General features: G+C 61.5%; 53 protein-coding genes and 2 tRNA genes (1 of these 55 cut by a window edge). 39 read left to right on the top strand and 16 right to left on the bottom strand.

The window, feature by feature from the left end; genetic code table 11:
• A protein-coding gene (locus tag GGD57_RS22970; RefSeq protein WP_184472554.1) for a KTSC domain-containing protein crosses the window boundary here: on the bottom strand, positions 1-19 show its beginning. 317 nt of this gene lie to the left of the window's left edge; only the first 19 of its 336 coding nucleotides appear in the window; the start codon lies at positions 17-19; the stop codon falls past the left edge of the window.
• Positions 20-206: 187 nt separating this feature from the next.
• Here GGD57_RS22970 and GGD57_RS22965 point away from each other — a divergent pair, with 187 nt between their 5' ends.
• The gene (locus GGD57_RS22965; RefSeq protein ID WP_184472553.1) at positions 207-509 is read left to right on the top strand and encodes a hypothetical protein; all 303 of its coding nucleotides are present in this window, start codon (positions 207-209) and stop codon (positions 507-509) included.
• Between the two features lie 74 nt (positions 510-583).
• On the opposite strand, the gene GGD57_RS22960 is transcribed toward GGD57_RS22965, so the two are convergent.
• Positions 584-657: transfer RNA gene (locus GGD57_RS22960), tRNA-Cys, on the bottom strand.
• Positions 658-1,192: 535 nt separating this feature from the next.
• On the opposite strand from GGD57_RS22960, the gene GGD57_RS22955 reads away from it, so the two are divergent.
• The 6 genes from GGD57_RS22955 (at position 1,193) to exoR (ending at position 9,130) form a co-directional block, all read left to right on the top strand.
• On the top strand, positions 1,193-1,858 hold the full coding sequence (locus GGD57_RS22955) for a protein-L-isoaspartate O-methyltransferase family protein (RefSeq protein ID WP_184472552.1): 666 nt from the start codon (positions 1,193-1,195) through the stop codon (positions 1,856-1,858).
• 254 nt (positions 1,859-2,112) lie between these two features.
• The gene (locus GGD57_RS22950; protein ID WP_184472551.1) at positions 2,113-2,985 is read left to right on the top strand and encodes a DUF2497 domain-containing protein; all 873 of its coding nucleotides are present in this window, start codon (positions 2,113-2,115) and stop codon (positions 2,983-2,985) included.
• Positions 2,986-3,103: 118 nt separating this feature from the next.
• On the top strand, positions 3,104-5,947 hold the full coding sequence (locus GGD57_RS22945) for a valine--tRNA ligase (RefSeq protein WP_184472550.1): 2,844 nt from the start codon (positions 3,104-3,106) through the stop codon (positions 5,945-5,947).
• 398 nt (positions 5,948-6,345) lie between these two features.
• Positions 6,346-7,608, top strand: coding sequence for an OmpP1/FadL family transporter (locus GGD57_RS22940; protein ID WP_184472549.1), 1,263 nt, complete (start codon positions 6,346-6,348; stop codon positions 7,606-7,608).
• A 267-nt stretch (positions 7,609-7,875) separates the two neighbouring features.
• Positions 7,876-8,307 carry a hypothetical protein gene (locus GGD57_RS22935; RefSeq protein WP_246713721.1) on the top strand — a complete coding sequence of 144 codons (432 nt, stop codon included), beginning with the start codon at positions 7,876-7,878 and terminating at the stop codon, positions 8,305-8,307.
• Between the two features lie 19 nt (positions 8,308-8,326).
• Positions 8,327-9,130 carry an exopolysaccharide production regulator ExoR gene (gene exoR / locus GGD57_RS22930; RefSeq protein ID WP_184472547.1) on the top strand — a complete coding sequence of 268 codons (804 nt, stop codon included), beginning with the start codon at positions 8,327-8,329 and terminating at the stop codon, positions 9,128-9,130.
• Between the two features lie 15 nt (positions 9,131-9,145).
• On the opposite strand, the gene xth is transcribed toward exoR, so the two are convergent.
• Complete coding sequence (gene xth, locus GGD57_RS22925) at positions 9,146-9,937, bottom strand: exodeoxyribonuclease III (RefSeq protein WP_184472546.1); 792 nt, start codon at positions 9,935-9,937, stop codon at positions 9,146-9,148.
• A gap of 195 nt (positions 9,938-10,132) precedes the next feature.
• Positions 10,133-10,465, bottom strand: a complete 333-nt coding sequence (erpA, locus tag GGD57_RS22920) for an iron-sulfur cluster insertion protein ErpA (RefSeq protein WP_010068483.1) — start codon at positions 10,463-10,465, stop codon at positions 10,133-10,135.
• Positions 10,466-10,688: 223 nt separating this feature from the next.
• On the opposite strand from erpA, the gene GGD57_RS22915 reads away from it, so the two are divergent.
• The 14 genes from GGD57_RS22915 to GGD57_RS22850 all read left to right on the top strand — a co-directional run bounded on the left by GGD57_RS22915 (position 10,689) and on the right by GGD57_RS22850 (position 29,543).
• Positions 10,689-11,906 (top strand): deoxyguanosinetriphosphate triphosphohydrolase, encoded by a 1,218-nt coding sequence (locus tag GGD57_RS22915; protein ID WP_184472545.1) that lies wholly within the window; start codon positions 10,689-10,691, stop codon positions 11,904-11,906.
• Positions 11,907-11,969: 63 nt separating this feature from the next.
• The gene (gene argS / locus GGD57_RS22910; protein WP_184472544.1) at positions 11,970-13,727 is read left to right on the top strand and encodes an arginine--tRNA ligase; all 1,758 of its coding nucleotides are present in this window, start codon (positions 11,970-11,972) and stop codon (positions 13,725-13,727) included.
• A 61-nt stretch (positions 13,728-13,788) separates the two neighbouring features.
• On the top strand, positions 13,789-17,058 hold the full coding sequence (locus GGD57_RS22905) for an SPOR domain-containing protein (protein ID WP_184472543.1): 3,270 nt from the start codon (positions 13,789-13,791) through the stop codon (positions 17,056-17,058).
• A gap of 114 nt (positions 17,059-17,172) precedes the next feature.
• Complete coding sequence (gene nagZ / locus GGD57_RS22900) at positions 17,173-18,186, top strand: beta-N-acetylhexosaminidase (protein ID WP_184472542.1); 1,014 nt, start codon at positions 17,173-17,175, stop codon at positions 18,184-18,186.
• 18 nt (positions 18,187-18,204) lie between these two features.
• Positions 18,205-19,062, top strand: a complete 858-nt coding sequence (locus tag GGD57_RS22895) for a segregation/condensation protein A (protein WP_184472541.1) — start codon at positions 18,205-18,207, stop codon at positions 19,060-19,062.
• Complete coding sequence (scpB, locus tag GGD57_RS22890; RefSeq protein ID WP_184472540.1) at positions 19,059-19,772, top strand: SMC-Scp complex subunit ScpB; 714 nt, start codon at positions 19,059-19,061, stop codon at positions 19,770-19,772. Before GGD57_RS22895 ends, scpB begins: the two co-directional genes overlap by 4 nt.
• A gap of 183 nt (positions 19,773-19,955) precedes the next feature.
• Positions 19,956-20,147 carry a twin-arginine translocase TatA/TatE family subunit gene (locus GGD57_RS22885; RefSeq protein WP_064709192.1) on the top strand — a complete coding sequence of 64 codons (192 nt, stop codon included), beginning with the start codon at positions 19,956-19,958 and terminating at the stop codon, positions 20,145-20,147.
• 51 nt (positions 20,148-20,198) lie between these two features.
• Positions 20,199-20,807 (top strand): Sec-independent protein translocase protein TatB, encoded by a 609-nt coding sequence (gene tatB / locus GGD57_RS22880; protein ID WP_184472539.1) that lies wholly within the window; start codon positions 20,199-20,201, stop codon positions 20,805-20,807.
• Positions 20,804-21,631 carry a twin-arginine translocase subunit TatC gene (tatC, locus tag GGD57_RS22875; protein WP_097614082.1) on the top strand — a complete coding sequence of 276 codons (828 nt, stop codon included), beginning with the start codon at positions 20,804-20,806 and terminating at the stop codon, positions 21,629-21,631. Before tatB ends, tatC begins: the two co-directional genes overlap by 4 nt.
• Before the next feature lie 97 nt (positions 21,632-21,728).
• Complete coding sequence (gene serS, locus GGD57_RS22870) at positions 21,729-23,012, top strand: serine--tRNA ligase (protein ID WP_184472538.1); 1,284 nt, start codon at positions 21,729-21,731, stop codon at positions 23,010-23,012.
• A gap of 4 nt (positions 23,013-23,016) precedes the next feature.
• Positions 23,017-23,790: a 5'/3'-nucleotidase SurE gene (surE, locus tag GGD57_RS22865; RefSeq protein ID WP_017964058.1), complete on the top strand. Its 774-nt coding sequence runs from the start codon at positions 23,017-23,019 to the stop codon at positions 23,788-23,790.
• The gene (locus GGD57_RS22860) at positions 23,787-24,440 is read left to right on the top strand and encodes a protein-L-isoaspartate(D-aspartate) O-methyltransferase (protein ID WP_184472537.1); all 654 of its coding nucleotides are present in this window, start codon (positions 23,787-23,789) and stop codon (positions 24,438-24,440) included. Before surE ends, GGD57_RS22860 begins: the two co-directional genes overlap by 4 nt.
• Before the next feature lie 254 nt (positions 24,441-24,694).
• Positions 24,695-26,290: a peptidoglycan DD-metalloendopeptidase family protein gene (locus tag GGD57_RS22855; RefSeq protein WP_184472536.1), complete on the top strand. Its 1,596-nt coding sequence runs from the start codon at positions 24,695-24,697 to the stop codon at positions 26,288-26,290.
• A gap of 277 nt (positions 26,291-26,567) precedes the next feature.
• Complete coding sequence (locus tag GGD57_RS22850) at positions 26,568-29,543, top strand: NAD(P)-dependent oxidoreductase (RefSeq protein ID WP_184472535.1); 2,976 nt, start codon at positions 26,568-26,570, stop codon at positions 29,541-29,543.
• 124 nt (positions 29,544-29,667) lie between these two features.
• Here GGD57_RS22850 and GGD57_RS22845 read toward each other — a convergent pair whose 3' ends face one another.
• On the bottom strand, positions 29,668-30,540 hold the full coding sequence (locus GGD57_RS22845; RefSeq protein WP_184472534.1) for an ATP-binding protein: 873 nt from the start codon (positions 30,538-30,540) through the stop codon (positions 29,668-29,670).
• Positions 30,541-30,716: 176 nt separating this feature from the next.
• Between GGD57_RS22845 and yajC the strand changes: the two genes are divergently transcribed.
• The 5 genes from yajC (at position 30,717) to GGD57_RS22820 (ending at position 35,437) form a co-directional block, all read left to right on the top strand.
• Positions 30,717-31,064 carry a preprotein translocase subunit YajC gene (gene yajC / locus GGD57_RS22840; RefSeq protein WP_085737084.1) on the top strand — a complete coding sequence of 116 codons (348 nt, stop codon included), beginning with the start codon at positions 30,717-30,719 and terminating at the stop codon, positions 31,062-31,064.
• 48 nt (positions 31,065-31,112) lie between these two features.
• The gene (gene secDF / locus GGD57_RS22835; RefSeq protein WP_184472533.1) at positions 31,113-33,653 is read left to right on the top strand and encodes a protein translocase subunit SecDF; all 2,541 of its coding nucleotides are present in this window, start codon (positions 31,113-31,115) and stop codon (positions 33,651-33,653) included.
• A gap of 4 nt (positions 33,654-33,657) precedes the next feature.
• Complete coding sequence (locus GGD57_RS22830) at positions 33,658-34,044, top strand: Mth938-like domain-containing protein (protein ID WP_010068245.1); 387 nt, start codon at positions 33,658-33,660, stop codon at positions 34,042-34,044.
• Between the two features lie 2 nt (positions 34,045-34,046).
• A complete protein-coding gene (locus GGD57_RS22825; protein WP_184472532.1) occupies positions 34,047-34,904 on the top strand; it encodes a phytoene/squalene synthase family protein in 858 nt (285 codons plus the stop codon).
• Positions 34,905-34,978: 74 nt separating this feature from the next.
• A complete protein-coding gene (locus GGD57_RS22820) occupies positions 34,979-35,437 on the top strand; it encodes a hypothetical protein (protein ID WP_184472531.1) in 459 nt (152 codons plus the stop codon).
• A 56-nt stretch (positions 35,438-35,493) separates the two neighbouring features.
• Here GGD57_RS22820 and trmFO read toward each other — a convergent pair whose 3' ends face one another.
• The 3 genes from trmFO to GGD57_RS22805 form a co-directional block, all read right to left on the bottom strand.
• Entirely contained in the window at positions 35,494-36,933 is a 1,440-nt protein-coding gene (trmFO, locus tag GGD57_RS22815) for a methylenetetrahydrofolate--tRNA-(uracil(54)-C(5))-methyltransferase (FADH(2)-oxidizing) TrmFO (RefSeq protein WP_184472530.1), read from the bottom strand.
• A 121-nt stretch (positions 36,934-37,054) separates the two neighbouring features.
• Positions 37,055-37,198 (bottom strand): DUF1127 domain-containing protein, encoded by a 144-nt coding sequence (locus GGD57_RS22810; RefSeq protein ID WP_184472529.1) that lies wholly within the window; start codon positions 37,196-37,198, stop codon positions 37,055-37,057.
• Between the two features lie 298 nt (positions 37,199-37,496).
• Positions 37,497-37,643 carry a DUF1127 domain-containing protein gene (locus tag GGD57_RS22805; protein ID WP_010067591.1) on the bottom strand — a complete coding sequence of 49 codons (147 nt, stop codon included), beginning with the start codon at positions 37,641-37,643 and terminating at the stop codon, positions 37,497-37,499.
• A gap of 870 nt (positions 37,644-38,513) precedes the next feature.
• Here GGD57_RS22805 and GGD57_RS22800 point away from each other — a divergent pair.
• The 5 genes from GGD57_RS22800 to GGD57_RS22780 all read left to right on the top strand — a co-directional run bounded on the left by GGD57_RS22800 (position 38,514) and on the right by GGD57_RS22780 (position 42,751).
• Positions 38,514-39,617: a DUF2157 domain-containing protein gene (locus GGD57_RS22800; protein ID WP_184472528.1), complete on the top strand. Its 1,104-nt coding sequence runs from the start codon at positions 38,514-38,516 to the stop codon at positions 39,615-39,617.
• Entirely contained in the window at positions 39,614-40,204 is a 591-nt protein-coding gene (locus tag GGD57_RS22795; protein ID WP_184472527.1) for a GDYXXLXY domain-containing protein, read from the top strand. Before GGD57_RS22800 ends, GGD57_RS22795 begins: the two co-directional genes overlap by 4 nt.
• Before the next feature lie 152 nt (positions 40,205-40,356).
• Positions 40,357-40,441: transfer RNA gene (locus GGD57_RS22790), tRNA-Leu, on the top strand.
• A 176-nt stretch (positions 40,442-40,617) separates the two neighbouring features.
• A complete protein-coding gene (gene tig / locus GGD57_RS22785) occupies positions 40,618-42,102 on the top strand; it encodes a trigger factor (protein WP_184472526.1) in 1,485 nt (494 codons plus the stop codon).
• A 226-nt stretch (positions 42,103-42,328) separates the two neighbouring features.
• Positions 42,329-42,751 (top strand): nuclear transport factor 2 family protein, encoded by a 423-nt coding sequence (locus tag GGD57_RS22780; protein WP_184472525.1) that lies wholly within the window; start codon positions 42,329-42,331, stop codon positions 42,749-42,751.
• A 136-nt stretch (positions 42,752-42,887) separates the two neighbouring features.
• Here GGD57_RS22780 and GGD57_RS22775 read toward each other — a convergent pair whose 3' ends face one another.
• From GGD57_RS22775 to map, 7 genes are all read right to left on the bottom strand, one after another.
• The gene (locus GGD57_RS22775; protein ID WP_184472524.1) at positions 42,888-44,657 is read right to left on the bottom strand and encodes a B12-binding domain-containing radical SAM protein; all 1,770 of its coding nucleotides are present in this window, start codon (positions 44,655-44,657) and stop codon (positions 42,888-42,890) included.
• 161 nt (positions 44,658-44,818) lie between these two features.
• Positions 44,819-45,622 (bottom strand): endonuclease/exonuclease/phosphatase family protein, encoded by an 804-nt coding sequence (locus tag GGD57_RS22770; protein ID WP_184472523.1) that lies wholly within the window; start codon positions 45,620-45,622, stop codon positions 44,819-44,821.
• A 63-nt stretch (positions 45,623-45,685) separates the two neighbouring features.
• The gene (gene sthA, locus GGD57_RS22765; RefSeq protein ID WP_184472637.1) at positions 45,686-47,092 is read right to left on the bottom strand and encodes a Si-specific NAD(P)(+) transhydrogenase; all 1,407 of its coding nucleotides are present in this window, start codon (positions 47,090-47,092) and stop codon (positions 45,686-45,688) included.
• 85 nt (positions 47,093-47,177) lie between these two features.
• Positions 47,178-47,384 (bottom strand): JAB domain-containing protein, encoded by a 207-nt coding sequence (locus GGD57_RS22760; protein WP_184472522.1) that lies wholly within the window; start codon positions 47,382-47,384, stop codon positions 47,178-47,180.
• A 28-nt stretch (positions 47,385-47,412) separates the two neighbouring features.
• The gene (locus GGD57_RS22755; protein WP_184472521.1) at positions 47,413-48,600 is read right to left on the bottom strand and encodes an alpha-hydroxy acid oxidase; all 1,188 of its coding nucleotides are present in this window, start codon (positions 48,598-48,600) and stop codon (positions 47,413-47,415) included.
• Positions 48,601-48,804: 204 nt separating this feature from the next.
• Entirely contained in the window at positions 48,805-49,623 is an 819-nt protein-coding gene (gene radC / locus GGD57_RS22750; protein WP_184472520.1) for a RadC family protein, read from the bottom strand.
• Positions 49,624-49,630: 7 nt separating this feature from the next.
• Positions 49,631-50,467 (bottom strand): type I methionyl aminopeptidase, encoded by an 837-nt coding sequence (gene map / locus GGD57_RS22745; RefSeq protein ID WP_184472519.1) that lies wholly within the window; start codon positions 50,465-50,467, stop codon positions 49,631-49,633.
• 248 nt (positions 50,468-50,715) lie between these two features.
• Between map and GGD57_RS22740 the strand changes: the two genes are divergently transcribed.
• The 3 genes from GGD57_RS22740 (at position 50,716) to GGD57_RS22730 (ending at position 52,106) form a co-directional block, all read left to right on the top strand.
• Complete coding sequence (locus GGD57_RS22740; RefSeq protein ID WP_184472518.1) at positions 50,716-51,375, top strand: TetR/AcrR family transcriptional regulator; 660 nt, start codon at positions 50,716-50,718, stop codon at positions 51,373-51,375.
• Positions 51,376-51,606: 231 nt separating this feature from the next.
• Entirely contained in the window at positions 51,607-51,780 is a 174-nt protein-coding gene (locus GGD57_RS22735) for a hypothetical protein (protein WP_184472517.1), read from the top strand.
• Entirely contained in the window at positions 51,777-52,106 is a 330-nt protein-coding gene (locus GGD57_RS22730) for a DUF6105 family protein (protein ID WP_184472516.1), read from the top strand. Before GGD57_RS22735 ends, GGD57_RS22730 begins: the two co-directional genes overlap by 4 nt.
• On the opposite strand, the gene ruvX is transcribed toward GGD57_RS22730, so the two are convergent.
• Positions 52,046-52,537: a Holliday junction resolvase RuvX gene (gene ruvX, locus GGD57_RS22725; protein WP_184472515.1), complete on the bottom strand. Its 492-nt coding sequence runs from the start codon at positions 52,535-52,537 to the stop codon at positions 52,046-52,048. The two genes, GGD57_RS22730 and ruvX, sit on opposite strands and share 61 nt — an antisense overlap.
• Before the next feature lie 227 nt (positions 52,538-52,764).
• Between ruvX and GGD57_RS22720 the strand changes: the two genes are divergently transcribed.
• The 5 genes from GGD57_RS22720 (at position 52,765) to GGD57_RS22700 (ending at position 56,400) form a co-directional block, all read left to right on the top strand.
• Complete coding sequence (locus tag GGD57_RS22720; protein WP_184472514.1) at positions 52,765-53,469, top strand: metal-dependent hydrolase; 705 nt, start codon at positions 52,765-52,767, stop codon at positions 53,467-53,469.
• Between the two features lie 69 nt (positions 53,470-53,538).
• Entirely contained in the window at positions 53,539-53,826 is a 288-nt protein-coding gene (gene gatC / locus GGD57_RS22715) for an Asp-tRNA(Asn)/Glu-tRNA(Gln) amidotransferase subunit GatC (RefSeq protein WP_010067897.1), read from the top strand.
• Between the two features lie 58 nt (positions 53,827-53,884).
• On the top strand, positions 53,885-55,366 hold the full coding sequence (gene gatA / locus GGD57_RS22710; protein ID WP_184472513.1) for an Asp-tRNA(Asn)/Glu-tRNA(Gln) amidotransferase subunit GatA: 1,482 nt from the start codon (positions 53,885-53,887) through the stop codon (positions 55,364-55,366).
• On the top strand, positions 55,357-55,857 hold the full coding sequence (locus GGD57_RS22705; protein WP_184472512.1) for a GNAT family N-acetyltransferase: 501 nt from the start codon (positions 55,357-55,359) through the stop codon (positions 55,855-55,857). Before gatA ends, GGD57_RS22705 begins: the two co-directional genes overlap by 10 nt.
• A gap of 156 nt (positions 55,858-56,013) precedes the next feature.
• The gene (locus GGD57_RS22700) at positions 56,014-56,400 is read left to right on the top strand and encodes a response regulator (protein ID WP_246713720.1); all 387 of its coding nucleotides are present in this window, start codon (positions 56,014-56,016) and stop codon (positions 56,398-56,400) included.
• Positions 56,401-56,491 lie beyond the last annotated feature (91 nt).

Below are 56,491 nucleotides of genomic sequence, written 5' to 3'. Positions count from 1 at the left end.
TGAGGGCAGCCCAATCCATTGCAGCTCCTATCACCCTCCCGGGGGAATCTGAGGCCGGGTGGACGATCGTCAAGCTGACGATTTGTTTCAAACTGCAATCATTGCCGCCTCGCAATTCGCCGGGCAGTGGCTACGCTTTCCCTCGACAACCTTGCGCGCATTAACGTTACGTCAACCATTTTGTTGCGGCGGCATCACCTTCCGCTATGGGTGCGCGCATGCAAACCTTTTTGATCCAATCGCGCGACATAGAAGCGCTTCACTACAACGCCGATGCCCGCCTGCTGCTCGTCAAATACAGCAGCGGCGACATTCGCAGTTTTACCCGAATTTCGCCGGAGGCAATGCGACGGCTACTCGGGGTCGGCCCCGAAATCGAAGAGGCATCTGGGTTCAGCGACCTCGATTATCAGGCGGAGATCCGGAAAGGCGGGCTGAAGGCGCTCTACCGCCTCACGGGAATCAATCCGTCACAGTTCGATTTTTCGCCCGGCCGGCAGGTCTGGTAGCACCGCGCGGTCGCCGATGCCGCACCCGCCGAGGGGAGCCGCACTCACATCGCTTACGTCATGTGGGAGAATTTTGGAGGCCTCGCCCGGAATTGAACCGGGGTACAAGGATTTGCAGTCCTCTGCGTCACCACTCCGCCACGAGGCCTCACGGGCTCGTTATCAGAGCCGTGGCGAGCGTTTAGAATGATCGTAAGGAAATCGCAAGAGGGCATTTCGGAAAAACGCCATTCTGCGGTGGTTGAAAAAGTCATTCTCTATCGCAGACCGGAACGACTGCACGCTGGAGCTTCCAGGCCGGATCGCCAGCGACGAAATCGCGGCAAGACGCCGCCAGCTCTATCCCTGAGCGCTTCGGGGCCCTGTCATTTCAGGGTCGTTTCGCCGTCCAGCAGCCCGCAGCAGAATATGCCGATGAGCGCTGCGACGATGAAAAAATCGAACAACGTGAAATACGCCAAAATCGCAGACATGGCCTGCTCCTCCTCCTGTTTCCTCCGCTGTGAATCATAACATGAAGGGGCAGGGGATTCCACGCCGGAGTAGCAACGCTTCGGTCCTGCTGTGGCACGGAAGAGGCGCCCGCCGGATTCTTTTCGCCGATGGCTGCCAAGCCTTGAAAGCATTCGTGGCGCGGATTAAGAGACGGGGGACAAGAACCGCTTTTCAAAGAGCGAGAGGACATGATGGATTTCGAAGCAGCGCGCGCAAAGATGGTCGACACCCAGGTTCGCACGACGGACGTTACCTCGCATTCCGTGCTGACGGCGCTTCTCACGGTGCCGCGTGAGGCATTCGTGCCGGAGAAGGCGAAGCTGCTGGCTTACATCGACAACGATGTCGAGATATCGGCCGCGGCACCGGCAAAGCCCGCCCGGTTCCTGATGGAGGCGTCGCCGCTTGCCAAGCTGCTGCAACTGGCGGCAGTCACCAAGGATGATTTCGTGCTCGAAGTCGGATGCGGCACGGGTTACACATCGGCGCTGCTGTCGATCATTGCCGGCTCGGTCATCGCGCTCGAATGCGACGAGGCGCTCGCCGCCGAAGCGAAGGCAAAGCTTGCCGACTACGCCAAGGTCGAGGTCGTGACCGGCCCGCTCGAAAAGGGTTATGCTGCCGGCGCGCCTTATGATCTGATCTTCGTCAACGGCGCAGTCGAGGAGGTTCCGGCTGCTCTTCTCGGTCAATTGCGCGATGGCGGCCGCCTGGTCACGGTCGAAGGTTACGGCAATGCCGCCCGCGCCAAGGTCTTTGTCGCCGAGCGTGGGGCCGTTTCGGAAAACGTCTTTTTCAACGCTTCGGTCAAGCCGCTGCCGGGTTTCGCCAAGGCGCGCGAATTCGTTTTCTGAGGCCGATTTCATTGATGAATTCAGCGACGGGCGCCATCGGCGCCCGTTTTTCTATGAGGGCCGCGTGAGAGCCTTCACAAACATGATTTATCCTGAACGCCGCCACGTCGGAAACTCCGGTAACAAAACTGTGCATGGCCGCATTCATTTGATTCGCGATGATTTTTTTCCCAGTTGGGGTATTCTAAGGTCGTGGTGATTCGGGTGAACGCTCCACATCATCCGATCGTTGTTTTTGGATAACGGGGATAGAAATGGCTCAGCCAAGTGTAGCGCGTGAACCGTCCATGGAAGAGATTCTGGCCTCCATCCGCCAGATCATCGAAAGCAATGAGCCCGGCGCCGGCAAGGCGATTTCCGCATCCCTGCCGCCGGTCTACGGCGCCGACGAGGATGAGAACGGCTCCGAGATCCATCTGACGGTGGATGACACCTATGCCGGCGTGGAGTTCCCCGAACCGGCCATGCGCTCCTCCGATCCGCGTTTCGTCGCCGCCAATTCGGCCGGCACCGCGCCTGAACCCGAAGTGCCGGCCCGCGCCCTGTCGCTTGCCGATGTCGCCGCCCGCGTGCGCGCCGCCTCCGAGCGCAGCGCCGTGCAGGCCGGTCAGGCGCTGCGTGAAATTCCGAGCGGCTTCCGCCAGCCCGAACCGCCGCCGGCCGTAATGCCGGAGCCCCGTGCCGCAGCCCCGCAGCCGCAAACACATCAGGCGCAGCCTGCCTTCACGGCTGCCCCGGCACCCCAGCATGTTGCAATCCAGCAGCCGGCCCCCGAGCCGGTGTTGATGGAAGCGCCTGAGGTGGTCGTCGCAGAGCAGGCCGCCGCCATCGAAACGGCGCCGCCGGCTTTGGAGCCTGCTCAGTCGTCTGCCGAGCGTTTCCTGCCGAGCGTTATGGAGGAGGTCCAGCCGACGCTGCTTTCGGAGGATGCCGGCCTGCAGATCAGCCGCTCTTTCGAGGAGCTCGCCGCTGCCATCGACGGGGCGGAGCGCCGCTCGCTGGACGAGATCGCAGAGGATATGCTGCGCCCGATGCTGCGCGAGTGGCTTGATGATAATCTGCCGACACTGGTCGAGCGGCTGGTGCGCGAGGAAATCGAGCGCGTGGCGCGCGGCCCGCGCCGCTGATCGGATTGCTTTTTCCTGGATAAAGCCGCTCCGGTCTCCGGGGCGGCTTTTTTATTGACTTGGCCGTGGCCATCCTATTTACAAACGCCACCCTCGAACCTCGAAAATTGGTCAGAAAATGCTCGACAAGACCTATGATTCCGCTGCCGTCGAACCGAAAATCGCCGCTAAATGGGATGAAGCGGACGCTTTCCGCGCCGGCGCCAACGCCAAGCCCGGGGCCGAGACCTTCACCATCGTGATCCCGCCGCCGAATGTTACCGGCTCGCTGCACATGGGCCACGCGCTGAACAACACGCTGCAGGACATCATGGTGCGCTTCGAGCGCATGCGCGGCAAGGACGTGCTCTGGCAGCCGGGCATGGACCATGCCGGCATCGCCACGCAGATGGTCGTCGAGCGCAAGCTGATGGAACAGCAGCTGCCCGGCCGCCGCGACATGGGCCGCGACGCCTTCATCGACAAGGTCTGGGAATGGAAGGCTGAATCGGGTGGCCTGATCTTCAATCAGCTGAAGCGCCTGGGTGCGTCCTGCGACTGGTCGCGCGAACGCTTCACCATGGACGAAGGTCTGTCGAAGGCCGTTCTCGAAGTTTTCGTCACGCTCTACAAGCAGGGCCTGATCTATCGCGACAAGCGCCTGGTCAATTGGGATCCAAAGCTGCTGACGGCGATTTCCGATATCGAAGTCGAGCCGGTCGAGGTCAAGAGCAGTCTGTGGCACCTGCGTTATCCGCTGGAAAAGGGCGTCACCTACCAGCATCCGGTCGCTTTCGACGAACAAGGCAAGCCGACCGAATTCGAAACGCGAGATTATCTCGTCGTCGCAACGACCCGGCCGGAGACCATGCTCGGCGATACCGGCGTTGCCGTCAATCCGAAGGACGAGCGCTACAAGAGCATCATCGGCAAGCATGTCATTCTGCCGATCGTCGGTCGCCGCATTCCGGTCGTTGCCGACGATTATGCCGACCCGACGGCCGGCACCGGTGCGGTCAAGATCACCCCGGCCCATGATTTCAACGACTTCGATGTCGGCAAGCGTGCGGGTCTTCGCATCATCAACGTGATGAATGACGACGGCACGATTACGATAAAGGACAATGAGGACTTTCTCGAAGGTCTCGACAATCCGGCAGCACTCCATGGCGCCTGGGATCGCCTGGAAGGGCAGGACCGTTTTTATGCGCGCAAGGTCATCGTCGAAATTTTCGAAGAGGCAGGTCTTCTCGACAAGATCGAGCCGCACAAGCACATGGTTCCGCATGGCGACCGCGGCGGCGTGCCGATCGAGCCGCGGCTGACCGAACAATGGTATGTCGACGCCAAGACGCTTGCCGAACCGGCGATTGCCTCGGTGCGCGAAGGCCGCACCAGAATGGTGCCGAAGAGCTGGGACAAGACCTATTACGAATGGATGGAGAACATCCAGCCCTGGTGCGTTTCCCGCCAGCTCTGGTGGGGTCACCAGATTCCCGCCTGGTACGGCCCGGACGGTCAGGTCTTCGTCGAAAAGACCGAGGAAGAGGCGCTGCAGGCGGCGATCCAGCATTACCTCTCGCATGAGGGGCCGATGAAGGCCTATGTCGAGGACCTGCTGGAAAACTTCAAGCCGGGCGAAATCCTGACGCGCGACGAGGACGTGCTCGACACATGGTTCTCCTCGGCACTCTGGCCGTTCTCGACGCTCGGCTGGCCGGACCAGACACCGGAGCTTGCACGTTATTATCCGACCAACGTTCTCGTCACCGGCTTCGACATCATCTTCTTCTGGGTCGCCCGCATGATGATGATGGGCCTGCACTTTATGAAGGACGACGATGGCCAGCCCGTCGAACCCTTCAATACCGTCTATGTCCACGCGCTGGTGCGCGACAAGAATGGGCAGAAGATGTCGAAGTCGAAGGGCAACGTCATCGATCCCCTGGAACTGATCGACGAATACGGCGCCGATGCGCTGCGTTTCACCCTGGCGATCATGGCCGCGCAGGGCCGCGACGTGAAACTCGATCCGGCCCGCATCGCCGGCTACCGCAATTTCGGCACCAAGCTCTGGAACGCCACGCGTTTTGCCGAGATGAACGGCGCCAAGAGCGACCCGCATTTCGTGCCTGAAGCCGCCGAGCTCACCATCAACCGCTGGATCCTGACGGAACTTGCCCGTACGGAACGTGACGTAACGGAAGCGCTCGAAGCCTTCCGCTTCAACGACGCCGCCGGCGCGCTCTACCGCTTCGTCTGGAACGAGGTCTGCGACTGGTATCTCGAGCTGCTGAAGCCGGTCTTCAACGGTGAGGATGAGGGCGCCAAGGCCGAGGCCCAGGCCTGCAGCGCCTATATTCTCGAAGAGATCTACAAGCTGCTGCATCCCTTCATGCCGTTCATGACCGAGGAGCTCTGGGCGCATACGGCGGGCGAGGGCAAGGCGCGCGACACGCTGGTCTGCCATGCCGAATGGCCGGCGCCCTCCTATGCCGATGACGCGGCCGCCGACGAGATCAACTGGTTGATCGACCTCGTCTCCGGCATCCGCTCGGTACGCGCCGAAATGAACGTGCCGCCGTCGGCGACAGCCCCGCTCGTTGTCGTCAAGGCCAACAACCTGACGCGCGAAAGGCTGTTCCGCCATGACGCCGCCATCAAGCGGCTTGCGCGCGTCGAGGCGATATCGCTGGCCGACGATGCGCCGAAGGGTGCTGCTCAGATCGTCGTCGCCGAGGCCACCATCTGCCTGCCGCTCGGCAATCTGATCGATCTGTCCGCCGAAAAGGCCCGGCTCGAAAAGGCAATCGCCAAGATGGAGGCGGAAATCGCCCGCATCAACGGCAAGCTCTCCAACGAGAAGTTCGTCGCCAACGCCAATCCCGAAGTGGTCGAGGCCGAGCGCGAGCGCCTCGATGAACTGCAGGGGCAGATCACCAGCCTGAAGACTGCCCTTTCCAGGGTGAGCGAAGCCGGATAAGTTTCGCCCTCCATTTTGGTAAGTTATTTCAAAGACGCGCTCGTTTCGGGCGCGTCTTTTGTCATTCTGGGCACGCGTGATTCGGTCCTGAAAGCGGCGGGTTTCAGGCGCTGAGCCTGTGGATTGTGGCTTTACGGGTCACAGGTCGGCGAAAACTGCCACTGTTGTCGGATTGATACAGCTTCCGCAATGTTTGGAATGAAAACCCAAAAGCCCATCTGAAAATCAAAAACTCTGGAATAAAATTTTATTAACCAGATTTTTTGACGTGTCCGTCAATTTCTTTACGTAAGTTAGTCGGTGCAATGCCCGGGAATGCCGCCGTGAGCCGCGTTGCCAGGTCGAGGGAACACTTACTAGAGTGGCGTGACATCAATTGCTGGAGTGGGGGAGACACAATGGCATCGCGTAGGTTTTCCAAGGGCGTAACGTCGCTCGTTCTTTTTTCGTCGCTTGCCTCGCCGTCCTTCGCCGGCGGTCTGGAGCGCGGCGGGTACAATATCGATCAACTCTTCGATACGTCGCCTTTCTCGTTTCAGTCGGGTGTGACCTACGTCACGCCGCAGCGCAAGCTGAAGGACGTCCAAGACACACAGACGTCGCTATCTTCAGGCGGCAATCTGAACAGCCGTCCAAACTCCGCCGACGAGACCTCGAATTACACGATCCCTTATATCGGCTTTAAGGCTGGTTTTGGCGATGCAGTCGACTGCCTTGTCGACTATTCGGAGCCCTTCGGTGCGCATACCGACCCCGGTTCGAACTGGGCCGGCGCCAACAATAACATTGAGACAGAGATCAAGACCCGCAACTATGGCGGCACCTGCTCCTATCGTTTTGATGTCGGCCCTGGACAGCTTCGCTTCATTGGCGGCGCTTTCTATCAGGAAGTCGAAGGCTTCAAGGAACGTCTGGTTTCAACGGTTCCGCTTCTGTTCGGCACCGGCACCGGCATTGGCCGCCTCGATCTCGACGATAGCGGCTGGGGCTGGCGCGCTGGTGTCGCTTACGAGATTCCGGAATATGCGATGCGTGCGAGCCTCGTCTACAACAGCCGCGTCAAGTACGATAATCTGACCGGCACTGTCGATCTCCGTCAGGTTCCGGTTGTTCCGACATTTGGAGGCCAGGTCACACCGGTTTTCGGTTCCGCCGAAGCGCCGGATTCGCTGGAGCTGAAGCTGCAAAGCGGTATCGCTCCGGATTGGCTCGCCTTCGGATCGGTCAAGTGGACGAACTGGAGTGTCCTCCAGTCCGTGGCTTTCTGCCCGAAATCGACAAAGGGCCTAGTCGCCTGCACAGCCGGTGGCGCGACGGAACTCACCTCGCTCGACCTTCTCTATCGTGACGGCTGGACCATCGCCGGCGGCGTCGGCCACAAGTTCAACGATCAGTGGGCCGGCGCAGTCAGCCTCACGTGGGATCGCGGCACCAGCCAGGGTTATGGTGCGCAGACCGACAGCTGGACGCTCGGTCTCGGCGCCGCCTATACGCCGACCGAAAATATCGAATGGCGTTTTGCCGGTGCCGTGGGCGTGTTGACGAGCGGTTCGTCCGGCCCCGTCGAGTATAATGGCCAGACCTATGGCGACGACGTCTCTTATTCCTTTGGTAACGATCTGGTCGCTGCACTGTCGACAAGCCTAAAGGTCAAGTTCTAATTCCCCGATTTGAAGAATTAGGAGCCCGGCACTGCCGGGCTCTTCTTTATTCGTGCCCGTTAACCATGCCATTCCCGGTCTCGTTTTGTGACGATTCAGCAACACTTTTTTACGACGGTTTGCATATGATGGTCGTGGGGCGAATTTGTCCATTTCCCGCCACAAATAGGGAGCACCGCTATTTGCAGGCGACGAGATGGCAGACTTACGGTGCGTGTAATCAGTAGCATGGGTCGATTTTTTTCCGGTAACAGCAGATCGTGCGATATGATTGGCAACAATCGTTTGTCGGCGGTCGTTTCGCTTTCCGCACAAGGCTGTTCCAGCCACCGATCCGGCCTCGCGGCGATGCCCTCGAGCCGTTCATCGTTGCGGTTTTCGCTCCGCTCGAATGAGCGGATGGGCCTTGCCGAAGATGTCGATACCGGTTTCGTCACATTTGCTGTTTACGAATGCGATAAAGGCGGGAAGGCGGATGCCGCACCTGCTGAAAGAGTGCCACGGAGATTGCAGTCGGGCCATGCCGGGAGCTGGGTGGTTCTGAAAGATGCGCTGAAAATGCGGCCTTTGAGAAAAGGCCAGTGGGCTGGATGCGACGCGGGCAAAGGAGCCATCGAGCTCGCCGCGGGATCGCTCGCCTCGACGAAATACATCCGCGGAATGCATGGCGCGAGCGCCGCTGCTTCCTGCCTGCGATGAACGAAAGAAATCGGTTGAAATGGTGACGTCCGAGTTCAAACTGTTCAAATTCATGCTGATGGGCATGTCTATGGCCGTGACGCTGGCACTGTCCGGTCCGGCCCGCGCCTTCGATATCAAGGCGCCCGTCAGCAAGGAATCCGGCCCCTTCGATCTCTTCAAGTTCGGCTTCAAAGCCTATAAGAACGGCCAGAAGGAAGAGGCGGTCGAAGCCTACAAATACGCCGCCGAAAAGGGGCATACCGGCTCGCGCTGGGCGCTCGCCAATATGTATGCCGATGGCGACGGCGTCACGCAGGATGATTTCGAAGCCTTCAAGATTTACAGCGAGATCGCCCAGCAGGGCGTCGAGCCCGGTTCGGAAGATACCGGCTTCTTCGTCAATGCGCTGCTGTCGCTTGCCAATTATTACAAACACGGCATTTCGGGCAGTCCGGTCCGGATCGACCTCGGCCAGGCGCGCCAGCTTTATTTTCAGGTGGCCTCCACCTTTGGCGTCCCCGAGGCGCAGTTCCAGCTGGCGCAGATGATGCTGGCCGGCGAGGGCGGCAATGCCAGCCCGCAGCAGGCGAAGAAATGGCTGAACCAGGCCCGCAAGAGCGGTCATCCCGGCGCCATGGCGGTCTTCGGCAATATTCTTTTCGACGAAGGCCAGACGGCTCGCGGCCTGGCGATGATGACGGCGGCGCTCGACCGCTGCAAGCCCAAGGATTGCAGCTGGATGGAAGCGCTGCAGGAACAGGCCTTCTCGGTTGCCAACGAGGCCGACCGCCGCACGGCGGTATCCCTCTCGCACAGCATCGCCAGCGGCTCTGACGATTAAGGCTGAGCGGAAGCCTCAGGCCGCGAAATCGAAATAGGCGACGACCGGCACGTGGTCGGACGGCTTTTCCCACGCCCGCACATGTTTTTCGATTGCAGCCGACGTCATGCGGTCGGCGGCCTCAGGCGACAGCAGCAGATGGTCGATGCGGATGCCGTTGTTCTTCGGCCAGGCGCCGGCCTGATAATCCCAGAAGGAATAGAATTGCGTCGCATCGGTCGTCGCGCGCACCGCATCCGTCAGCCCGAGATTTTCGAGCCGGCGGAACGCCTCCCGCGTCTGTGGCAGAAACAGCGCGTCGTTTTCCCAGACCTTGGGATCGAAGCAGTCGTGCGGCTCCGGGATGACATTGTAATCGCCGGCAAGCACCAGCATTTCTTCATAGGCCAGCCGCTCGGCGGCAAACGTCCGCAGGCGCTCCATCCAGGCGAGCTTGTAGGGATATTTCTCCGTGTCGACGGGATTGCCGTTCGGCAGGTAGAGGCAGCAGACGCGCAGGATGCGCGTGTCGGGCAGCGTGAACACCGCTTCGATGAAGCGCGACTGTTCGTCGAGCGGATCGCCGGGCAGGCCGCGGTTCACTTCGGAAGGGGAACTCTTGGACAGGATCGCCACGCCGTTGAAACCCTTCTGGCCGTGCGTCTCGACGTGATAGCCGAGCGCCTCGATCTCCAGCCTGGGAAAGCCTTCGTCGACTGTCTTGATCTCCTGGAGGCAGACGATATCCGGATCGGAATCCTTCAGCCATTGCGTGAGATTGTCGATGCGCGCCTTGACGCCGTTGATGTTCCAGGTCGCGATCTTCATGGCTCTGTCCCGTTCGTGACGACATTACAAAGTGCGTGAAAACAAAGAGATAGAGCATTTTCGTGATTCGAAGAAAAACGAAAATATTCTAGTGGCCTCTTGTATCGCGGTATTTCGCCGGGGGACAAGACGATAAACCGGCCGGAAGCAGTTCTTCGGCCGGTTCGATGGGGACAATGTCAAAGGTTCAGATCTTCAGATCGAGAAACTGGTGCCGCAACCGCAGCTTGCCACCGCATTCGGGTTCTTGATCTGGAAGGATTGGCCGAGCAGATTGTCGACGAAGTCGATCTCGGAGCCCGCCATGTAGACGAGCGAAAGGCTGTCGATCAGCACTTTGGCATTGTTCTTTTCGACGACGACGTCGTCGTCACCGGCGCCCTCGGCAAGATCGAACTTGTAGGAAAAGCCCGAACAGCCGCCGCCTTCGACGGAAACGCGCAGTGCGCTCTTGCCGGCCTCGGCGCCGACGATCGCAGCGATACGCTTTGCTGCGGCATCTGAAAGGGTTACACTCGTATCCGTCATGTTTCCTCCTGCCGGGGTCAAGATCCGGAGAGAATGGGTTTTGGCACTTAAATGTTCAAATGCCTGATATCAAACAAACTTATCATGATCTTCGCTAAAAGGCCACGATGCGCCGAGGCGATTGGAAAAGCACCTCTTTGCCGTTTGATCGGGCTATAGGTATGAAGAGCGCAAAGCGGCGTCAATGGGCAGATGCGGCAACATTGCAGGATGACGGTGAAGAATGACGATCGATAGGCGTGCTCTAGGTTTCGGCAGCGGTGAAAGGGCGGTCTATGCGGCCGACCCCTGGACGTCGCGCGGACGGCTCTATCAGGAGGACGGCAGCCCGACGCGCTCCGATTTCCAGCGCGACCGCGACCGCATCGTCCATACCACCGCCTTCCGCCGGCTGAAGCACAAGACTCAGGTCTTCATCGCCCAGGACGGTGATCACTACCGCACCCGGCTGACGCATACGATCGAGGTGGCGCAGATTGCCCGCGCGCTTGCCCGCGCCCTGAGGCTTGACGAGGACCTGGCCGAAGGCGTGGCGCTTGTGCATGATTTCGGCCACACGCCGTTCGGTCATACCGGTGAGGACGCGCTGCACGAGGTGCTGCTGCCCTATGGCGGTTTCGACCACAATGCCCAATCGCTGCGCATCGTGACCAAGCTGGAGCGGCGTTATGCCGAATTCGACGGCATCAACCTGACATGGGAAAGCCTCGAAGGCCTCGTCAAACACAATGGTCCGCTGCTGACGCCGGAGGGTGTGGGCACGCGCGGCCCTGTTCCGCAGCCGATCCTCGATTATTGCGAACTGCACGATCTCGAACTTGCAACCTATGCCAGTCTGGAGGCCCAGGTCGCGGCCATCGCCGACGACATCGCCTACAACACCCATGACATCGACGACGGCCTGCGCTCCGGCTACCTGACTTTCGACATGCTGGAGGAAATTCCGTTTCTGGCCGGGTTGATGGCCGAGGTGAGGGCGCGATACCCGCATCTGGAGCCGAGCCGCTTCACCCATGAAATCATGCGCCGGCAGATCACCCGCATGGTCGAAGACGTCATCGCAGTGGCGCAGGAGCGCCTTTCCCTGCTGCGCCCTGAAAGCGCAGCCGACATCCGCGGCGCCGACCAGGTCATCGCCACCTTTTCCGAAAAGATGGCCGAAACCGACAGGCAGATCAAGGCGATGCTGTTCAAACGCATCTATCGCAATCCCGATATCATGCGCATCCGCGCCGGTGCGGCCCGGATCGTCACCGATCTCTTTGCCGCCTACATGGCCAATCCCAAAGAGATGCAGAGCCATTACTGGGTCGATCATATCGCCGGTCTCGCCGATGCGCCGAAAGCCCGCCATGTCGGCGATTATCTTGCCGGCATGACCGATACCTACGCGATCAGTGCCCACAGGCGCTTGTTTGACCACACTCCGGATTTGCGATAGGCAGCGGTCGCCCGCCGAGGCCTGATTTGAGCCTTTGGCACAGCCTATGCATGGAAGAGTGCGATGAACGTTTTTACCGACTTCGAAACCAGGATCAAAACCGCCCTTGAACAGATCGATCTGGTCAGGGAAAAGCGATCCGAACTCGATTTCGGCCGCATCGCCGTCGAGCCGCCGCGTGACGCGAGCCATGGCGACGTTGCGACCAACGCCGCAATGGTCTTGGCAAAACCGCTCGGAACCAACCCGCGCGCGCTGGCCGACATCATCATTGCCAAGCTCCGGGAGGATGCCGACGTCGCCGATGTTTCGGTCGCGGGCCCCGGTTTCATCAACATTCGTCTGTCTGTCGGCTACTGGCAGCGGCTGCTCGCTTCGATGATCGGCGCAGGCACCGACTACGGCCGCTCGACGCTCGGCGAGGGCCGGAAGGTCAACGTCGAATATGTCTCGGCCAATCCGACCGGCCCGATGCATGTCGGCCATTGCCGCGGTGCCGTCGTCGGCGATGCGCTCGCCAACCTGCTCGCCTTTGCCGGCTACGGCGTCGAGAAGGAATATTACATCAACGACGCCGGCTCGCAGATCGACGTGCTCGCCCGTTCCGTCTTCCTGCGCTATCGCGAAGCGCTCGGCGAAAAGATCGGCGAAATCCCCTCGGGTCTTTACCCGGGTGACTATCTCGTGCCCGTCGGGCAGTCGCTGGCCGCCGATTACGGCGTGCGGCTGCACAACATGCCGGAAGACCAATGGATGCCGATCGTCAAGGACCGCACCATCGACGCGATGATGGTGATGATCCGCGAAGACCTGGCGGCGCTGAACGTCCATCACGACATCTTCTTCTCCGAACGCACCCTGCATGCCAATGGCGCAGCCGCCATCCGCACGGCGATCAACGACCTGACCTTCAAGGGCTATGTCTACAAGGGCACGCTGCCGCCGCCGAAGGGCCAGTTGCCTGAGGATTGGGAGGATCGTGAACAGACGCTGTTCCGCTCGACCGAGGTGGGCGACGATATGGACCGGCCGCTGATCAAGTCGGACGGCTCCTACACCTATTTCGCGGCCGACGTCGCCTACTTCAAGAACAAGTTCGATCGCGGTTTCGACGAGATGATTTATGTGCTCGGCGCCGACCATGGCGGCTACGTCAAGCGCCTGGAAGCGGTTGCGCGCGGCGTTTCCGAAGGTAAGGCAAAGCTGACGGTGCTGCTCTGCCAGCTCGTCAAGCTCTATCGTAATGGCGAGCCGGTGAAGATGTCGAAACGGTCGGGCGATTTCGTCACGCTTCGGGACGTCGTCGAGGAAGTCGGCCGTGATTCGGTCCGGTTCATGATGCTTTACCGCAAGAATTCCGAGCCGCTCGACTTCGATTTCGCCAAAGTGACGGAACAGTCGAAAGATAATCCGGTTTTTTACGTGCAATATGCGCATGCCCGCTGCATGTCGGTCTTCCGGCAGGCGAGGGAGGCTTTTCCCGACCTCGAAGTTTCGCCCGCCGAACTCGCGAAAACCGTTGCTGGCATTGGCGATCCGGCCGAATTGCAGCTCGTCGCCAAGCTTGCTGAATTCCCGCGTGTGGTCGAGGCGGCAGCCCAGTCGCAGGAGCCGCATCGCCTCGCTTTTTACCTCTACGACCTCGCCAGTTCCTTCCACGCGCACTGGAACAAAGGTAAAGATCAGCCGGAATTACGATTTGTTAATGATAAAAACCGAGAATCAAGTATTGCCAGACTTGGGCTGGTGTACGCCGTCGCGTCGGTTTTGAAGTCGGGACTTGCCATTACAGGCACTGCCGCACCGGACGAAATGCGATAACGTCACCATTTCCCCACAATGCGCTGGCATCTCAGAGTTGGCGTTTGCGAGTGGGATAGGCATGGCTGATAAACAACTTGCGTATGATACGCGCGGAAAAGACGATCTGTTTGCCGACGATGATCCGTTGGCCGAACTTGCCCGTATCGTCGGCTTCGAGCCGCGTGTTGCAGCAAATACGGTGACCGAAGCACGGCGCGAGCCTGCCCTCGATCTCGAAGACGAGCTTGGGCGCGAGTTTGACCGTTACGATTCACCACGTCCGCTCGCAGAGCTCGATCGCCCCGCCGAGCCGATCTCTGACGACGTCGTTCCTGAAGATTACATCGAGCCCGCGCTCGATGTCTCTCCCGCTGCCGAGGTAGAGATTCCCGAGCCGGTTTCGTCAGTCTCTGCCGAGGCTGAGGAAGTCGTTCTGCCCGACGCAGGCAACTGGGATGCGCCCGCCGTCGACCATGTGGCTTGGCCGCAGCAGCTTGCCGTCGAGCCCGCCGAGGCGCCAGTGCAGTCGGCCTTCGGCGGTGCACGCGACCTGATCGAGGAACTTGAGCTGTCGATCGGCACTGCTCCGGTCTCGTCGCTGCCGCAGCCCGCCAAGGCGCCGCAATGGTCGGCCGCCAGCATCAGGCTGCCGCTTGCCAATTTCCACGCCGCAAAACGCGAGGAAGCGGTTGTTCCGCCGGTGTCGGTGGCTGAAGCTGTCGCAGCAGCGCCGGTGGCGGAAGCGCCGCCCGTCGAGCTTGCCGCTGCAAAGCCGCAGCCGGTGATCGAGCCGTCCGCCCCCGTCGTCGAGCAATTGGCCTCCGTCGTCAGTGTCGAGCCGTCTGAGGAATTCGAATCCGCATCTCCGTCGCTTGGCTTTCCTGCCGAGCTCGATCGCCACGACGAGGTGATCGCGTCGGAAGAACCGGCCGAGGCCGAGGACTTCGTCGAAATCGAAGACGTGCTGGAAGATTTCGGATCCGATGCCGGTTTCGATCTCATTGCCGCCGCCGTCGAAGGCGAGATCCAGGCCGATGCCGCGCTGACCGAGGTCGTACCGGAGATTCCTCACACTGCCGGCACTTTCGATCTTGACGATCTGCTCGCCGACGTCTCGCGTTATCCGGTGCCGCAACGCGCCAATCCGGCTCCCGTTTCGCCGCAGGCCGAATTGGTGGACGCAGCGCCGGTTGCTGCCGCCGCATTCGTCGAGCCGCAAGTGATTGCGCCCGCACCGGTCGCCGCTGCTTCCGTTCGGCCTGTGCCGGTCGAGCCGGCTCCGGTCTATGCTGCCGAAGCTGCAAGGCCGGTCGCACCGCAGCTTGCCGAGGTCATTGCACCTCAGCCTGCCGCACCGGCATATTCGCGGGCGCCGCAACCCGTAGCGGAAGCCGCCGACGACCCCTTCGCCGGTCATGATTTCGAGCTGGATCTTGCCGGCATCGAGCTGGAGCTTGCCGATCTCGATTTCTCCGAACCGCCCGAGCTGACAGCGTCTGAGCCCGCGCCGCAGCCGGAGCCGCCGGTGCGTGCTTCCCAGCAGGCCGCGGCCGCCGCGACTCGCTCTGCCCCGGTTTTTGTGCCTGAGCCGCAAGTTCCGGCTTTCCAACCGGCGGCTTCCGCCCCTGTGCGGCCTGCTCCGGCCCTTGCTGCCGCGCCGCAGGTGCCGACTCCCGCTCCGGCTCCGGCCTTCAACTGGGCGGCACCGGTCTCGGACTCCACCGAGGACCTGCCGTTTGATCCGGCGATGATCTCCGATCCGGAGGAACGTCCTGAAACGGTCGAGGACATGCATGTGCCGGCGCTGCCGCCGGTCGAGCAGCCCGCACCGGTCGCAAAAGCTCAGGATCTGGATTTCGATCTCGACGCGGAGATCGCGAGTTTCTTCGAACCGGCCAAGCCGCGGGAAAACCCGGCCCCGGCCAGGGATACGGCCGCCGCCGCGGCAAAGCCGGTCAAGCCCACCATCGCCGATGGCCTCGATGATTTCGAGCGGGCGCTGGAGGAGGATTTCCGCCGCAGCGTGCGCGAGCCCGTCGAGCGCCGCGAGACCTCCGAGGTCCGGATTGAATCGGCAAGCCAGGCGGCTGATTTCAGCCGCGCCCGGTCGATGCGCCGGCTGCTGGCCGGAACCGTCGTACTCGTGGTCTTTGCCGGCGTCGGTTATGGCGTCTATTCCTCCGTCTGGAACGGCGAGGGGCTCGGCATCGTCGCATCCGGCGAGCCGCGCGTGATCGTTGCCGACAAGGACCCGGTCAAGGTCGTTCCGGAAAATCCCGGCGGCAAGACCGTGCCGAACCAGGATAAGGCCGTCTACGATCGTGTTGCGGGTTCTGCCGAGGAGCCGAAGCAGAAGGCGCTGGTTTCTTCCGACGAGGCCCCGGTTGATGTCGTCCAGCGCACGCTGACACCGGAATCGCTGCCTGAGGACGACGAGAACGCCAACCCAGGCGATCAGGTCTCACCGACCGCGGTCGGTGAAACGGAGGATCCGCGTCTGCTGCCGAACCAGGGCAATGCCGACACCGCTCCCGCAAGCGATGCCGACAAGACGCCGTCCGTTTCGCCACGCAAGGTTCGCACGATGATCGTCAAGCCTGACGGCACCCTGGTCGCCCGTGAGGAACCGGAGCCCGCCGACCAGCCGACGCCTGCCTTGGCGACACCCTCTGCCCAGGCGACGCAGTCTGCCCAGGCGACAACGTCTGCCCAGGCGACGCCATCTGCCCAAGCGACGCCGCCGTTGACGGCCCGCTCGACCCCGTCCGTGCCTCCGGTCGCTGGAACGGCCGCAAGCTTCCCGTCAAACGCCGAGGTTGCTTCCGCCGATGCGCGTTCTGCAGCGCCTGCCCAGCCGCTTGCAGCTGACGCCGACACGCAGGCTGCAAATCCCGCCCCGGTCGATCCGGCGGTGCGCCCGGTCAAGACCACGGCGATCACCGATACCGCTCCGATCCCGACCGCCCGGCCGACCGACCAGCCCGTCAACGTCGTCGGCACCGTGACCGAGAAGGGCAATGTCCGCCCAACCGCGCAACAGCCGAAGACGACGGAGGTCGCAGCCGCAACGCCAGCCGCCGCCAAGCCGCAGCAGGCCGCGTCTGCCGGCGGCTACGGCATCCAGATCGCCTCGCTGCCATCGGAAGACGAAGCGAACAAATCCTACGCCAGCCTGTCGAAGAAATTTGCCGGCGTGCTGAGCGGCCGCGCTCATGAGATCCGCAGGGCCGATGTCGCCGGCAAGGGGATCTTCTACCGTGTCCGTATCCCGGCCGGCTCCAAGGACGAAGCCGCAGCGCTTTGCGAACAGTATCGCGCGGCAGGTGGAAGCTGCTTGATCTCCAAGTAGCATCGGGTCTTTGATTGATTTAACGAGCGGCGGGCCGGATCGGTCCGCCGCTCTTTTTTGTGCATCGCGCCTAGCCTCGCTCGCATTTGGCGGGCCGCTGTCTATGATTCTCATATGACCGAATCAAAAGCGATGATCCTTGGCTGCAGCGGCCTAGCCCTCACATCCGAAGAGAAAGCCTTCTATCGGGGCGAGCGACCCTGGGGCTTCATTCTCTTTGGGCGCAACATCTCCGAAGCAGGGCAGATCACCGATCTTGTCGCCGAACTGCGCGACAGTGTCGGCTGGCATGCGCCGGTGCTGATCGACCAGGAGGGCGGCCGCGTCCAGCGCATCCGTCCGCCGGTTTTTGCCCGTTATCCCTCGGGCCAGGCGCTCGGCGATCTTTATCGCCGCGACCCGGCGCTCGGCCTGCGCGCCGCCTGGGTGATGTCGCGGCTGCACGCCTTCGATCTTTCGCGCCTCGGCATCGATGTCGATTGCCTGCCGGTGCTCGATGTGCCGGTCGAGGGCAGCAGCAACGTCATCGGCGACCGTGCCTATGGCGGCGATCCCGAGACCGTCATCGCCATGGGCCGGGCGGCTGCCGAAGGGCTGAAGGCCGGCGGTCTGCTGCCTGTCATGAAACATATGCCCGGCCACGGCCGCGGCTTTGCCGATTCACATCTGGAACTGCCTGTCGTCACCGTTTCCCGCGATGAGCTGGAGGCCCATGATTTCCCGCCCTTCGTCGCGATGAAGGACGAGCTGATGGCAATGACCTGCCACGTCGTCTTCACATCGATCGACCCCGACAATCCGGCGACGACCTCGCGCAAGGTGATTGACGGCGTCATCCGCGAGCATATCGGTTTTACCGGTCTGCTGCTCTCCGACGACAGCTCGATGAATGCTCTTTCCGGCACGATCGGCGAACGCGCGGCGAATATCATTGCAGGCGGATGCGATATCGTGCTGCATTGCAATGGCCATATGGACGAGATGCTGGATGTCGTGGCAAATGTTCCCCCGCTGGCCGGCGCTTCGCTTGCCCGCGCGAAAGCGGTGGAAGCTGGCTTCTCAGCGCCGGATGCCGCCGATGAAGCGGAATTGAGGGCGGAATTCGAAGCGATGTTTGCGACGGTCTGATCGCAGAGGAGCAGGGTGGTGAACACGGTCAAGGGCACGGAACGTCCGCAGGCGGCAACGCCGATGGACAAGCTGTGGCAGGATAATAGTGCCGAGCGCGCCAGCCACGAGCCGGCGCTGGTGATCGATGTCGCCGGTTTCGAAGGTCCGCTCGACCTGTTGCTCTATCTTGCCCGCAATCAGAAGGTCGACCTGTCGCGCATTTCCGTGCTGGCGCTCGCCGAACAATATCTGCAATTCGTCGAAAGCGCCCGGCGTATCCGCATCGAGCTGGCCGCCGATTATCTCGTCATGGCGGCTTGGCTCGCCTATCTCAAGTCGCGGCTGCTCATTCCCCAGCAGATCAAGGATGACGGTCCGTCGGGCGAGGAGATGGCGGCGACGCTCGCCTTCCGGCTGAAACGCCTCGAAGCCATGCGCCAGGCGGCAGAAGGCCTGGTCAACCGCAACCGCCTCGGCCGCGACATTTTCGTGCGCGGTGCGCCCGAGCATATTCCCGACCGGCAGCAATCCGCTTATGCGGCAAGCCTCTACGATCTTCTGACCGCCTATGCGGCGCTGCGCCAGCGCAATGCCGTCACCCAGGTGACGATCGAGAGGCGCAATGTCTGGTCGCTGACGGATGCCCGCGAACTGCTGACACAGATGATCGGCGAGGTCGGCGACTGGACGGCGATGGAGCATTATCTGCTGCGTTATCTCGCAGCGCCCGAAGAACGCGTCACGGCGATCGCCAGCGCTTTTGCCGCCTCGCTGGAGCTGGTGCGCGAGGGCAAGCTTGAAATCCGCCAGGACGGCGCCTTTCAGCCGATATACATGCGCCGCGGTCCCAAACACGCCACGCTGCAGGTGGTGGAGCAGGAGCAGCCGGCTTGATCGATCCAAAGAGCGAAGAGGATTTCGAGGACGATTTCGAAAAGAGGAGCCGCGATCTGCAGGTTGAGATCGAGGCGGAGCGCATCGCCGAGGCACTGGTCTTCGCCTCCTCGCAACCGGTCTCGGAAGGTTTCCTCGCCGAGCGCCTGCCTGTAAAGACAGATGTGCACGCAATCATGCTGCGCCTGAAGGAGCAATATGCGCCGCGCGGCGTCAACCTCGTGCAGGTCGAGGGCGCCTGGGCCTTCCGCACCGCCGCCGATCTCTCCTTCGTCATCCGCCGCGACGACAACGAGGTGAAGAAGCTGTCGCGCGCCGCACTGGAAGTGCTGGCGATCATCGCCTATCACCAGCCGGTGACGCGGGCCGAGATCGAGGATATCCGCGGCGTTCAGACCTCGCGCGGCACGCTCGACGTGCTGATGGAAGCCGGCTGGGTACGGTTTCGTGGCCGCCGGCGCACGCCGGGCCGGCCGGTGACATTGGGCACGACACGCGATTTTCTCGATCATTTCGGGCTCGAAGAGCTGCGCGATCTGCCCGGTCTCGAAGAGTTGAAGGGAGCGGGCTTGCTGTCGGGCCGGATTCCGGCAAACTTCAATATTCCCTCACCGATGAACGACGAATTGACCGAGGACGAGGACCCGATCACCCAGATGGATCTGGAAGAGCTGGGGTTGCTGGCGCCGCGCGGCGCATCCGAAGATTGAGGGGCTTGCGTCTTGCTTTTGCCACGCATGGCGAAAACAATGGGGGCCACCACTTTTCGGCAGGTCAATGGCTTGTCACAAAGGGCGATACCGTGACATTAAGCGCAGTTCAAAAGGCTTGATGTTGGAAACGGTGTTAGAAATCCTTACATCGTGGGAACAACGAAACAGGGAGTTAGGGTAATGGGTTCTTTTAGCATGTGGCACTGGTTGATCGTTCTGGTCATCGTGCTGTTGTTGTTCGGTCGCGGCAAGATTCCGGAACTGATGGGCGACGTTGCCAAGGGCATCAAAAGCTTCAAGAAGGGCATGACGGACGAAGACGCGCCGGAGACGGCAAAGACCGTCGATCACAAGGCCGACGAAACGAAGTAAACAAGTCCGGGAAAAAGCGCAGCCCCCGCGCTTCCCGTCCAGGAGCCTTGCATGTTCGATATAGGCTGGACCGAGCTTTTGGTCATCGCGGTCGTGCTGATCGTCGTTGTCGGTCCCAAGGATTTGCCGCCGATGCTGCGCGCTTTCGGCAAGATGACGCAGCGCGCCCGCAAGGTCGCGGGTGAATTTCGTGCGCAGTTCGACGAAGCGTTGCGCGAAGCCGAGCTTGACGACGTCCGCCAGACCATCAGCGACGCCCAGAAGCTCAACCCGGTCAACAGCCTGCGCGAGGCGATGAACCCGCTTCGCCAGATGGGCAACGAGATCAAGGCCGATCTGCAGAAGGCGTCCGCCGCTCCGGAAAATAAGACCGAAGTGCCACCGGCTGCCGTTTCGGCCCCGACGCCGTCGATGAGCCTGCCGGAAACGCCGCCTTTGGTGCCGACGCCTGTGCAGCTTGAGCCAGCCGCAGCGATTGTTCGGGCCGATACAGTTGCCGCCAAGCCGAAGGCTGTTCGCAAGCCGCGCGTCAAAGCCGCTGACAAGGTCGATGCCGCGGCCGCTGTCGCCGTGCCGGTGGAAAAGCCCAAGCGCACGACGGCGGTGAGGAAGCCTGCAACGCCGAAGAAGCCGGCGCAGACAGAGAAGGACGAGGCATGAGCGGTGATATCGAAGACAAGCCGCAGCCGCTGATCGAGCACCTGATGGAGCTGCGCACGCGACTGATCTGGTCGATCGGCGCGTTTTTCGTCGCCTTCATCGCATGCTTCTTTTTTGCCAAGCATCTCTTCAACTATCTGGTCATTCCCTACAAAACCGCCGTGGAATGGGCCCATCTCGACGTCGAAAAAGCCCAGCTCATCTACACCGCGCCGCAGGAATTCTTCTTCACCCAGGTCAAGGTGGCGATGTTCGGCGGTCTTGTGGTCGCATTCCCGATCATTGCCGCCCAGGTCTACAAATTCGTGGCGCCGGGTCTCTACAAGAACGAGCGTCAGGCCTTCCTGCCGTTCCTGATCGCTTCGCCGGTCCTGTTCCTGATGGGCGCCGCGCTCGTCTATTTCTTCTTCACGCCGATGGTCATGTGGTTCTTCCTGTCGATGCAGCAGGCGCCCGGTCATGACGAAGTGGCGATCTCGCTGATGCCGAAGGTCTCGGAATATCTGAGCCTGATCATGACGCTGGTCTTCTCCTTCGGCCTCGTCTTCCAGCTGCCCGTCATCACCACGCTGCTTGCCCGCGTCGGCCTGCTGACATCGCAATGGCTCGCCGAAAAGCGCAAATTCGCCATCGTGCTTGCCTTCGTCGTCGCCGCCGTGCTGACGCCGCCGGACCCGATGTCCCAGATCGGCCTTGCGATACCGACGATCCTTCTCTACGAGATTTCCATTCATGCGGCGCGACTCGTGGAGCGCCAGCGTGCTCGGCAGGCGCTCGAAAAGGAAACCGAATCCGCGGACGTTGCCAAGACGGACAGCGTCTGAGGCGATCCTGGAAATCCCTTTGTGACGCCGTCTCATCCGGTCGAAGCCCGGTCAGGCTTTGGCCGGGTCATTTCTGTTGCAACGACCTGGAACGACGATGCTCGATATCAAATGGATCCGTGAGAATCCCGAAGCGCTCGATGCCGCCCTTGCCAAGCGCGGTGCGGAGCCTCTGGCCCAAAGTCTCGTCGCCCTCGATGAAAAGCGCCGGTCTGCCGTGCAGAAGGCGCAGGATTTGCTCTCTCGCCGCAACGCCGCCTCCAAGGAGATCGGCGCGGCCATGGCGCAGAAGAACGCCGAACTGGCCGAAAAGCTGAAGGCAGAGGTCGCCGATATCAAGGAGACGCTGCCCGCAGCCGAGGAGGAGGAGCGCGCGCTTTCCGCCGAGCTCACCGACGCGCTGTCGCGCATTCCGAACGTGCCGCTCGACGAGGTCCCTGTCGGCAAGGACGAGCATGACAATGTCGTCACCCGCACCATCGGTGAAAAGCCGCGCTGGAACCATACGCCGAAGGAACACTTCGAGATCGGCGAAGCGCTCGGCTACATGGATTTCGAGCGCGCCGCCAAGCTTTCCGGTTCGCGCTTCACGGTTCTGACCGGGCCGCTTGCCAGGCTCGAGCGCGCGCTCGGCCAGTTCATGATCGATCTCCACACCCGCGAGCACGGCTATACCGAAGTCAGTTCGCCGCTGATGGTGCGCGCCGAGGCGCTGTTCGGCACCGGCAATCTGCCGAAGTTCGAAGAGGATCTCTTCAAGACGACGGATGGACGTTATCTCATTCCGACAGCCGAGGTGACGCTGACCAATCTGGTGCGTGAGGAAATCCTCGATCAGGAGAAACTGCCGCTCCGCTTCACCGCATTGACCCCGTCCTTCCGTTCGGAAGCGGGCTCGGCCGGCCGCGACACGCGCGGCATGCTGCGCCAGCACCAGTTCTGGAAATGCGAGCTCGTCTCGATCACCGATGCCGAGAGCTCGATTGCCGAGCATGAGCGCATGACCGCCTGCGCCGAAGAAGTGCTGAAGCGCCTCGGCCTGCATTTCCGCACGATGACCCTTTGCACCGGCGACATGGGCTTCGGCTCGCGCAAGACCTACGATCTTGAAGTCTGGCTGCCGGGGCAGAATGCCTTCCGCGAGATTTCCTCCTGCTCGGTCTGCGGCGATTTCCAGGCCCGGCGCATGAATGCGCGTTACCGCGGCAAGGACGACAAGAGCAACAGGTTCGTCCACACGCTGAACGGTTCCGGCACCGCCGTCGGCCGCTGCCTGATCGCTGTCCTCGAAAATTATCTGAACGAGGATGGTTCCGTCACGATTCCGGACGTTTTGCTGCCTTATATGGGCGGATTGACCAGAATCGAACGGGCGGCCTGAGGCGATGCGCATCCTGCTTACGAATGACGACGGCATTCACGCCGAAGGCCTCGCCGCGCTGGAGCGGATTGCGCGCACGCTCTCCGACGATGTCTGGATCGTGGCGCCCGAGACCGATCAGAGCGGCCTTGCCCATTCGCTGAGCCTTTCCGAGCCCCTGCGGTTGCGCAAGATTTCCGACAAGCATTTCGCGCTGCGCGGCACGCCGACCGATTGCGTCATCATGGGCATCAGGCAGGTGATGGACATCAAGCCTGATCTCGTCCTCTCCGGCGTCAATTCGGGCTCGAACGTTGCCGACGACGTGACCTATTCCGGCACGATCGCCGGCGCCATCGAAGGCACGATGCAGGGCGTGCGCTCCTTCGCGCTGAGCCAGGCCTATCTCTATGAGGACGGTGCGCGCATCGTACCCTGGGAAGTCTGCGAGACCCATGCACCGGCTCTTCTGGAAAAACTGATGGTCCTGGATCTGCCGGAGGGCACGTTCCTCAATCTCAACTTTCCGAACTGCCGTCCCGATGAGGTCGATGGCGCCGAGGTAACCATGCAGGGCAAGCTCGCCTTCAACCTGCAGGTCGACGCTCGTTCCGATGGGCGGGGCTTCCCTTACTACTGGCTGAAGTTCGGTGAACGCGCCGGCGCCTTCATCGAAGGCACCGACATTCACGCGCTGAAGCATAACAAGATTTCGGTAACGCCTTTGAAACTGGATCTGACCGATTATTCCGTAACGGACCGCGTGGCGCGGGCCTTGGGATACGGAGCACAGGTTTGACGGCAAGACTGGCGGAGAAGGAGGGCTTTGCGGCGCTCGTCCTCAGATTGCGTGCCGCAGGCATCTCCGACCTCGATCTGCTGACGGCGGTCGAGCAGACGCAGCGCTCGCTCTTCGTACCGCCGCAATTTGCAGATGACGCCTATTCGAGCCGGACGATACCGATCGAATGCGGCTCCTTCCTGGAAGGCGTCGATTTTGTCGTCCGCATCCTGCATCACCTTAAAGTCAAACCGGGGCAACGCGTCCTGGAGATCGGCACCGGCAGCGGTTTTACCGCCGCCGTCATCGGCCGCATGGCCGAGCGTGTTCTGTCCATCGACCGCTACAAGACACTGACATCGGCTGCGCAGCGGCGCATGGAATCGCTTGGTCTGCGCAACGTCATCATCCGCCATGCCGATGGCAGTGCCGGCATGCAGGGAGAGGGCACCTTCGACCGCATCCTGGTGACCGCGGCCTTCAACGCCATGCCGCGCTTCTATACCGACCAGCTGGTTTCCGGCGGCTCGATGATCGCGCCGCTGATGATCTCCGAGAACGAATGTCGCATGGTGCGGCTGACCAAAACCGGCAGCCGTTTCGAACGCGAGGAATTGTTCGAAGCACCCTATCTGCCGATCGTTCCGCGGCTTGCCTCGCTGCTGTAGACGCCGATGGCTTCAGGCCGGACCAGGCCGAAATCTCAAACTCGCATCTCCATCGAAAAAAGGAGAGCAGCATGTCATCCGAAAACCGCTCGGACTTTTCCGTATCGTGTTCGAAGGACTGCGATTTTTCATCCATAAGCTATGGTTATCAACTTCTCAAAAATATCGTACTGATTCCAGCATCTTAACCGCGTGGTAATACTAACGCGTTTTAATAGACTCACAAATGGTTGCGTTCTCAGTGGGTCGAGTCAATGCGTTTCAGTCTTTCGCCGAAGTTCGGAAAGTCCGCCGGTAATCTTCTGGTTGTGGGCCTGCTTGCAAGTGCGGCAACGGGCTGCAGTTCCGATGTGACACGGTTCGGCGGCTTGTTTTCCTCCTCCTCAGGGCAGGATCAGATCACCACTAGTTCCATTCCGCGCAGGAGCGCCCCTCAGGGTGATCCGGTGCCGCGCGCCGATCTCGGCGGCTCTGCCGTTGCCAGCCAGTCGGGTTACGGCGGCGGCAATGGTGGGCTGAACCAGCCCTATCCGGCCAGCCCGAGCTACGATCCGGTTCGTACGTCGAGTGCACGCATGGCGTCCGCGCCGGTTTCGGTGCAGCGTTCCGAGCTGGCTGCGCCGACGGCGGCAGCACCTTCCCGGCAGCGGGAGAAGGAAGTCGCGCTCGCTCAGCCTTTCCCGGCCTCGCCTCAGGCTGAAAAGCACCGTTTGGTCGCTCCCACGCAGCCGAAGACAACACCCGATCCTCTGACGACGGGCACGACGCCGAAGGTCTCCGGCTGGTCTGCGACCAATGCGCCTTCCGTGACGCTGCGTCCGGGTGAAAGCATCGCCACGCTTTCCCGACGCTTCGGTGTTCCGGAAAATGAAATCCTGCGCGTCAACAGCCTGAAGACGGCATCGGCGGCCAAGCCCGGCCAGGCGATCCTGATCCCGACCTTCAATGGCGGCAATGCTGCCAAGGCGGCGTCGCAGACGGCCGATCTCTCCAAGCCCGGCAAGATGCCGGAACCGGTGAAGGCGCCCGAGCAGAATGTCGCCGTCGTTCCCGGCGCCAATTCCGCCCGCGACAAGACCATGGCGAGCGCCGATTCGACAGGCAAGCTTCCAGCTGGCGCCGGCAAGGATCCGAAAGCGCCTGCCGGCACCTATGTCGTCAAGCAGGGCGATTCGCTGGCGAGGATCGCCAAGGCGACCGGTTCCAATATCGACGATCTCAAGGCCGCCAATAATCTTTCGGCCAACTCGCTGCGCGTCGGCCAGGCCCTGAAGATCCCGAGCGGCACCGCCGACAATATCAAGACGGCATCGATCCCGGCCGAAAAGGCCGATCCGAAGCCGGCTCCGGCGGCGCCCGCCCAGCAGGTAGCATCCGCTCAGCCAGCGCCCTACAAGGCGCCGGCCGCCACCCAGACGGTCGATGATGTCGAGAAGAAGTCTGACGTCAGCTCCGCCGCACCGGAATCGACCGGCATCGGCAAGTATCGCTGGCCGGTCCGCGGCCAGGTCATCGCTTCGTACGGCGCCAACGTCAACGGCAACCGCAATGACGGCATCGATATCTCGGTGCCGCAGGGCACGCCGATCAAGGCCGCCGAAAACGGCGTCGTCATCTATGCCGGCAACGGCCTGAAGGAACTCGGCAACACGGTTCTCGTCCGCCACGATGACGGCACCGTCACCGTCTACGGCAATGCCGATACGCTGAGCGTCACGCGCGGCCAGAAGATCCAGCGCGGCCAGACCGTCGCCGTCTCCGGCATGAGCGGCGACGTCAAGCAGCCGCAGGTCCATTTCGAGGTGCGCAAGGACGCATCCCCGGTCAACCCGATGACTTTCCTGGAGTAGGTAGAGCGTACCAGGAAGCGCAAAAGCCCGGCCACCCGCCGGGCTTTTGTCATTTGGAGCATATGCAGTTTCGGTCGCATGGACTTCCTGCCGGAAGAGTGAATTGGCAGCACCTGCATCGGCGCAAAATCGCCGTTAGAGACTATTTTTGCGCACATTGCAGGCATTGGCAGAGGCCGATGACGCATTATGCCTGATGTTCGGCGCATATGATGTCTACATTCCCGAAAGTTCAATTCACTATGCCTGGACCCTTTTGAAGACGGATAGGCAGCCCATGACGAATATCGCCCAGATGCAGGAACAGCGTCTCGAAGCACTCCGACTGACGAATTCGGGTGCGCCTGAATTGCCGTCCAACCCGTTTTTCGGCGTCGGCCCGATCACGGATGCGACCACTGACGAAGTGGATAGCCGGCTGCGGCGCCTCGCCTTCGATGCCTGGATCGAAAAGACCTATCGCAAGTTCGACGACAAGGGCAACGATATCGGCGGCTTCACCACGGCCGAGATTTCCCGCAGCATGCACCGCGGCTATCCGGCGGATAAGATCCTGACCGACATGATGCGGGCGATCCACACCTACTTCCATTTCCCGAAGACGAACCGCATGGCGGTGGGGCTCGGCGGCGGCCACAGCGGCTACACTGTCTGCGTCCAGCATCTGATGAATGCCAACGACGCCAACCAGCGCGTCTATGTCGATACGCCGCGCCCGGAAAGCGATCCGTCCCGGTCGGCCGGCTTCTTCCGTCAGTCCTGGGCCACGCAGTTGATCGAGATGCAGCGCTTCGCCGAAAAAGGCTGCGAGAGCCGTATCCATTTCGCAGCCTCCGAAGGCGTGATCCCGACGGCCGCTGAACTCTCCGACCTCGGCGTATCGATCTTCGTCGGCGTCGGCCACGAGACCACTGGCGCTAATGCTTATACGAGCCGCGAGATCCACGAGCTCTTGAACTGGATCGACCGCGATCCGGCAAACCACCACGCGGTATTCGACGCCACGTCGATGCTCGGCGCCATGCCCTGGGAGCCCGAGCTGGTCGATGCGGTGATGGCAAAATGCTGCCTGTTCATGCCGTTCCAGAAGGCGATCGGCGGGATTTCCGGATATTTCGTCGCCTCCTTCACGCCGCATGCCCTGGCTCTGGTCGAGAAGAACCAGCAGGACCCTGCCTGGGCGATCCCGCGCCAGCTGAAGATCGCGCCGCCGATCGATGCGCGCCAGCCGCTTTCAGCCAAGCGCTCCGTGGATGCCGGCCCGTTCTACGATGCCGGGGAAGACCGCATGCTCGGCGGCGTCATCAACACCTACAGCGCGCTCGCCTTTGCCGAGACCACGTTTGGTCTCCTGCAGTCCGAGGCACGGGTCGGCTCGGTTGTCGAGCTCAACCGGCGCTCTGCCGCCAACCGGGCGGTGATCGACGAGTGGGTAAAATCGCATCCGCTGCTGTCTTTGACCGTTACCGATGCCGAGCGGCGCGGTGCTGCCGTGACGCTTCTGAAGATCGAGGATGCCGGCATCACCGATCCCGCAATCCACGCCCGCATCATTGCCCGCTCGAAGCAGTTGCTCGGCTACGAGGGCATCACCCATCCGAACGGCGAATTTGAACCCGGCCTCGATGCGGCACGCTACGTCAATGCGTTCCCGGGAACGCCCGGCGACTACCGTGCCTGGGTCGGCGGCATCCGCGAGCCGGCAGATGTCGTGGCCCTCTTGGAAAACCTGCAATATGCCTATCTCAGAGCCAAGATCGTCGTTCTCGAAGAGGAACTGGCGAAAGAGGGCGTCACCTTTGACGCGTCCGCGAAGGCCGGAGCAGCCGCCCGCAAGGACGATCCGCAACGCGCCTACAAGGTGCTGATCGCCGATCTGGTCGGCCTGCGCCTCGGCGCGGACGGCAAGCCCGACCACAGCGAAATCCGGGCCTACATCGAGGAAAAGGGTGGTGTCTTCCATGTCGGCCCGATCGGCGACGGTTCGGCGCTGGAGAAGGGCCGCATCCATTTCTTCTATCAGCCCGATCTCAGCACCGAGGCGGAAATCCTGCCGCAGACGGACAAGGGTCAGTATGACGCCTTGATCGCGGCGGCGACCTTCATCCCGAAGGCTTCCGTCTTCTCGCTCGGCGGCGTGCGTATCGGCGCGGGAACCGGCAACATGGGTTCGGCCTCTTGGGGCGGAGGCAACGGCGAAGGCGGTGAGGCGCCGCTGATGAACACCCCCGGCATCAACAGCCGGGCAACCGCCCAGATGGCTGTGAAGGCGATCCTCAAGGTCGTTCCCGATCTGCCGGTCGACAGGCTGCACCGGATGGTTGCCGCCGGCGATTTCGATACCGGGCGCCAGCTCAAGGATTTCCCGACGGCAAAGCTCGAAGGCCGGAAACTTGCCGTTCTCGGCTACGGCAATATCGGCCGTGAAGTCGCCAAGCTCGCCAAGGCCTTCGGCATGAAGGTGGCGATCTACGCCCGCGAGCACCACAGGCGCTGGATCGAGGCCGAGGGCTTCGACTATGCCGCAAGCCCGGTCGAAGCGGCAAGCGGCGCCGACGTCCTCTCCGTGCATATCGGCCTTGGCCGCCTGGACGCATCGACCGGCATCTATTCCAATGCCGGCACCGTCGATGCGAAGGTTCTCGGCGCCATGAAGGACGGCGCGGTGCTGGTTAATTACGACCGCGGCGAAGTCGTGGATGCCGGTGCGCTCGACGCCGCGCTTTCCTCCGGCAAGATCGCCCATGCGGCGATCGATGCCGACCTCTTCAAGGATGCCGCGACGGGCAAACTCAGCGGACCGATGCTGCCCTACCTGCCGCTTGAAGAGCGCCACAAGGGCAAGCTGGAACTGCTGCCGCACGCCGCCGCCGATACCGATCATCCCTCGCGGGTGACCGGCGCCAAGCAGGCGGTCGACCAGATCTTCGAGGTCATCCGCTTCAAGTCGGTCACCAATCTCAAGGGCGATCTGCCCGAGGGTTACGTCTCGGCGGGCGGCCGCACCCCGGCCGGAATCGGCAAGGTGACGAAGCGGGTGGTGGGCGAGATCGGCGACAAGTCTGAGTTGCTCGAAGAATTGCGGCAGACCTCGGAAAAGGTCGCGGCCATTATCGGTGCGCTGTCCGCCGTCTCAGACCCGAACCACCGCGACCGGATCGTCGACCGTTACACCGGCCTGCTGGTCGAAAGCGCCGGGCGGCAGCGTGTCCTTCTCGAGCGGCTCGCTCTCTACGGACCGGCGGGAGAGTAACCCATGGCGGCGTTGGATAAACGCTGATCATTCCGGCCTTCGGGTGTTGCTTGCAATGCCCGAGGCCTTGAACCTGACTGAGGCGCGTCGCACCGAACCTGGTTCATGCGGCGCGCTTTGGCTTTCAGGCCCTGTCGATGTGAACGCGCATGCGTCCGGCAAGATCCTGAATATATTGCCAGGCGACGCGACCGGAGCGCGCGCCGCGCGTCGTCGCCCATTCCAGCGCCTCGGCATGCATCTTGTCGCGCTCGAGCCCGAGCTTGAAGTGGTCGGCATAGCCGTCGATCATGCCGAGATAGTCTTCCTGGCTGCATTTATGGAAGCCGAGCCAAAGGCCGAAGCGATCGGATAGCGAAACCTTCTCTTCGACCGCCTCAGACGGATTGATCGCCGTCGACTGCTCATTTTCCATCATATGGCGCGGCAGGAGATGGCGCCGGTTTGAAGTGGCGTAGAAGAGGACATTGTCCGGCCGCCCCTCGACGCCGCCGTCGAGTGCCGCCTTCAGCGACTTGTAGGCGGTGTCGTCATGATCGAAGGAGAGGTCGTCGCAGAAAACGATGACGCGGTAGGGTGTGTCCTTCAGAAGATCGAGCAGGGTGGGGAGGCTCGCAATATCCTCGCGATGGACTTCGACCAGCTTCAGCGCGACGCCGCTTTCACCCCGGACATCCTCGTGCACCGCCTTGACAAGGGAGGATTTGCCCATGCCGCGTGCGCCCCAGAGCAGCACATTGTTGGCGGCATAACCCTCGGCGAAACGCACCGTATTTTCATGCAGGATATCGCGCACATGATCGACGCCGCGGATGAGCTTCAGCGCCACCCGGTTCGGTTTTTTCACCGGCTGCAGGTGCTGGCGCATCGGCGCCCAGACGAAACAGTCCGCCGCATCCCAGTCGTTGACGGCAGGCGCCGGTCCGGCAAGGCGCTGAACGGCATCGGCGAGCCGCTTCAGTTCGGCAAGCAGGGCGGTGTTGATTTCCTCGGTCATCGCGGGCCTCCTGTGTTTCGCTGCGGGGTACCATGGCGTTTTGTCGGCGGAAAGGTTATGAGGCAGCGGAATCGGTACTGTTTCCGGCTGTTTCTGTTGCATTCATCGAAGCGGCAATTATAGTCCGGCAACCTGAAAAAGAGGCGGGGTTCCGCCGCCAAGCTGAGGAGTTTAGCATGTTCATCACCCCGGCATTCGCCCAGAGTGCGACCGACACCGCAACCGGTTTCGGCGGCTCCGGTTTCGAAATGATCATCCTGTTCGTGCCGCTGATGGTCGTCTGGTACTTCCTGCTGATCCGTCCGCAGCGCGCACAGGCAAAAAAGCGTGAGGAAACCCTGAAGGCGATCCGCCGCGGCGACCAGGTCGTCACCGGTGGTGGTCTCGTCGGCAAAGTCACCAAGGTCGTCGACGACAAGGAAGTCGAAGTCGAGATCGCCGACGGCGTTCGCGTTCGCATCGTCCGCAGCGGCATTTCGGACGTTCGTGTCAAGGGTGAACCAGTCAAGGCCGACGCAGCGTAACAAGCGATAACGGCAGGACAGCCGCCGGATCGGAAGATCGTCGAGAGAATGTTGCATTTTTCCCGCTGGAAAACACTTCTGATCTGGCTGGCCGCCTTTGCGGCCATCGTCACTGCTGCGCCCAATCTGCTGAGCGAGGCGCAGCGCGCCTCGCTGCCCGGCTGGTTGCGGCACGACCGCATGACGCTCGGTCTCGATCTGCAGGGCGGCTCGCATGTCGTTCTGAAGCTCGAACGCTCCGATATCGTCAAGGAGCGGCTGGAAGAGGTCGTCGCCAATGTGCGCAATGCGCTGCGCGGTGCCGGCATCCGCTATACCGGGCTGACCGGCAACGACCAGACCGTCACGGTGCGGATCACCGATCCGGCCGAGACGCAGAAAGCGGTCGATCTCCTGAAGCCTCTGACGGCACCTGGCGGGCGTTCGGGACCCGAAGTCGCGCTGCAGCAGAGCGCGGAAGGGCAGCTCTCGCTGCAGATTTCCGACGCTGGCATCGCTGCCGACATTGCTTCCGCCCAGACCAGGTCGCTCGATATCGTCAGCCGCCGCATCGCGGGGTTCGGCTACGACAATTTCCTCGTCCGTCCCGATGGCGTTGACCGGATCGTCGTGCAGGTACTGGGATCGGTCGACGCCGAGCGATTGAAGAACCTCCTGAACCAGCCGGCCAAGCTTTCCTTTCATCTGATCGACGAAAGCATGTCGGGGCAGGAGGCGCTGAACGGCCGCTGGCCGGTGACATCCGAGGTGCTCTATTCGCTGGACGATCCGCCAGTTCCCTATCTCGTCGACCGTACGGCTTTCGCCACGGCCGGCAACATGGTGCATATCGAGCCGCTCATCGACCCGCAGACGCAGGACGCGTCGATCGAGTATCGTCTCGATGCGGAGGGCACAGCGCGGCTGGCTGAGGCGACAGGCCGGAATGTCGGCAAACACCTTGCCATCGTCTTCGACGACCAGGTGATGTCGGCGCCTGTCATCGAGGCGCCGATCACCGGTGGCGAGGGGCGGATTTCCGCCAACTTCTCCGAGGACGGGGTTCGCGATCTTGCGGTCATGCTGCGCGCCGGTGCTTTGCCGGCAACGCTGACGAGCGTCGAGGAGCGCAGCGTCAGCCCGGGTTTCGGCGCCGAATCGATCTTCTCCGGTCTCATTGCCGGCCTTGTCGCCGTCGTGCTGGTCGCAGCACTGATGATCGCGCTTTACCGCATTCTTGGCGTCATCGCCGTCGTCTCGCTCTTCTTCAACCTGATCCTCATCGTCGCGGTGCTCAGCCTTGCCGGCGCGACGCTCACCTTGCCCGGGATTGCCGGCATCGTGCTCATCGTCGGCATGGCGGTCGATTCCAACGTGCTGATCTACGAGCGCATCCGTGAAGAGGAGAAAACCGCCCATTCCTTCGCCGAGGCGGTCGGCCGCGGTTTCTCGCGCGCATTCGCAACGATCGTCGATGCGAATGTCACGATCTTCATCGCGGCCGTCATCCTCTTCTTCCTCGGCAGCGAATCCATCCGCGGTTTCGCCGTAACGCTGGCGGTCGGCATTCTGACGACCGTTTTTACGGCGTTCACGCTGACGCGCTCGATTGCTGCGGTCTGGCTGCAGCGGCGCCATCCCCGGCATTTGTCGAAGAGCGTCCTGACGCACCTTTTCGAACACGCCAATATCCGCTTCATGGGCATCCGCCGTTATGTCTTTACGACGTCGGCTGTTATCTCGCTGATCGCCATGGCGGCCTTTGCCTCCGTCGGCCTGCATCTCGGCATCGATTTCACCGGCGGCTCGCTTATCGAGGTGACGGCAAAACAGGGCAATGCCGATATTGCCGATCTCCAATCGCGCCTCAACGATCTCAATCTCGGCGAGGTCGTTGTCGAGCGCACCGGCGGCCCGTCGAATGCGCGGATCCGCATCGCCTCCCAGGGCGGCGGCGAGAATGCCGAGCAGTCGGCGGCGACGCTTGTGCGCGGCGAGCTCCAGGAGGATTATGATTTTCGCCGCGTGGAGGTCGTCGGCCCCGCCATATCGGGCGAATTGACGATGATGGCGACGCTCGGCATGCTGGCAGCACTTGTGGCGATCCTCATCTATATCTGGATCCGCTTCGAATGGCAGTTTGCAGTCGGCGCCATCATTGCCACGCTGCACGACGTCATCATTATGCTCGGTCTCTTCGTGCTGACCGGCATCGAGTTCAACCTGACGAGCATTGCCGCCGTGCTGACCATCGTCGGTTATTCGCTGAACGACACGGTAGTGGTCTATGACCGAATGCGCGAGAATCTGCAGCGATACCGGAAGATGCCGTTGCCGATCCTGATCGATGCGTCGATCAATCAGACGCTGTCGCGCACCATTCTGACCGCCGCGACGACGCTGCTCGCCTTGCTGGCGCTCTATCTTTTCGGGGGCGAAGTCATCCGCTCCTTCACCTTTGCGATGCTTTTCGGCGTCGCTCTCGGCACCTTCTCTTCGATCTATATCGCCGCCCCTGTCTTGATCGTCTTTCGGCTGCGGCCGGAGGCTCCCGACGGGGAAGAGAGCAACAAGACGGATGCTGGTGTAAAATCCGGCACGGTGGTTTGAAAACATGGCAAAAGGCATAGAAATCCGCGCCGCCCATTTTCCCGGGCGCGCGCCGATCGATACTTACGGCAATGGCGGCTTCCGCTTTGCCGATATGTCGCATCGCGGCTCGATCCTTTGCCTGCCTTCCGGCATTCATGGCTGGGACATGGATATGTCGAAACCGCTGTCGCCCGAAAATTTCCGCCGGGTGCTGGATGAGGCTGCCGATATCGAGGTTCTGCTCGTCGGCACCGGAACCGAGCTTCGCCGACTGCCGGAGGAATTGAAGCAGGCGCTGAAGGCGCGCGGCATTGCCTCCGATCCGATGAACACCGGGGCAGCGGTGCGCACCTTCAATATCATGCTCGCCGAGCAGCGCGCCGTCGCTGCGGCATTGATCGCGGTCTGACGATGGCTGAAGCGACTATGGCGAAGAACCAGGAGATCTGCCTGGCGATGCTGCGCGACAGCGATCGCGACCGTTACCTTGCATGTCTGCTGTCGCCGGAGGAAAGGCGCGGCGCGCTTGCGGCGCTGTACGCATTCAATGCCGAGCTTGCCCGCATCCGTGATCTCGTGCACGAGCCGTTGCCCGGCGAGGTCAGGCTGCAATATTGGCGCGACCTGCTGGAAGGCAGCGCGCATGGTTCGACAGCCGCCAACCCCGTCGCCGCGGCACTTCTGACGGCGATCGAGACGCACCGCCTGCCGCGCCAGACGCTGATCGACATAATCGAGGCCCGCACCTTCGACCTTTATGACGATCCGATGGAAACGCGCCTGTCGCTCGAAGGTTATGCCGGCGAGACGGCATCAGCCCTGATTCAGCTTGCAAGCCTCGTGCTTTCGCCTGAAGAGGCGGCACGATCGGCTGATGCGGCCGGCCATGCCGGTGTTGCCCAGGCGGTTGCCGGCCTGTTGCTGCTGATGCCGCTGCATCGCCGCCGCGGCCAGGTCTATATTCCGCTGCAGATCTTGTCCGCCACCGGTCTCGACCGTGATGTCTTCCTTGCCGGCGAAGACCGGCCACGCATCTCTGCCGCCATCGAAGCCTTCGCCGGCCTCGGCCGCGAGCATCTGGCAAAGGCGAGGGGGGCCGGACCGATTGCGCCCGCCGTCTTTCCGGCCTTTCTGCCGGCGACGCTTGCCGAACCGGTGCTCGTCAGAGCGCAGAAGCGCGGCGTCCTGCTGTTCGACCGGCCGCTGCAGCTGCCGCAATGGCGCCGCCAGCTGCAGATGGGATTGGCGGCAGCGCGCAGAAAAATCTGACTTCGGTCAAACTCGCGCAAGTCTCACGCGTTACAAGCCTTGAACCGCTACCCTTTTTGAACGGAGACTCGGGCGTGGGCATTATCGTCTGGTGCGTTCTTTTCGCCATCGTCATCTTCTTTGCTTTTGCGGCGACGCGCATGGCTGCGCAGAACAAGGAAGACGGCCTGCATGACACGGGTCTCGCCATCATCGAGTTCGGCCGCGCTTTTCCGAACGAGGCGATCCGTCAGCTGCAGCCGACGGAAAACGGCCAGGCAGTCTTCGTGCGCCTGCACGACAATAAGGCCGGCGTCATGCGCAACATGTCGCGTCACTTCGCCTGCCATCTGATCCAGCCGGGCCGTGTGCGCGTCGTCAGCTCGCAAACGGGCAGGGGGCTGGTGATCGAGTTCCTCGATGCGCCGCATCATAACGGCGATTTCGAATTCGCTTCCGCCAAGGAGGCGTCGGAAGTCGCGCTCTGGCTGCTCGGCAACTATATCGCCGAGCCGGATAAGGACCTGCTTATTTCGGCGGCGAACAAGCAGTAAGCGCTACACTTTATGGCTGCATAATCTTACCCCTAAATCGGATCCGATTTAGGGAATTATGCAGGGTCGCTTTTGGCAGATGTTGAAGTCTGCCCAAGCCAGGCGGCGCAATCTGCAAGTGCGCGGCGTGCGATCAGCTGCCGTTTCATGATCGTCTTGTCCTTGCCGCGGAAACGCTTGACGCCTTCGGGCTTGACGATCGAACCCGGCTCGAGCTCTGGAAACAGCCCGAAATTGATGTTCATCGGCTGGAAAGACCTCTTGCCCGGCTCCTCGTCGGTGACGATATGGCCGCCGGTGATATGACCGAGCAGCGAGCCGAGCGCCGTTGTTGCAGGCGGCAGCGAGATCGCTTCACCCTTGCGTTCGGCAGCAGCGAACCGCCCGGCCATCAGCCCGACGCTGGCGCTTTCCACATATCCCTCGCAGCCGGTGATCTGACCGGCGAAACGCAGGCCGGGCCGAGATTTCAACGTCAGCGACGGATCGAGCAGGGTGGGGGAGTTGATGTAGGTGTTGCGGTGCAGACCGCCGAGACGGGCAAATTCCGCATTTTCCAGACCCGGGATCATCCGGAAGATTTCCGACTGCGCGCCATATTTCAGCTTCGTCTGGAAGCCGACCATATTGTAGAGCGTGCCGAGCGCATTGTCCTGGCGCAGTTGCACGACCGCATAGGCTTTCACTGTCGGGTTATGCGCGTTGGTCAGCCCCATCGGCTTCATCGGCCCGTGACGCAGCGTCTCGCGGCCGCGTTCGGCCATCACCTCGATCGGCAGGCAGCCATCGAAATAAGGCGTGCCTTCCCATTCCTTGAAACCGACCGTGTCGCCCGCTATCAGCGCGTCGACGAAGGCATTGTACTGCGCCTCGTCCATCGGGCAGTTGATGTAATCCTTGCCGGTGCCGCCGGGACCGACCTTGTCGTAGCGCGACTGATACCAGCAGATATCCATGTCGATGCTCTCGCGGTAGACGATCGGCGCGATGGCATCGAAGAAGGCGAGCGAATCTTCGCCGGTTTGCGCCTGGATGGCGCTGGCAAGCGACGGCGCCGTCAGCGGCCCGGTGGCGACGATGGCAAGATCCCAGTCCCGTGGTGGCAGGCCGGTAACTTCTTCGCGCACCACCGTGATGAGCGGGTGGTCGTGGATCGCCTTGGTCACCGCCTCGGAGAAGCCATCGCGATCGACGGCGAGCGCGCCGCCGGCCGGCACCTGATGCCGATCGGCGGTGGCCATGATCAGCGAGCCGGCCATGCGCATTTCGGCATGGATGACGCCGACGGCATTGCTGGTGGCATCGTCGGAACGGAAGGAATTGGAGCAGACCAGTTCGGCAAGGCCGTCGGTCTTGTGCGCATCGGTGCCGCGCACGCCGCGCATTTCATGCAGGATGACGGGAACGCCGGAATTGGCGATCTGCCAGGCGGCTTCCGAACCGGCAAGCCCGCCGCCGACGACGTGGATGGGGGAATGGGAAGAGATCGTGTTCATTCCGGGCTGATATCATGTCGGCAGGTGCGATCCAACACCCCGGAATCAAAAACGGCGCCTGGGGGCGCCGTCTTGGAAGCATCACGCTCGCTGTTAGCGGCCCGCTATGAGCGGCCCATTACTAGCGGAACGAGCGGGATGCGATGTTGCGGATCTCGTAGCGGCTGACGCCGATGTCGGACAGGGTCTGGTTGGACAGGCCGCCGAGTTCGTTGAGCGTACGGCGGTAGCTGAGCCAGCTTTTTGCAATGCGGATCGGGTTCATTGTCTTTTTCCTCAAACAAATGTCCGCTGGATGGCGGGATCGCCTATCTCTCTGCGGTTGATGTTTATATAGGCGATCTCCGTCTTATTGTGCAGTGCAAATAAATGGCGTCTGCCATGCAATTGTGCAGTATGATGCCCGTCAAATAAGCGGTGAATATTTTTTGAGCGGTCGGACGAGGCGCAAAAACATGCAACCGCGGCGGCAGCCGCAGCAGACAAACGAAAACGCCCGCTGTGGGTACAGCGGGCGTTTCAACCGAGAACGATCCTGCTTGGGAGGAGCGGATCGCCTGGAATTAGCGGGAAGAAGCCTCACGGGCAACGCGATGGATGTCCGAACGGTCGATACCGAGATCGTGCAATTCGCGGTTGGTCATGCGACCGAGTTCCGTGACGGTCTGACGATACTTGCGCCAATTGTTGAAAGAGCGAGAGAAGTTCATGGTAAGCCCCTTTCCGAGGGTTTCATCTGCCAGCAGCCACCGATCGGCGCTGACCTCTATTTGATGACCGGAATATATGTTGCGGCGCGAAAGACTAAAACAGCCAAGTTTTCAGATCACCTATGCGAGACGCGCAATGCTCCAGGGGCGTTTGACGCAGACTTACCATTTTTTGGTCAACGAATAGGCAGAATGGTGCCGGCTAAACCAACCCGGTTCGGGACTGTCGAGTGGCCGCTGCTGCCGAAAACGCCGCTCCGCGGGCGATTGCACCCTCCCTCCGCTGCAGGGCAGGTGCTCCGTGTTGGATCGAAAGCTGCCCATTTGTGGGCGGCCTCGGTCGGCTGGGCGTGACCACAACCTTGCGGACTGGTGCTGTGCGGCGGAAATCCTCGATCCGCCAGTGCTTTAGCGGACTTTTGCCAAGCAAAGCCGCCCGCCGGGGGAGGATCCGGCGGGCGCATTATGGTGACTGGCAACTGGGAGGAGGAGTGTTGCCAGTCCTATCGCAGCGCGCTGGGAGGAGGAGTGCGCAGCTGCGAATCTCGTCACGGACAAAGGATCCGCGGGCATCCGGCTGAGCCGGGACGGGGCGCCATCCCCGTGCTTCGATGACGATACAAATAGTATGACTATTTGAAATTTTGCAGTGCAATAATTTCATGAGTGGTATGCAAAATGCGCATGCCTCTCCGTCCATATGCTTATATATGCGCTTCCGGCGTTAGCGGCCGGTTAACGCCCGGTACAAGTTCGACCAGTGAGGAACTTGTATATTTGTCGCAACAGCGTTTGCGAACACCCGTGCTGCGGCTATAACGGCATGAGCCGCAGCGCCGCAGTCGGCGTCGCGAACGCAAGGGGTGGAGCATGTATCGCGGCAGATTGGAGCGGGATCTCTCGCTTTGGGTGGGCAAGGGCCTGCTGGGCCAGGAAACGGCGGCCACGCTTCTCGCCGAATACGACGGTCGCCCGGCGAGCTTCAGCCTCGGCAGGGTGCTGATGGCGCTGGCGGCGGTGCTGCTTGCCGCCGCCATTCTGCTGGTCGTCGCCTCCAACTGGGAGGCCATCCCGCGCCTCGTCCGCGTCGGCGTCATCCTGGCGCTGATCTGGGTGGTGCACATCGCCGCCGCCCGGATGCTTGCCCGCGGTGCGACAGCGGCCGCAGGCGGCTTGCTGGTCATCGGCGCGATGAGTTTCGGCGGCGCCATCTCGCTGGTCGGGCAGATGTATCATCTCTCCGGCGATGAGCAGACAGTGATGTATCTCTGGTTCGCCATTGCTACCATCTCGGCAATCCTGTTCCGTTCGGGCGCAGTGACCGTTGTCGCCGGCTTTCTTTCCTGGGCGTCCTTTGCCGTCTATCTCCAGAATTACGACTCGCACTGGATCGGCCTCGATCCCTGGATGGCGCCGGTCATGGCGGCGATCACCATCGCCCTGGTGCGTTATACCGGCGCCGAGCGGGCTCGCCATCTCGCCTATCTGCTTTTGATCGGCTGGCTCGCCTGGCTCTATACTCTTTATGAGGAGATCGCCGTTGCGCTCGCCTTCGCCGTCGGTGGCATGGCGGCCGTCGTCCTGACGGCGTTGCCGCTCCCGCGCGTCGCTTCCCTGGTCAGGACCGCTGGTGCTGCCCCGGCCTTCTACAGCTTCCTCGTCGCGGCGATCGGTTTCCTGCTGCTGCATATCGAGATCGAGGATGGCTGGCGGTTGGTGGTGCTCGGGCTGGCGACGCTCGCCGCTTCCGTGCTGGCGATCGCTCTGCACGGCAGGAACAACGGCGCGGTGCGTTATCTCGCCTATACGAGTTTTGCCGCGGAGATGCTCTATCTCGCCTCCGTCACAGTCGGCTCCATCCTCGGCACGTCGAGCCTCTTCCTGTTCTCCGGTCTGGTGGTGGCGTTTGTCGCCTGGATCGTCATCCGTCTCGAGCGGCGGTTTTCGGCGAGTGCACAGGGGGAGCGGGCATGAATTCGGTGATGGCAAGACTGCAATCCGGCAAGTTCTATATGCTTTCGGCAATCATCGTCGCCGGCCTGCAGACCCTCATCCTCGGCACGATCATCCAGAGTCGGGCGTCGATCCTCGAGGATGGCGCCGAGGTGCTGCTGAAGACCGCGCCTGTCGATCCGCGCGATTTCCTGCGCGGCGATTATGTCGTCTTGAACTACGACATTTCCTCGGTGCCGGTGCAGACGGTTTCCGGCGGCATTCCGGCCGAGCCCGGCGAGCGCGTCTTGTGGGTTCGGTTGAAGAAGCAGCCCGACGATTTCTGGACGGTGACCGAATCGTCCTTCCATGAATTGCCACCGCTGGCTGAGACGGTGGTCCTGCGCAGCCAGCCATTTTATAGTAGCGGGCTTGCCGCCGGCGACAGCATCCGCGTCGAATACGGCATCGAGCGCTACTATGTTCCGGAAGGCGAGGGCAAGCCGATCGAAGAGGCCCGCAATGGCGGCAACGTCGCCATATCGGTGCGTGTCTCGAAAGCCGGAAGCGCCCAGATCCGCAGCCTGCTCGTCGATGGCAAGCCGGTTTACGAAGAGCCGCTCTATTGATCCGACGGCACTTCGCAACAGGACGGCTTGAAGGCCGCAAATCCCTGTCATTTGCCGTTCATTTTTCCTTTGCCTCGACCAAATCGGGTGATATAGAGACGCCGCGCTCCGGAAGGCCTCATGCGCAGGCATAGGCATGCGGTTTTGTGAACGCGGGTATGGTGAAATTGGTAGACACGCCAGATTTAGGTTCTGGTGCCGCAAGGCGTGGGAGTTCAAGTCTCTCTACCCGCACCAAGCTGTTTGCAGCGGGAGACTGAGATAGTTGTCCCGAATACCCGGAAGCGAGCGCCGTTCCCCTTTGGGCGGAATGACAGAATTGGGAAAAGCCACGCGCGGCACGCTGCCGGCGTCGTGCTCATCGAAACGAACGGCGTCTGGGCACGGCCGCCACGACATGAAGGTAGGAAGACATGCAGGTTATCGAAACGCTCGCTGAAGGGCTGAAGCGCGAAATCAAGGTCGTTATCCCGGCCAAGGACATGCAGGACAAGATGGATGCGCGTCTTGCCGATGTGAAGGACAGGGTCCGCATCAACGGCTTCCGTCCGGGCAAGGTCCCCGCTGCTCACCTGAAGAAGGTTTACGGCAAGTCGATCATGGCCGAGCTCGTCAACGAGATCGTCCGTGAACAGCCGGCCGCCATCCTCTCCAGCCGCGGCGAAAAGTCGGCCACGCAGCCGGAAATCGCCATGACCGAGGACAAGGACGAAGCCGACAAGATCCTCGCCGCCGAGCAGGACTTCGAATTCACGCTCTCCTATGAAGTGCTGCCGCCGATCGAACTGAAGTCGGTCAAGGGCATCAAGGTCACGCGCGAAGTCATCGATATCTCCGACGACGAAGTCAACGAGCAGGTCCTGAAGGTCGCCGAAAGCGCCCGCGCTTATGAGACCAAGACCGGCAAGTCCGCGAACGGCGACCGCATCACCATGGATTACGTCGGCAAGGTCGACGGCGAAGCCTTCGAAGGCGGCACCGACCAGGGCGCCGAACTGGTGCTCGGCTCCGGCCGCTTCATTCCGGGCTTCGAAGACCAGCTCGTCGGCGTCAAGGCCGGCGATGAGAAGACCATCACCGTGACCTTCCCGGCCGACTATCCGGCCAAGAACCTCGCCGGCAAGGAAGCGACCTTCGACGTATCGGTCAAGGATGTTGCAGCCCCCGGCGCCGTCGAGATCAACGACGAACTCGCCTCCAAGCTCGGCATCGAATCCGCCGACCGCCTGAAGGAAATCGTCCGCGGCCAGATCGAATCGCAGTACGGTTCGCTGACCCGCCAGAAGCTGAAGCGCCAGATCCTCGACCAGCTTGACGAGATGTACAAGTTCGAGACCCCGAACTCGCTGGTCGACGCCGAATATAACGGCATCTGGAGCCAGGTGAACAACGACCTCGCTCAATCCGGCAAGACCTTCGAGGACGAAGACACGACCGAAGAAAAGGCACGTGAGGAATACAAGACGCTCGCCGAGCGTCGTGTCCGCCTCGGCCTCGTTCTCTCCGAAATCGGCGAAAAGGCCGGCGTCGAAGTCAGCGAAGACGAGATGCAGCGCGCCATCTTCGAACAGCTGCGCCAGTATCCTGGCCAGGAAAAGCAGATCCTCGATTTCTTCCGCAGCCAGCCGGGTGCCGCCGCTTCGATCCGTGCGCCGATCTTCGAAGAGAAGGTCATCGATCACCTGCTGACCGAAATCGACGTCACCGACAAGAAGGTGACCAAGGAAGAGCTGCTCGCCGAGGAAGAAGGCGAGGCGAAGGCCGAGACCAAGAAGGCTGCGCCGAAGAAGAAGGCTGCCGCCAAGGCCGAAGCTGCCGACGCCGGTGAAGGCGAAGAAGCCGCACCGAAAAAGAAGGCTGCACCGAAGAAGAAGGCGGCTGACGAAAGCGCCGAATAATCGCTTTTCAGTTCTGAAGTTTGGAAAAGCCCCGCCATCGTGCGGGGCTTTTTCTTTGCGGGTCATCCGGACGGGGTACTCGACGCCCTCTCCATCATGGTGTTATCTTCGCTGGCAACAACAAATAGTTGAGAATACTGTAAGTCCGCGCAGATTTTGCTGGCGCATGCCGCCAGGATGACGACATGCATAAAAACAAAGAGCTTTGGGTGGAGGAGGACCTGAAATGACCGCAAAGAACGACATGAAGAGGCTGGTAGAGGAAATCTATTCTGTGCGTGGCCGTGGTGATATCGAGGGTACGCTTGCGCTGTTCGGCGAGGGTTGCACCTTTCGCATGGTCGGCAATGCACGGCTGGCGCCTTTGACGACGGAATCGAGCGGGCATGATTTTCGCCAAACGATAACGCAGCTTATCGCCGCATGGGATCTATCCAAGGTCAGGACGACCGGCATCTATGTGGACGAGGATGAGCAGATGGTCTTTGCCCATCGTGAAGGCGAGGTCAGGCACATCCCATCGGGCGTAACCTTCTCTACGGAATTCGTCGACAAGATCCATTTCCGGGATGGCAAACCGGTCAAGATCGTCGAATTCGTCGACACGCTGCAAGTGGCCGAGAAGAGCCGGATGATCCAAATCACATAGAGCGTGACGCCGCAACGTGTGAGCGGTTTTGGCCTTGTTCCAGCCGAACGAAAGTCGAAGCCCTCAAGCTTCGACTTTGATGGCATCAGTCATCTCCGGCCGACAGGGCGTCGGCCGCTGTTGCAAGAATTGCCGCTCAATGCCCCGTCAGTTGCGCGACTTTCCTGACATGGCTGACGGCTGCGGCGCCGCCGGCGGTCTGGGTGAAAAGGTGGAGCGTTTCCTCTTCGTCGTCGGCGACAGGCGTCAGGGCCTGATCCATATAGGTTTTCGACTTCGCATCCCGTGAAATCAGGAAGGCTGAAATCGTCAGGCCGATGATCGTGCCGGCAAGCGAGGCATGTTTGCGGAAAGTTTCCCAGGCAAAACGCGGCCAGAAGACCAGCGGATGTTCGCGCGGCAGTTCCGGGCGCCGCTCCGACGGCGTCTTCAGGCGCAAGAGGCCGCTCTGCAGCGGATGTACGTTTTCCAGCGGTACGGTGGTCGCGAAGGAGACGAGAACCTTGACCAGCCTTGCAAGCGGCACACCGGTCGCCACAGCGCGGCGCAGCAGCGTCTTCATGTGGTCAGGCGAGTAATAGAGCGCCCAGGCCTCGTGGTAGATATCCTCCCATTGCTGCTTGCTCATCTTCGGATGCGCGGTGCAGACATGTTCGACATCGTAGATGTTGAGATCGGCATCCATCTCGACGCCCTTCTTCCACAGCACCTGATGGTCTTCGGAGCCGGGCAGCGGCGTCAGGATGAAGAATTCGATGACGTCGAGCGGCAGCTCTTCCTGGATGATCGCGATGTCGCGGCGAATCGATTCCGGCGTGTCGGCGGGGAAGCCCAGAATATAGCCGGCGAGCGTCATGATGCCCTGCGCCTTCCAGGCGAGCAGCATCTTGCGATATTCGGTGATCTTGTTCTGATTCTTCTTGGCGGCGGTCAGATTGTCCGGATTGACGTTTTCGAGGCCGATGAACACGCGGGTGACGCCGGCGCGCCGGGATTTCTCGATGAAGTTCGGGATCTTGTGGCAGAGCGTGTCGACCTGGATCATCAGGCCGAGCGGAATGCCGTCCCGTTCCTTGAGCTCGATCAGCCGGTCGAAGATCGCTTCCCAATCCTTGTTGCGGGCGAAATTGTCGTCGGTGATGAAGAATTTATGGATGCCCTGCGCCCAGTTCATCCGCACCAGCCGTTCGACATCGTCGGCCGAGCGGAACCGCGATTTGCGTCCCTGCACGTTGATGATGGTGCAGAACGAGCATTGATAGGGACAGCCGCGTCCGGCGTCGAAGCTGGTGCTGAGCCCGAGCGTGCGCTGGATATTGTCCTTCGGCAGGAAGGGAACCGGCGTGCCGCCGATGCCCGGAAGGTCGTTCATGAAATTATAGAGCGGCTTCAGCTCGCCAGCGGCGGCGTCGCGCAGCACCATCTCCAGCCGGCCCTCGGCCTCTCCGGCGAACATCGAGATGCCCATGTCGCGGCAGGCGTCGAGCCCGACCGCCTTGCCATCCAGCATCGACAGGCAACCGGAAACATGGAAGCCGCCGATCGAAACCGGCAGGCCGGCAGCGCGGAACGGCCGGGCGATATCGAGGGCGCGCGGATACTGGTTGGTCTGGACGCCGACAAGCGCGATCATGCCGAAATTGTCATGACGCTTGAACTGGGCGAGCAGCCCGGCGACATCGATCCGAGTATTGGTCTCGTCGATCACGGTAATGTCGATCGCGGTATCGGCCCCGAGCACCTTGCGCTCGGCGCATTCGGCGGCGATGCCGTAGAGAGCCGCGAGCGAATTGGACGGGATCATCGCCCGCCACCAGCGGATGACGTAACCATCGTCGTCATAATGCGACGGCTTGATCAGGATCAGCTGAAAACGTCGGCGCGCAGCTTCCAAGACATGGGACAAGATTATCTATCTTTCTTCAGAAGCTTTTGCCGGAGGCAAAATGGAGTTGAAGGCACATATCACGCATGGCGTATCAATGCGACTTGTGAGGGTTCGAACCAAGGCCTAAAAAACGGCGCTGCGCGCGAAACGCTCCGCGCAACGTATCAATCTTCAATATACTACCCGATATCGAGCAGCAATGCGCGGTGGTCGGAGACCTCGGGCGCTTCCACCACCTCGAATTTGGCAATCTTCACCCCCGGTGTCACCAGCATGTAGTCGGCAAAGCGGCCCTGCTTCAGATAGTAGGAGGTGCGCGTGTCTACAAGGCCGTTTCCGGTGACGAGATCGGAAAGCCCGAGGCCGGCGAGAATCGCAAAGGTTGCGCTGTCAGGCAAAACGTTGAAATCGCCGCAGACGACGAGCCCTTCGTCACCGGGCCAGACGCGCTCGATGAGCCCGACCAGCGCTGCAGCCTGTTCCAGGCGCGCTGCCGTATCGCCCTTGCCGGCGGGATCGCGCAAGCCATGCATGTGGGCGATCGTCACGCTACGGCCCTGCTCATGACTGAAGAGGCGGATGCAATGGGCGTTTCGTGGTCTCGGATGTTGACCCCAGCCATCGGCGGAGAAACGGCCATGCACGAAATCCAGCCCCTCGGCGATGATGGAATGCGATTTGCGCACAAAGGTCGCCAGCCCGAACTCGGCGGCAATGGCGTTGTCGCCGTCGAAGAGTTCGCCTCTCGATGAGGGAAAGAAGAAGCCGTCGTGGCCGGGCAGGGCGGCGCCGATCTCGGCAAAGAGATTGGCGCGCTGCGGCAGTTCGAGCCCCGCATCCCGATAGATCGCCCATCCGCAATCGACACCCGGCGCCCGCAACACCTCCTGCAGGCACAGCACGTCCGGCTCGGCCTGCCTGACATAATCGATCAGGGCCTCATGCAGCCTGCCGCCCCATGCATTCAGCGAAATGATGCGCAATGCTGTTCGGCTCCATTTTGACTGCCGGATCTCATCCAGACGACAAGCGTGCCGCCAAGGCGCTTAGAGTTCCGACTTGATATCGCCCATCCGGTTCCATGCGTCGAGGCCGGCGATCTTGTAGGCTTCGGCGAGCGTCGGATAGTTGAAGGTGTTTTCGACGAAATATTCGACCGTGCCTTTGAGGTTGAGCACCGCCTGGCCGATATGCACCAGCTCGGTAGCACCTTCGCCGACGATATGCACGCCGAGCAGGCGCCGCGTCTTCAGCGAGAAGATCAGCTTCAAGAGCCCGGTGTCGAGGCCCATGATATGACCGCGCGAGGTCTCGCGGAAGCGGGCGATGCCGCATTCATAGGCAATGCCGCGCTCCTTCATCTCTTCTTCGGTCAGCCCGCAGGTGGAAATCTCCGGCACGGCATAGATGCCGTAGGGGAAATATTTCGGCGGCTCCTTGGCGACCGCGCCGATTGCGACGCGGGCGGCGATGCGGCCCTGTTCCATCGAGGTCGAGGCAAGGCTCGGAAAGCCGACGACGTCGCCGGCGGCGTAGATGTTGGCAACCGATGTCTGGAAGGTTTCCGGATTGACCTTGAGACGGCCGCGGCTGTCGGCTTCGAGGCCGATGGCCGGAAGGTTCAGCGCATCGGTTGCCCCCATGCGGCCGGCGGCGAAAAGCACCATGTCGGTGGTCAGGCGCCGACCGCTGTCGAGCGTCAGCTCGACCTTGCCGTCTTCCAACGTCTCCACCTTGTCGGCCTTCTGGCCGAGCAGCAGCTTCATGTTGCGGTCGCGCAGCTGGTAGGTGAAATCTTCGACGATTTCCCTGTCGATGAAGTCGAGCATCGTCGCCTTCGGGTCGATGACGGTGACGGCCGTGTCGAGCGCGCTGAAGATCGTGGCATATTCGATGCCGATGACGCCGGCGCCGATGACGACCATCGAGCGCGGCAGCTCCTGTATATCGAGCAGTTCGTCGCTGTCGAGAACGGTCTTGCCGTCGAAGGGGATGTAATCGGGGCGGAACGGCTTTGTGCCGACGGCGAGCAACACGCTGGCGGCGGTGACCTGCGTAACCTCGCCGTCTTCTTTGATCACCTGCAGCGTCGACGCATCGATGAAGCTCGCCTTGCCGCGAATATGCTGCACGCGGTTGCGGGCGAACTGGTGTTCCAGCACCTCGACCTCGTGGTTGAGGGTAATCAGCAGGCGCCGGCGCAGGTCGTCTGCGCTGATCTCTTCCTTGACGCGGTAGGACCGGCCGTAGAAGCCGCGTTCACGCCAGCCGGAAAGATTGAGCGCGGTCTCGCGCAGCGTTTTGGAAGGGATGGTGCCGGTATGTACGGACACGCCGCCGACGCGTTTTCCCTGCTCGATGACAAGCACTTTCTTGCCGAGTTTTGCAGCCTGGATGGCGCCGCGGCGCCCTGCGGGACCGCTGCCCACCACAACAAGATCGTACTGAAGCATCATCTGGCCCCGGATTGGAAATGGAATCATTTGCGACACAAAATGTCGCCCGTCTATCGGTAGCCGGTCAATGTTACAGATTGTTTTACGGCCGCCGATTCAGCCCGCCCTGTGCTTTTCGGATCAGCTTCAACCCCTTCAGTCTGAGATGGCCGGCCCAACCGATAATGACGTGGTCTTGGACGATAATATCGAACGCCTTGGCGGCATCGATGATCACCTTCGTCGTTTTAATGTCGGTACGCGACGGTGCCGGGTCGCCGGCAATGAGCCCGTGTTGTCGGTGCAGCATGTGATCGTCTTCGGATCATTCGAAGGCTTCACGCCCGGGTGATGTAGTCAGCGGAAATATCGCTCACCTTGGTAACGCCGAGCAAAGCCATATTGCTATGCAGTTCCCTCTTCAGGATATCAGCCGCCTTCAGCACGCCCGGTAGGCCTGCGACGGCTGCAGCGTAAAGGAACGGCCTGCCGACGAACACAAAACAGGCTCCGAGGGCCAGGGCCTTCATGATGTCAGTTCCGCGCCTGAAGCCGCCGTCGACCATGACCGCGGTGCGGTCTCCAACACGGGCCGCAATCTCCGGAAGCACCTGAAGGGGAGATGCGGTGCCGTCCAATTGGCGGCCGCCGTGATTGGAGACGATCACGCCATCCGCCCCGGTATCGGCAGCCCGTGCCGCGTCTTCAGGATGCATGATCCCCTTGACCACAAGCGTGCCGGACCACCTCTTGCGGATCCGCTCCAGATGCTCCCAGTTGAGATGATCACGCCTGCCGAAATCGCGCGTGACGTTCGAGGAGATGATCGGCGCGCCTCGTGTGGCATAGGAATTTTCAAAATGCGGAATGCCGTGCCGGACAATCGTGCGCAGGAATGTGCCGGTGGTCCAGCGCGGGTGCGAAATGCCCTGCCAGGCCAGGCGCAGACCGGGACGCAAAGGCGTCGAAAACCCGGCCCTTACATTGTTTTCGCGATTGGGCAGCGTCGCCGTGTCCACGGTCAGCAGAAGCGTGCGGATGCCGGCCGCAGCGACGCGATCGACGAGAGCATCAATACGGTCGGGTTCGCCGGGCAGATAGGCCTGAAACCATGCTTGTGGCGAAACCGCAGCGATCTCTTCCAGAGGGATGAGTGATGAACCGCTGATGATCATCGGCATTCCCGATTGGTCCGCTCCTTGCGCAAGCACGATGTCGCCTCGATAGGCCATCAACGCGCTGATCCCCATCGGCGCGATGCCGAACGGCACGGCATGGGTCTTGCCGAAGAGGCTCGTCTCGGTGCTGCGTCCGGAGACGTCCCGAAGGACACGAGGGCGGAAGGCATAGGCCTGGAAGGCTGCCGCGTTATGGCGCAGCGACGCATTGGTCTCGGTTGCGCCGGCGATATAACCGAACAGAGGCTTCGGCAGATGTCGCCGGGCCTTCATTTCAAAATCATCGAGGCAAAGCACGTCGCGGCAGAGCCGGGTTGATCGATCAGTGTTGCCGCTGGAGATCGTCATGGAGCTTCATCTTCTCGGTATGTCTGGCGGATATCGGTCGGCGTGTGGTGGGGCCGGATTGCATACAATCGCGCACCAGCGATTGATGTCAATTCCAGCTTTCCTCAATCGTCGCTTGCCTCGAATGCTTGCCTGCGACCTCGCCCAATCGACAGCCGACGTGCTGGCGCTCCGCGCTTCGTCGGCGGTCGGCCCATTTCCTCTTCAGATCAGCTTCAGCCCCTTCAGGCTGACATGGCCGTCCTTGCCGATAATGACGTGGTCGTGGACGGTGATGTCGAGCGCCTTGGCGGCATCGATGATCACCTTCGTCATGTCGATGTCGGCGCGTGATGGTGTCGGATCGCCGGAAGGGTGGTTGTGCACCAGGATCATCGCCGTTGCCGAAAGCTCCAGCGCGCGTTTGACCACCTCGCGCGGATAGACCGGTGTATGGTCGACGGTGCCGCGGCCCTGCACCTCGTCGGCGATCAGCACGTTGCGCTTGTCGAGGAAGAGAATGCGGAATTGTTCGCGCGTTTCATGCGCCATGGCGGCGTGGCAATACTGGATGACCGACGACCAGGAGGAGAGCACCTGCTTGCTCCGGAGCTCGCTCTTCAGGGTCCGGTGGGCGACGGTCGAGATCAGTTTCAGGTCGAGGGCGACAGCCTCGCCGACGCCCTTCACCTCTGTCAGCAGCGCCGGCGGCGCGCCGAAGACGCCGGAAAGCGAGCCGAAGCGTTCGATCAGCGCCTTGGCGATCGGCTTGGTGTCACGCCGCGGAATCAGCCGGAAGAGCAGGAGCTCGAGGATTTCGTAGTCGGCAAGCGCGGTGTCGCCGAGCTCGCGGAAGCGGTCGCGCAACCGCTCGCGATGGCCATGATAATGCTCTTGCCCGGCAAGCGAGGCGGGCAGGGCGCTCCCGGCTTTCGACATGGACGGTTTCTGTTTGCCGAAGAACGAGCGTTCGTCGGCCATGGGCTCTTGCGTTGGGAAAGGCAGCTCGTCGTCGGAAGATGTCGAAACAGGGCCTTTCGCCATCGCAGCGTCACCCGTTGTATGGCGACAGACCGGGGCGGTCGAGGCCGCCGGGCGACAGCGTGAATATCTCGCAGCCGTCGGAGGTGACGCCGACGGTGTGTTCGTACTGCGCCGAAAGCGAGCGGTCGCGGGTGACCGCCGTCCAGCCGTCGGCCAGCACCTTCACATGCGGCCGGCCGAGATTGATCATCGGCTCGATGGTGAAGATCATACCTTCGCGCAGCTCCGGCCCCTCGTTGGCGCGGCCGTAATGCAAGATATTCGGCGAATCGTGAAACAGCCGGCCGACGCCGTGGCCGCAGAAATCACGCACCACCGAGCAGCGCTCGGCCTCGGCAAAGGTCTGGATCGCCTCGCCGATCGCGCCGGTGCGCGCACCCGGCCTGACGGCGGCAATGCCGCGCATCAGCGATTCGTAGGTAACCTCGAGTAGCCGCTCGGCGGCGCGCTTGATCGTGCCGACAGGGTACATCCGGCTGGAATCGCCGTGCCAGCCGTCAAGCACGAAGGTGACGTCGATATTGACGATATCGCCTTCACGCAGCGGCTTGTCGTTCGGAATGCCGTGGCAGACGACGTGGTTGATCGAGGTGCAGGTCGATTTGGTGTAGCCGCGATAGTTCAGCGTCGCCGGGTGGGCGCCGTGATCCATGCCGAAATCGAAGACGAATCGGTCGATGTCATCGGTCACCAGCCCGGGCTTGACGATATCGGCGAGCGCATCGAGGCAGCGCGCCGTCAGCTGGCATGCCCTGCGCATGCCCTCGAATGCTTGCGCGTCATAAAGCCGGATGGCGCCCGTATTCTTCGAGGGCGCGGAAGAGGCTTCGATATAGTTCACCATTGCAGGGCCTTAGTCGAGAATATTAGAATTGTTCATAATGCAGCTATGCCGGGTTCGTCCATCGCGATCAACCGCAAGGACGAGATTTCTCAGCCGATCCGATCGGCCCGGCATACGTCCCTCCGCATGCCTTCGACGCCAATCATCCGTGCGGGATGGAATATCCACAATCTTCCCAAGGGGATAGGATTGATTGCATGAGGACTGCCCGCTACTCACCGATTGGTGACAGCGGGGAAGGGTCGGTCATGCTGAATGAAGCCGTCAATCTTGAAAATTCGCGTGAGGCCGGCGGCGAGCCGGAACGGCGCGTGCGTGATCGCGGCGCCACCGAGCGTGCGATCCTTGCCGCCGCCAAGCGGCTGCTGGCCGAGGAAGGCTTTCAGAATTTCGGCATCAATGCGGTCGCCCGCCGCGCCGGCTGCGACAAGCAGCTGATCTATCGCTATTATGGCGGCCTCGACGGCCTGGTCGAGGCGATCGGCGCCGATCTCGGCACATGGGTGAAAGATCGCATTCCGGAAGACACCGGCGGCATGTTCCTGCTCACTTATGGCGACCTGATGGAGCGGCTGTCACTTCTCCTCCTCGACGCTTTGCGAAACGATCAGCTGATGCGCCGTATCCTCGCCTGGGAGATATCGGAAAACACCGAGCAGGTGAGGCGGCTGTCGGAAGCGCGTTCGAAGGCGCTGGCTCTCTGGCTGGAACGCATGCGCGGCTCGCTGACGCCGCCGAAGGGCGTAGATACGGCAGCGGTCAATGCCATCGTCATCGCAGCGATCCAGCACCTCGTGCTTGCCGCCTCGGCCGGCGGGCAGTGCGCCGGCTTGTCGCTGAAGACGTCCAAGGACTGGGAGAAGGCGGCGACGGCGCTGAAGCGTATCGTGCGCGGCGTCTACGGCTGATAGAGCAATTCCAGGCAAAGCGCAAAGCGCTTTTGCCGGGAATTGCGTAAAAGCAAAAGGCTAGCACTGTTCGGCGCTTCCGTGAAAGCGTGAACCGCTCTCGCTTCTTCATCCACAGGGAACCGGTGTCGCGTTAACCTTAATAAATGGTTTACGTTGCCTGGGCCGGGTTAACCCGACAGTGTGGGATCAGCAGAGATGGAATGAGTGAGAGTCTCCGAGTTGACATCCATGGGACCCAAGATCGGCAGAGCCACATTTTTCGTAACGGCGATGATGTTTTTCGCAGTTCTGGCGCTGGATATCGCAATTCCCACCCTGGTGCTTTGCACCATGGCACTGTCGACCTGGTTGGTCTCCCTCGATCTGCCCGTCGCGCGCAAGCATGGAGGAGAGGCCGCATGAGGTGGTTTCTGATCTTCTGGGCCGGCCCCATCGTCTTTCTCGGCGGATGGTACTGGCTCTCCTATTACGACATGAATTTCGGCATCCTCATGCTGTCGCGCCAGGTCCATGACCTGACCTTCCAGCTTTACGGAAAGGCGCTCGGCCTTCCGCCGGAGACGATCCCGCCGCTCGTGGCCCGCGCCATCGCGGTCGACAGCCTCGTCGTCTTCGCCATTCTCGGCTTCAGAAAGCGCAAGTCGATCATCGCCTGGTGGAGGGCGCGTCAGGCGCTGAACTCGTCTCCCGACCTTGCCAGCAAGGAAAGCCTGTCGAGGGCGCCCTGAAGGATGAAGCTTGCCGCGGCCGAATCGATCCGTTCGGCCCGCTTGGCGCGTGAGACGTCCATTTCCAGCAGCGTCCGTTCGGCTGCCACCGTCGAAAGCCGCTCATCCCAATAGACGAAGGGCAGGGCCGTCTTCTGCTCCATGTTGCGCACGAAGGCGCGTGTCGCCTGCACCCGCGGACCCGCCGATCCGTCCATGTTCATCGGCAGGCCGATGATGAAGCCCGCGACCTTTTCGGCTGCCGCAAAATCCAAGAGCGCCTGCGCATCGATGGTGAACTTGACGCGGCGGATCACCGGGCGCGGCGTGGCGAAACGCCGGCCGAGATCGGACATCGACAGCCCGATCGTCTTGGTGCCGAGATCGAGGCCGGCAATCGCCTGCCGCGGGGCAAGTGTCCCGGCCATTTCCTCGATCGTCAGCACTGTCATCGCCGTTTTGTCCCGTCAAAAGAAATTGAACTCGCCGCCGCTTTTCTTTGCAGGCGCATGAGATATGTCCTTAGAGCATGATGCCGAAAAGTGTGAGCGGTTTTCGGACGACATCATGCTCCAATTCCTTGAATGAGATGCGGATTCAGATTTTAGGCCGATCCGGCGTAAAATCATCCGGATCTCCCGAAACCTGCTTTTGCGTCCCATAATAGAGGAGAGATTTCATGAAGATCACCTGGCTCGGCCATTCCGCCTTCCGCATCGAGACCGGAAAGGCGAAGATCCTGCTCGATCCCTTCCTCAGCTATAACGCCTCCTTTTCCGGCCAGGATATCAAGGACGTTTCGGCGGGCATCACCCACATCCTTCTGACACATGGCCATGGCGACCATGTCGGCGATACAGTGGCGCTTGCCAAGGAAACCGGCGCCGTCGTCCTCGCCAATGCCGATCTCGCCGCCTGGCTCGGCTCCAAGGGCGTCGACAAGATCGAGATGGGCAATACCGGCGGCACGGTCGCGCTCGGCAGCTTCTCGGCAACCTTCACCAATGCGCTGCACTCGTCTGCCCAGATCACCGAGGACGGTGTCTCGCATGCGCTTGGCAATGCCAACGGCCTGATGCTGCATTTCGAAGACGAGGCCTCGATTCTCGCCATGGGCGATACCGACATCTTCTCCGACATGGCGCTGATCAACGAATTGCACCAGCCCGACATCGGCCTCGTGCCGATCGGCGACCGCTTCACCATGGGCGGCGCGGTGGCGGCTCTTGCCTGCCGGCGCTATTTCAACTTCAAGACCGCGATCCCCTGCCACTTCGGCACCTTCCCGATCATCGATCAGACGGCCGATAAATTCGTCGCCGGCATGGAAGGATCGAAGACCGATGTGAAGGCGCTCAAGCCTGCCGAGAGCCTGTCGATCTGACGAAACCCCGTTGCACCGGGCGGACATGGCCTTTATAGCGGGTAGGAAAAATCCTATCCGGAGAATGCCATGTCCGTCGATCTTGCCACCGTGAAGCGCGTCGCCCACCTTGCCCGTATTGCCGTCTCCGAAGACGAGGCAAATCGCATGGTCGGCGAGCTGAACGGCATCCTCGGCTTCGTCGAGCAGCTCTCCGAAGTGAATGTCGACGGCGTCGAGGCGATGACCTCGGTAACCCCGATGGCGATGAAGAAGCGGACCGATGCGGTGACCGACGGCAGCAAGGCTGCCGATGTCGTCGCCAACGCGCCCGTCACCGATCATAATTTCTTCCTGGTGCCGAAAGTCGTCGAATAAGGCTTCGAAGCCTCTTTCCGACCCTGTTGCCATTTTCAAGATCTGAAGCGAAAACACCATGAGCGAACTCACCAGCCTGACCATTGCCGAAGCCCGCCAGAAGCTGCGCGCCAAGGAAATCACCGCACTCGAACTGACCGAGGCCTATATCTCGGCGATCGATGCGGCCAATGGCCGGCTGAATGCCTATATCAAGACGACGCCGGATCTCGCCCGTGTCATGGCCAAGAACTCCGACGAGCGCATCGCCGCCGGCAAGGCCGGCGAGCTCGAAGGCATTCCGCTCGGCATCAAGGATCTCTTTGCCACGGTCGGCGTGCATACCCAGGCCTGCAGCCACATTCTCGATGGTTTCGAGCCGCGTTATGAATCGACCGTGACGCAGAACCTCTGGGATGACGGCGCCGTCATGCTCGGCAAGCTCAACATGGACGAGTTCGCCATGGGCTCTTCCAACGAGACGTCCTATTACGGCCCGGTGATCAATCCCTGGCGTGCGTCAGGCTCCAATCAGCAACTCGTGCCCGGCGGTTCCTCCGGCGGTTCGGCCGCGGCTGTCGCCGCCCATCTGTGCGCTGGCGCCACCGCCACGGACACCGGCGGCTCGATCCGCCAGCCGGCCGCCTTCACCGGCACCGTCGGCATCAAGCCGACCTATGGCCGCTGCTCGCGCTGGGGCACCGTCGCCTTCGCCTCTTCGCTCGACCAGGCAGGCCCGATCGCCCGCGACGTGCGCGATGCCGCCATCCTTTTGAAATCGATGGCAAGCGTCGACGCCAAGGACACGACATCGGTCGATCTGCCGGTGCCGGATTACGAGGCCGTCCTCGGCCAGTCGCTGAAGGGCATGAAGATCGGCATTCCGAACGAATATCGCGTCGACGGCATGCCCGAGGAGATCGAGACCCTCTGGCGCCAGGGCATTGTCTGGCTGAAGGAAGCCGGTGCCGAGATCGTCGACATCTCGCTGCCGCACACCAAATACGCCCTTCCGGCCTATTATATCGTCGCTCCGGCCGAGGCGTCCTCGAACCTCGCGCGTTACGACGGCGTGCGCTACGGCCTGCGCGTCGACGGCAAGGATATCGTCGACATGTACGAGAAGACGCGTGCCGCCGGCTTCGGCCAGGAAGTCAAGCGCCGCATCATGATCGGCACCTATGTGCTGTCGGCCGGTTATTACGATGCCTATTACATCCGCGCCCAGAAGGTCCGCACGCTGATCAAGCGCGATTTCGAGCTTGCCTTCGATGCCGGCGTCGACGCCATCCTGACGCCGGCGACACCGTCCTCCGCCTTCGGCATCGCCGATGAGGATCTCGCTGCCGATCCGGTGAAGATGTATCTGAACGACATCTTCACGGTGACGGTCAACATGGCTGGCCTGCCGGGCATCGCCGTGCCCGCCGGCCTCGACCAGAAAGGCCTGCCGCTCGGCCTGCAACTGATCGGCAAGCCCTTCGACGAGGAAACCCTCTTCAAAACCGCCCATGTCATCGAACAGGCGGCCGGCCGGTTTACGCCGGCCAAGTGGTGGTAACGGACCTTACGATCCGAAAGATAGCGGCGGCCGACCACGAAGCGGTCGGCGCCGTCGGCTTCGCCGCATGGGCCGCAAGCGGCGCCTACGAAGACAGCTATCGCGATCCCGATGTGATTGTCAGGGTTCGGCGCGAGTTCGCGATCTTCCCCGGAGAGACGAAAGGCGAGATCTTCGTTGCCGAACATGGCAAGGCGATCATCGGCTGGGGCGCGCGCGAAAACGAACCGAATTATGTGTCGGATCTCTGGGTGTGCCCCGATCATCAGGGCAGGGGCGTCGGTCGGGCTCTCTTGGTTTATCTGTGCGAGCTGATGGCGGCGGAAGGGCTGGCGACGGCCCGCCTCGACACGCATGCCAGGAATACGGGCGCGATCCGGCTCTACGAATCTTGCGGTTTCACCATCGTCTGGCGCGGTCGTGAATTTTCCCGGAGTATGGGCGTCGAACTCGAAAAGGTGCATCTGGAGAAGCGGTTGGCTGACCGATAGCGAGAATCAGTCTGTTGCCGCTGTCGTCAATACGCCGGGAACATTCGCGGCTGCGGTATGTTGGTTGTTCAGCCGGATCGAAGACGATGGCACACGATCGGGAAAAGCCGTCCGGCGGCTGCCGGTCGGTCACAATTGGATCAGAGGAGCGAGGCTTTGGAAAATTCGGCCATCGAGCTCTTTGCGGGAAAACGCGTACTGATTGTCGAAGATGAATATTTCCTGGCAGATGAGACACGGTGGAAACTTGAGAAAGCCGGTGCTGTCGTCGTCGGCCCGGTCGCCCGGGTGAGCGCGGCTCTCGAGCGTGTCGAGAACGAGAAGATCGACGCAGCAATCCTCGATGTTCACCTGGAGGGCGAATTTGTCTTTCCGGTCGCCGAGGAGCTTGAACGCCGCAATATCCCGTTTGTATTTGCCACGGCCTTCGACCCGTCGGTAATTCCCGTGAGGTTCACGGGCTTTGCGCTATGCGAGAAGCCGACGGAATTGGGAAAGATCGCGGAAGCTTTGTTCGGGCAGGGGTCCGCCGACTTCCACTAAAGCGTGTCGCAGCTTACGTGATTCAGGATTCCGTTGAAGCTTGATTTGTGATTCACTTGTGCATGGAAGGAGATCGACCATGGGCAAGCCG

The organism is Rhizobium esperanzae, from assembly GCF_014197615.1.
GTDB lineage: Bacteria > Pseudomonadota > Alphaproteobacteria > Rhizobiales > Rhizobiaceae > Rhizobium > Rhizobium esperanzae_A.
Note: the sequence above shows the minus strand (reverse complement) of the source record. Positions and strands in the feature narration are given on the sequence as shown.

Coding starts and splice junctions, on each gene's coding strand:
- GGD57_RS22965 (WP_184472553.1), top strand. CDS start 207: ATGGGTGCGCGCATGCAAACCTTTTTGATCCAATCGCGCGACATAGAA.
- GGD57_RS22955 (WP_184472552.1), top strand. CDS start 1,193: ATGATGGATTTCGAAGCAGCGCGCGCAAAGATGGTCGACACCCAGGTT.
- GGD57_RS22950 (WP_184472551.1), top strand. CDS start 2,113: ATGGCTCAGCCAAGTGTAGCGCGTGAACCGTCCATGGAAGAGATTCTG.
- GGD57_RS22945 (WP_184472550.1), top strand. CDS start 3,104: ATGCTCGACAAGACCTATGATTCCGCTGCCGTCGAACCGAAAATCGCC.
- GGD57_RS22940 (WP_184472549.1), top strand. CDS start 6,346: ATGGCATCGCGTAGGTTTTCCAAGGGCGTAACGTCGCTCGTTCTTTTT.
- GGD57_RS22935 (WP_246713721.1), top strand. CDS start 7,876: ATGATTGGCAACAATCGTTTGTCGGCGGTCGTTTCGCTTTCCGCACAA.
- exoR (WP_184472547.1), top strand. CDS start 8,327: ATGGTGACGTCCGAGTTCAAACTGTTCAAATTCATGCTGATGGGCATG.
- xth (WP_184472546.1), bottom strand. CDS start 9,937: ATGAAGATCGCGACCTGGAACATCAACGGCGTCAAGGCGCGCATCGAC.
- erpA (WP_010068483.1), bottom strand. CDS start 10,465: ATGACGGATACGAGTGTAACCCTTTCAGATGCCGCAGCAAAGCGTATC.
- GGD57_RS22915 (WP_184472545.1), top strand. CDS start 10,689: ATGACGATCGATAGGCGTGCTCTAGGTTTCGGCAGCGGTGAAAGGGCG.
- argS (WP_184472544.1), top strand. CDS start 11,970: ATGAACGTTTTTACCGACTTCGAAACCAGGATCAAAACCGCCCTTGAA.
- GGD57_RS22905 (WP_184472543.1), top strand. CDS start 13,789: ATGGCTGATAAACAACTTGCGTATGATACGCGCGGAAAAGACGATCTG.
- nagZ (WP_184472542.1), top strand. CDS start 17,173: ATGACCGAATCAAAAGCGATGATCCTTGGCTGCAGCGGCCTAGCCCTC.
- GGD57_RS22885 (WP_064709192.1), top strand. CDS start 19,956: ATGGGTTCTTTTAGCATGTGGCACTGGTTGATCGTTCTGGTCATCGTG.
- tatB (WP_184472539.1), top strand. CDS start 20,199: ATGTTCGATATAGGCTGGACCGAGCTTTTGGTCATCGCGGTCGTGCTG.
- tatC (WP_097614082.1), top strand. CDS start 20,804: ATGAGCGGTGATATCGAAGACAAGCCGCAGCCGCTGATCGAGCACCTG.
- serS (WP_184472538.1), top strand. CDS start 21,729: ATGCTCGATATCAAATGGATCCGTGAGAATCCCGAAGCGCTCGATGCC.
- surE (WP_017964058.1), top strand. CDS start 23,017: ATGCGCATCCTGCTTACGAATGACGACGGCATTCACGCCGAAGGCCTC.
- GGD57_RS22855 (WP_184472536.1), top strand. CDS start 24,695: ATGCGTTTCAGTCTTTCGCCGAAGTTCGGAAAGTCCGCCGGTAATCTT.
- GGD57_RS22850 (WP_184472535.1), top strand. CDS start 26,568: ATGACGAATATCGCCCAGATGCAGGAACAGCGTCTCGAAGCACTCCGA.
- GGD57_RS22845 (WP_184472534.1), bottom strand. CDS start 30,540: ATGACCGAGGAAATCAACACCGCCCTGCTTGCCGAACTGAAGCGGCTC.
- yajC (WP_085737084.1), top strand. CDS start 30,717: ATGTTCATCACCCCGGCATTCGCCCAGAGTGCGACCGACACCGCAACC.
- secDF (WP_184472533.1), top strand. CDS start 31,113: ATGTTGCATTTTTCCCGCTGGAAAACACTTCTGATCTGGCTGGCCGCC.
- GGD57_RS22830 (WP_010068245.1), top strand. CDS start 33,658: ATGGCAAAAGGCATAGAAATCCGCGCCGCCCATTTTCCCGGGCGCGCG.
- GGD57_RS22825 (WP_184472532.1), top strand. CDS start 34,047: ATGGCTGAAGCGACTATGGCGAAGAACCAGGAGATCTGCCTGGCGATG.
- trmFO (WP_184472530.1), bottom strand. CDS start 36,933: ATGAACACGATCTCTTCCCATTCCCCCATCCACGTCGTCGGCGGCGGG.
- GGD57_RS22810 (WP_184472529.1), bottom strand. CDS start 37,198: ATGAACCCGATCCGCATTGCAAAAAGCTGGCTCAGCTACCGCCGTACG.
- GGD57_RS22805 (WP_010067591.1), bottom strand. CDS start 37,643: ATGAACTTCTCTCGCTCTTTCAACAATTGGCGCAAGTATCGTCAGACC.
- GGD57_RS22800 (WP_184472528.1), top strand. CDS start 38,514: ATGTATCGCGGCAGATTGGAGCGGGATCTCTCGCTTTGGGTGGGCAAG.
- GGD57_RS22795 (WP_184472527.1), top strand. CDS start 39,614: ATGAATTCGGTGATGGCAAGACTGCAATCCGGCAAGTTCTATATGCTT.
- tig (WP_184472526.1), top strand. CDS start 40,618: ATGCAGGTTATCGAAACGCTCGCTGAAGGGCTGAAGCGCGAAATCAAG.
- GGD57_RS22780 (WP_184472525.1), top strand. CDS start 42,329: ATGACCGCAAAGAACGACATGAAGAGGCTGGTAGAGGAAATCTATTCT.
- sthA (WP_184472637.1), bottom strand. CDS start 47,092: ATGCTTCAGTACGATCTTGTTGTGGTGGGCAGCGGTCCCGCAGGGCGC.
- GGD57_RS22760 (WP_184472522.1), bottom strand. CDS start 47,384: ATGCTGCACCGACAACACGGGCTCATTGCCGGCGACCCGGCACCGTCG.
- GGD57_RS22755 (WP_184472521.1), bottom strand. CDS start 48,600: ATGACGATCTCCAGCGGCAACACTGATCGATCAACCCGGCTCTGCCGC.
- radC (WP_184472520.1), bottom strand. CDS start 49,623: ATGGCGAAAGGCCCTGTTTCGACATCTTCCGACGACGAGCTGCCTTTC.
- map (WP_184472519.1), bottom strand. CDS start 50,467: ATGGTGAACTATATCGAAGCCTCTTCCGCGCCCTCGAAGAATACGGGC.
- GGD57_RS22740 (WP_184472518.1), top strand. CDS start 50,716: ATGCTGAATGAAGCCGTCAATCTTGAAAATTCGCGTGAGGCCGGCGGC.
- GGD57_RS22735 (WP_184472517.1), top strand. CDS start 51,607: ATGGGACCCAAGATCGGCAGAGCCACATTTTTCGTAACGGCGATGATG.
- GGD57_RS22730 (WP_184472516.1), top strand. CDS start 51,777: ATGAGGTGGTTTCTGATCTTCTGGGCCGGCCCCATCGTCTTTCTCGGC.
- ruvX (WP_184472515.1), bottom strand. CDS start 52,537: ATGACAGTGCTGACGATCGAGGAAATGGCCGGGACACTTGCCCCGCGG.
- GGD57_RS22720 (WP_184472514.1), top strand. CDS start 52,765: ATGAAGATCACCTGGCTCGGCCATTCCGCCTTCCGCATCGAGACCGGA.
- gatC (WP_010067897.1), top strand. CDS start 53,539: ATGTCCGTCGATCTTGCCACCGTGAAGCGCGTCGCCCACCTTGCCCGT.
- gatA (WP_184472513.1), top strand. CDS start 53,885: ATGAGCGAACTCACCAGCCTGACCATTGCCGAAGCCCGCCAGAAGCTG.